Source organism: Brachybacterium sp. J153 (assembly GCF_036311905.1).
GTDB lineage: Bacteria > Actinomycetota > Actinomycetes > Actinomycetales > Dermabacteraceae > Brachybacterium.
This window is the reverse complement of sequence record NZ_JAZDCH010000007.1, coordinates 1-42,692: the sequence shown is the minus strand read 5'-3', so window position 1 is coordinate 42,692 and position 42,692 is coordinate 1. Positions and strand designations below refer to the sequence as shown.

Annotated in this window: 32 protein-coding genes; 18 read left to right on the top strand and 14 right to left on the bottom strand. The window is 72.5% G+C overall.

Annotated elements, in window-relative coordinates; all coding sequences use genetic code 11:
* Nucleotides 1-81: 81 nt before the first annotated feature.
* The 3 genes from V1258_RS04575 to V1258_RS04565 all read right to left on the bottom strand — a co-directional run bounded on the left by V1258_RS04575 (nt 82) and on the right by V1258_RS04565 (nt 3,103).
* A complete protein-coding gene (locus V1258_RS04575; RefSeq protein ID WP_329748551.1) occupies nt 82-1,617 on the bottom strand; it encodes an ABC transporter substrate-binding protein in 1,536 nt (511 codons plus the stop codon).
* A 117-nt stretch (nt 1,618-1,734) separates the two neighbouring features.
* Entirely contained in the window at nt 1,735-2,442 is a 708-nt protein-coding gene (locus V1258_RS04570; protein WP_329748550.1) for a DUF624 domain-containing protein, read from the bottom strand.
* A gap of 1 nt (nt 2,443) precedes the next feature.
* Nucleotides 2,444-3,103, bottom strand: coding sequence for a DUF1961 family protein (locus tag V1258_RS04565; protein ID WP_329748549.1), 660 nt, complete (start codon nt 3,101-3,103; stop codon nt 2,444-2,446).
* 420 nt (nt 3,104-3,523) lie between these two features.
* Between V1258_RS04565 and V1258_RS04560 the strand changes: the two genes are divergently transcribed.
* From V1258_RS04560 to V1258_RS04545, 4 genes are all read left to right on the top strand, one after another.
* A complete protein-coding gene (locus tag V1258_RS04560; protein ID WP_329748548.1) occupies nt 3,524-4,522 on the top strand; it encodes a LacI family DNA-binding transcriptional regulator in 999 nt (332 codons plus the stop codon).
* Between the two features lie 215 nt (nt 4,523-4,737).
* The gene (gene rhaI / locus V1258_RS04555) at nt 4,738-5,916 is read left to right on the top strand and encodes an L-rhamnose isomerase (RefSeq protein WP_329748547.1); all 1,179 of its coding nucleotides are present in this window, start codon (nt 4,738-4,740) and stop codon (nt 5,914-5,916) included.
* A 128-nt stretch (nt 5,917-6,044) separates the two neighbouring features.
* Complete coding sequence (locus V1258_RS04550; RefSeq protein WP_329748546.1) at nt 6,045-8,087, top strand: bifunctional aldolase/short-chain dehydrogenase; 2,043 nt, start codon at nt 6,045-6,047, stop codon at nt 8,085-8,087.
* Nucleotides 8,084-9,574 carry a rhamnulokinase gene (locus V1258_RS04545; RefSeq protein WP_329748545.1) on the top strand — a complete coding sequence of 497 codons (1,491 nt, stop codon included), beginning with the start codon at nt 8,084-8,086 and terminating at the stop codon, nt 9,572-9,574. Before V1258_RS04550 ends, V1258_RS04545 begins: the two co-directional genes overlap by 4 nt.
* A gap of 6 nt (nt 9,575-9,580) precedes the next feature.
* Here V1258_RS04545 and V1258_RS04540 read toward each other — a convergent pair whose 3' ends face one another.
* Together V1258_RS04540 and V1258_RS04535 are read right to left on the bottom strand one after the other, a co-directional pair.
* Nucleotides 9,581-10,594, bottom strand: coding sequence for a LacI family DNA-binding transcriptional regulator (locus V1258_RS04540; protein ID WP_329748544.1), 1,014 nt, complete (start codon nt 10,592-10,594; stop codon nt 9,581-9,583).
* A 66-nt stretch (nt 10,595-10,660) separates the two neighbouring features.
* A complete protein-coding gene (locus V1258_RS04535) occupies nt 10,661-11,989 on the bottom strand; it encodes an ABC transporter substrate-binding protein (RefSeq protein WP_329748543.1) in 1,329 nt (442 codons plus the stop codon).
* A 359-nt stretch (nt 11,990-12,348) separates the two neighbouring features.
* On the opposite strand from V1258_RS04535, the gene V1258_RS04530 reads away from it, so the two are divergent.
* The 3 genes from V1258_RS04530 to V1258_RS04520 all read left to right on the top strand — a co-directional run bounded on the left by V1258_RS04530 (nt 12,349) and on the right by V1258_RS04520 (nt 17,464).
* Nucleotides 12,349-14,628: an alpha-L-rhamnosidase gene (locus V1258_RS04530; RefSeq protein ID WP_329748542.1), complete on the top strand. Its 2,280-nt coding sequence runs from the start codon at nt 12,349-12,351 to the stop codon at nt 14,626-14,628.
* A gap of 373 nt (nt 14,629-15,001) precedes the next feature.
* Nucleotides 15,002-16,363, top strand: coding sequence for an ABC transporter substrate-binding protein (locus V1258_RS04525; protein WP_329748541.1), 1,362 nt, complete (start codon nt 15,002-15,004; stop codon nt 16,361-16,363).
* A 168-nt stretch (nt 16,364-16,531) separates the two neighbouring features.
* Nucleotides 16,532-17,464: a hypothetical protein gene (locus tag V1258_RS04520; RefSeq protein WP_329748540.1), complete on the top strand. Its 933-nt coding sequence runs from the start codon at nt 16,532-16,534 to the stop codon at nt 17,462-17,464.
* On the opposite strand, the gene V1258_RS04515 is transcribed toward V1258_RS04520, so the two are convergent.
* From V1258_RS04515 to V1258_RS04490, 6 genes are all read right to left on the bottom strand, one after another.
* Entirely contained in the window at nt 17,465-20,137 is a 2,673-nt protein-coding gene (locus tag V1258_RS04515) for a glycosyl hydrolase (RefSeq protein WP_329748539.1), read from the bottom strand.
* Nucleotides 20,138-20,229: 92 nt separating this feature from the next.
* The gene (locus tag V1258_RS04510; RefSeq protein ID WP_329748538.1) at nt 20,230-21,498 is read right to left on the bottom strand and encodes a Gfo/Idh/MocA family protein; all 1,269 of its coding nucleotides are present in this window, start codon (nt 21,496-21,498) and stop codon (nt 20,230-20,232) included.
* Nucleotides 21,495-22,853, bottom strand: coding sequence for a Gfo/Idh/MocA family protein (locus V1258_RS04505; RefSeq protein WP_329748537.1), 1,359 nt, complete (start codon nt 22,851-22,853; stop codon nt 21,495-21,497). The genes V1258_RS04510 and V1258_RS04505 overlap by 4 nt, the downstream gene beginning before the upstream one ends.
* A gap of 196 nt (nt 22,854-23,049) precedes the next feature.
* Nucleotides 23,050-23,964, bottom strand: a complete 915-nt coding sequence (locus tag V1258_RS04500) for a carbohydrate ABC transporter permease (protein ID WP_329748536.1) — start codon at nt 23,962-23,964, stop codon at nt 23,050-23,052.
* Nucleotides 23,957-24,895: a carbohydrate ABC transporter permease gene (locus V1258_RS04495; protein WP_329748535.1), complete on the bottom strand. Its 939-nt coding sequence runs from the start codon at nt 24,893-24,895 to the stop codon at nt 23,957-23,959. Before V1258_RS04495 ends, V1258_RS04500 begins: the two co-directional genes overlap by 8 nt.
* A 100-nt stretch (nt 24,896-24,995) precedes the next feature.
* Nucleotides 24,996-26,309, bottom strand: coding sequence for an ABC transporter substrate-binding protein (locus V1258_RS04490; RefSeq protein ID WP_329748534.1), 1,314 nt, complete (start codon nt 26,307-26,309; stop codon nt 24,996-24,998).
* A gap of 587 nt (nt 26,310-26,896) precedes the next feature.
* Here V1258_RS04490 and V1258_RS04485 point away from each other — a divergent pair.
* Together V1258_RS04485 and V1258_RS04480 are read left to right on the top strand one after the other, a co-directional pair.
* On the top strand, nt 26,897-27,682 hold the full coding sequence (locus tag V1258_RS04485) for a DedA family protein (protein WP_329748533.1): 786 nt from the start codon (nt 26,897-26,899) through the stop codon (nt 27,680-27,682).
* Entirely contained in the window at nt 27,679-28,689 is a 1,011-nt protein-coding gene (locus V1258_RS04480) for a Sir2 family NAD-dependent protein deacetylase (protein ID WP_329748532.1), read from the top strand. The genes V1258_RS04485 and V1258_RS04480 overlap by 4 nt, the downstream gene beginning before the upstream one ends.
* 4 nt (nt 28,690-28,693) lie before the next feature.
* Here V1258_RS04480 and V1258_RS04475 read toward each other — a convergent pair whose 3' ends face one another.
* Nucleotides 28,694-29,617 (bottom strand): hypothetical protein, encoded by a 924-nt coding sequence (locus tag V1258_RS04475; protein WP_329748531.1) that lies wholly within the window; start codon nt 29,615-29,617, stop codon nt 28,694-28,696.
* A 95-nt stretch (nt 29,618-29,712) separates the two neighbouring features.
* Here V1258_RS04475 and V1258_RS04470 point away from each other — a divergent pair, with 95 nt between their 5' ends.
* From V1258_RS04470 to V1258_RS04455, 4 genes are all read left to right on the top strand, one after another.
* Complete coding sequence (locus V1258_RS04470; RefSeq protein ID WP_329748530.1) at nt 29,713-30,477, top strand: LamB/YcsF family protein; 765 nt, start codon at nt 29,713-29,715, stop codon at nt 30,475-30,477.
* A complete protein-coding gene (locus V1258_RS04465; protein WP_329748529.1) occupies nt 30,474-32,462 on the top strand; it encodes a carboxyltransferase domain-containing protein in 1,989 nt (662 codons plus the stop codon). Before V1258_RS04470 ends, V1258_RS04465 begins: the two co-directional genes overlap by 4 nt.
* Before the next feature lie 13 nt (nt 32,463-32,475).
* Entirely contained in the window at nt 32,476-32,958 is a 483-nt protein-coding gene (locus V1258_RS04460; RefSeq protein ID WP_329748528.1) for an NUDIX domain-containing protein, read from the top strand.
* A gap of 112 nt (nt 32,959-33,070) precedes the next feature.
* A complete protein-coding gene (locus V1258_RS04455; RefSeq protein WP_329748527.1) occupies nt 33,071-34,423 on the top strand; it encodes an MFS transporter in 1,353 nt (450 codons plus the stop codon).
* Between the two features lie 444 nt (nt 34,424-34,867).
* On the opposite strand, the gene V1258_RS04450 is transcribed toward V1258_RS04455, so the two are convergent.
* Nucleotides 34,868-36,073: an ROK family transcriptional regulator gene (locus tag V1258_RS04450; RefSeq protein ID WP_329748526.1), complete on the bottom strand. Its 1,206-nt coding sequence runs from the start codon at nt 36,071-36,073 to the stop codon at nt 34,868-34,870.
* 1,173 nt (nt 36,074-37,246) lie between these two features.
* Between V1258_RS04450 and V1258_RS04445 the strand changes: the two genes are divergently transcribed.
* Genes V1258_RS04445 through V1258_RS04435 form a run of 3 tightly spaced genes read left to right on the top strand, consistent with a single transcriptional unit; the run spans nt 37,247 to nt 40,217 of the window.
* Nucleotides 37,247-38,383 (top strand): Gfo/Idh/MocA family protein, encoded by a 1,137-nt coding sequence (locus tag V1258_RS04445; protein ID WP_329748525.1) that lies wholly within the window; start codon nt 37,247-37,249, stop codon nt 38,381-38,383.
* Nucleotides 38,380-39,180: a ThuA domain-containing protein gene (locus V1258_RS04440; RefSeq protein WP_329748524.1), complete on the top strand. Its 801-nt coding sequence runs from the start codon at nt 38,380-38,382 to the stop codon at nt 39,178-39,180. Before V1258_RS04445 ends, V1258_RS04440 begins: the two co-directional genes overlap by 4 nt.
* Complete coding sequence (locus V1258_RS04435) at nt 39,177-40,217, top strand: Gfo/Idh/MocA family protein (RefSeq protein WP_329748523.1); 1,041 nt, start codon at nt 39,177-39,179, stop codon at nt 40,215-40,217. The genes V1258_RS04440 and V1258_RS04435 overlap by 4 nt, the downstream gene beginning before the upstream one ends.
* Nucleotides 40,218-40,312: 95 nt before the next feature.
* On the opposite strand, the gene V1258_RS04430 is transcribed toward V1258_RS04435, so the two are convergent.
* Nucleotides 40,313-41,131: a DDE-type integrase/transposase/recombinase gene (locus tag V1258_RS04430; RefSeq protein ID WP_442878574.1), complete on the bottom strand. Its 819-nt coding sequence runs from the start codon at nt 41,129-41,131 to the stop codon at nt 40,313-40,315.
* Here V1258_RS04430 and V1258_RS04425 point away from each other — a divergent pair.
* Together V1258_RS04425 and V1258_RS04420 are read left to right on the top strand one after the other, a co-directional pair.
* Complete coding sequence (locus V1258_RS04425; RefSeq protein WP_442878575.1) at nt 41,093-41,620, top strand: MGH1-like glycoside hydrolase domain-containing protein; 528 nt, start codon at nt 41,093-41,095, stop codon at nt 41,618-41,620. The two genes, V1258_RS04430 and V1258_RS04425, sit on opposite strands and share 39 nt — an antisense overlap.
* 115 nt (nt 41,621-41,735) lie before the next feature.
* Nucleotides 41,736-42,587 (top strand): SMP-30/gluconolactonase/LRE family protein, encoded by an 852-nt coding sequence (locus V1258_RS04420; RefSeq protein ID WP_329748521.1) that lies wholly within the window; start codon nt 41,736-41,738, stop codon nt 42,585-42,587.
* The last annotated feature ends 105 nt before the right edge of the window (nt 42,588-42,692 follow it).

The window sequence follows — 42,692 nt, the reverse complement described above, 5'->3', positions numbered from 1 at the left end:
GAGTGGGCCGGGACCGTGGTTTGTCTTTCTTCGGAGGGGTTGGGGGGGGGGGGCGCCGAGAGCGCCCCGCCCCGCGGACCGTCAGTTGGAGCCCGCCTGGAAGAGCTCGTTCATCTCGTCGATGACCTGCTGGCCGCCGCTGCTGGTCCAGCGCTCGAGCTCGGCGGTCAGACCCGCCTCGTCGATCTGGCCCGCGAGGTACTTCAGGCGGGCGTCGACCACGATCTGGTCGAGGATCGCGCCGTTCTGCAGGTAGCTCTTGGACATGTAGGCGGCGCCGGGATTGAAGACGGCGTGCTCGAGGTCCGCCTCGTGGAAGGCGAGACGCTTCTCGGCGAGCTCCTTCTCGGGCTCCCCCTCGGGGCGGGCCGGGTAGCCGAGGTAGCCGTTGGACTGCGAGCCGATCTGCGCGAAGGCGGAGATGTCACTGGCGATGAGCGTCGCCTCGTCGGACTCGATCGGGATCGACTCGCCGCCGTCGACCTCGTAGTTCACGCCCTCGATGCCGTTGTTCAGCAGGCGCTGGCCCTCCTCGGACGAGAGCTTGTCCAGGGCGGTGAGCACGGTCGCGAGCTGCTCCTCGTTGGGGACCGAGGCCTTGGGGATGGTGAGGTAGCCGGCGTAGCCGGGGGTGGGCAGGGCCCAAAGGGTGCCGTCGGGGTTCTTGAGGTTGCCGACCATGGTCACCTTGTTGCCGTAGCCCTCGGGGTCCGCGTCCTTGAACAGGCCCATGAGCTGGCCGCCGCGCGAGGAGACGTCGGCGATGATGCCGCCCTTACCGGTGAAGAAGGGCTCGTTCCAGGTGGCGGCGTCCATCGTCGCGAAGTCGGCGTTGATGTGACCGGCCTCGACCATGGCGCGCATCGACCGGTTCGCCTCGACGAACTCGGGCGCGAGGAAGGCGGGCGACAGGGTGCCGCCCTCGTCCTTCCACACGTTGGCGGTGCCGTGCCAGGTCTCCCACAGGTCGTAGGGGCCGTTGTTCCCGTACCCGTTCCAGGCGGGGATGATCAGACCGGTCGTGGCGGAGCCGTCGCCGGCGGGGTTGTCCTCGGTGAAGGCGCGGGCGATCTCCATGAGGTCGTCGGTGGTCTCGGGCTCGGCGAGGCCGAGGTTCGCGAGCCAGTCCTTGCGCAGGATCACGGCGGCGCGCATGGCATCGCGGAGGCGGAAGATGCCGTAGGTGCGGCCGTTGATGCTCGCGCCGTGGGCCACCTCCGCGTTCTCCGGGGTGAGGTTCGGGTAGTCGGCGAGGATGTCGGTGAGATCCCAGTAGCCGCCGGCCTCGGCGGTCTGTGCGAACTCGGCGGACTTGCCGGTCTGCACCATCACGTGGGGGATGTTGTCACTGGCCATGGTGACTGTGACCCGCTCGCCGTAGCTCGAGTTGGGGACCCAGGTGATGTCCAGCGGCATTCCCACGAACTCCTGAATGGCCTGCTGCAGCTGGCCCTCGGGGTCGGGGGCGGTCTCGGAGAGCAGCGGCGCCATGATCTTCAGGGTGGTGATCTCCGCGGTGGAGCCGGAGCCCCCGCCGGAGGATCCCCCGCAGGCGGCGAGGCCGAGGGCGGTGGCACCGGCGGCAGCGCCGCCGAGGAGGGTGCGACGAGAGAACATCGTGGGTCCTTTCACAGGGCGCCCGAGGGGCGCGGAGGGGAGACGCGGCGGCGATGCCGGGCCGGGAGTCCGACCGCCCTGGTGGGCGGCGGGATGGGTGGTGCGGTCGGGGGGAGGTCAGGCCGACGGGGTCGGGCCGACGCGGGTCGACGGGGACAGTCCCGAGCGGAGGAGGGGCGTCGGTGCGCCCTCCACAGATCGGGAGAGGGGCGCGGGGCGGGGTGCCTCCGCGTCGGCGAGCAGCTGCTCGTTGCGGTCGAGCGACCGCCCGACCAGGTGCTGGGACAGCAGGACCGGGACGCCGACCCCGAGGAAGGGGATCAGGCCCGGGAGCGAGAGGGCCGCCCCGCCCCAGAGCAGCAGCACGGCGGCGAGCAGCAGCGTGGTGGGCAGCTGGGCGAGGGCGAGCAGGGCCGAGCGCGGCAGCACGTCCAGGGCCTTCAGGTCGTGGCGCAGCTCGACGGAGGGGATGTGCAGCAGTGCGGCGAGCAGGAGGATCGCGCCGATCGCGGCCGGGGCGCGCACGGCGAGCGGGGCACCGGAGGCGGTCAGGGCGCCGATCCCGAGGAGGAGCAGCAGGGCAGGGGCGCCGAGGGTCAGCTGGGAGCGCCAGAACTGTGCGCGCCACACCTCGGCGGCGCGGCGGAGGGTGATCCGCTGTCCTCGCTCGGCGCGGGCGGCGGCGTCGGTGACGGCGATCGTGGCGGGCGCCCAGCCGAGGATCACGCCGCCGGCGAGGGTGCCGAGCAGCCACAGCCCCTGGAGGAGGACGGCGCGCAGCAGCAGGTCCGCGGCGGTGCCGAGGGCTCCGGTGATCCGGTCCATGTCAGATCGCCTCCACGAGGAGGTCGGAGTACTCGGCGATCAGCGGGGCCATCTGCCGCAGGCCGATCGCGCCGCCGCGCCGGGCGGGACCGCCGACGGTGCCGTCGTCCCGCCAGCGCAGGCAGTCGATCCCCTCGATGGCGAACGTCAGCTCGGGTCCGCGCCAGGTGAGCTCGAGGCGGTAGTCGCGGTCGGCATCGAGGACGGCGGGCAGCGGGTCGGCACCCTGGGCGACGAGGTGGAAGCCATGGCTCTTGCGGACGTTGCACGTGTGCAGGCTGCGCTCGGAGTCCCACATGCGGCGGTAGTAGGAGAGGTGGTAGGCGTCGATCGCGCCGGAGTGGTACTGGTCGTACTCGCCGGTGCGCGCGGGCAGCTCGGGATGGTGGATCGAGCGGCCGTCGCGGGCGCGGGCGGCCCAGAAGATCATGGCGAGACCGGGCTCGCGCAGGGGTCGGAAGCCCCAGCTGATCCGCACGTCGCCCTCGTGCTCGACGGGGAGCCAGGCGACGAAGTTCGCGGCCTGCCCCGCGGCGGGGTCGGCGGCGCTCTCGAGGCGGAGACGCCCCTGGGGGAAGGTCGCGACCATCGGCCCCTCGACGCGCCAGTCGGCGATGTCCTCGGGCGCGGACAGGGACCGGCGATACAGCTCTGTGCTCATCGGAGGGCCTCCTCGTCCGCTCGTGCCGGGGCCCGGCGGTGGGCGTCCTCGGCGATGCGCCTCACATCTTGAACCGTTCCAAGTTGGGCGTCAACCGCTTTCCTGGAACTCGTTCCGATGGTCCTGCGACGCTGAGCCGAGTGACCGTTCACTCAGATCCGACCGCACGCAGCACCAGGCCCCGGAAGGATCCGGGCCATCCTCCCCTGAGCTGGGCTGCGCGGTACGAGACCGGTTCCCGTGGCCCTCTCGACCTCTCGCCATACCTGTCACTCGGACGACCCCGAAGAATTCTCGGATGAACGGTCACCCGTTGTGAGATCGTGACCTCGGGAGCGCCAGAGACGGCGCCGCGCAGGCCGATCCGTCCGGTTCCGCAGCCCGCCCCTCCCCCGCGCCGGAGCCGTCCGAGGAGACCCCATGCAGAACGCCCGTCGGCCCACGATTCGCGATGTCGCGCGCCTCGCCGGCGTCTCGCACCAGACGGTCTCGCGCCATCTCAAGCACGATCCGACGGTCTCCCCGATGCTGGCCGCTCATATCGATCAAGCCGTCGCCCAGCTGGACTATCGCCCGAACCTCGTGGCCCGCGCGATGCGGAACCGTTCCACCGGTCGTCTGGCGCTGGTGCTCCCGGCGGGCGACGGCCGCAGCCCCACGGAGGTGCTCGCCGGCGCGAACGACGCCGCCCAGGAGGCGGGCTTGGCCCTCGAGGTGGTGACCCTCCCGTCCGGCGAGCTGGAGGGCGGCCGCGTCGCGGAGCTCGCCGACTCGGGGCTCTACGAGGCCGTGCTCTCCCTCACCGACCTGCCCGGCGGCGGGCGGGAGCGGCTGGGCACGGTCCCGATCATCTCGGCCCCGGTGTTCGACCGTCGTCTGCGGGGCGTGGGTCCGCTCTCCGAGGCGAACCGCATGACCGAGCTGGTCCAGGGCCTCGCCGACCTCGGCCATCGCGAGCTGCTGCACCTGACGGGGGACCGCGGCCACCCCTCCTCCCAGCGTCGGCGCGAGGCCTATCTCCATGCCGTGGACGACCTCGGGCTGCGCTCCGCCGGGGTGATCGACTGCGGCTGGGACCCGGAGGTGGCGCGCCGGACGATCCTCGAGCTGCCGGCGGACACCGCCACCACCGCCGTGCTCGCCGCGGACGACGTGGTCGCCGCCGGTGTGATCCGCGGGGCGCGGGAGCGGGGCTGGAGGATCCCCGAGGACCTCAGCGTGACGGGATGGGACGACCTGCCCCTCGGTGCCTGGATGTCGCCCTCACTGACCACCGTCTCGATCGACAACCACCGTCTAGGCGCGGAGCTGCTCGAGGAGCTGCTGCGGGTGATGCGCGGCGAGGACCCTGCGATGAACCGGCCCACGATCACGCGGCTCGTCTGGCGCGAGTCGACCGGGCCGGCGCCGGCGCGCTGAGCACCAGCCCGCCACCCCGCATCACCCCGAGCCGGCCCTGCACCGGCCTGGAACGCACACCCGGCGAGCTCACCCGGCGCGGGATGACGCCTTCCCAGCCGCCGCGCGCCGTGCTACCGTCCTGTTGAGTCGTTTCAACATGTCGTGTCCCCCGGGGACATGACCCGGCCCCGCCGTCACCGTCGATCGGCGCGGCCCGTCCCCCAAGGAGCACCATGACCACCCCCGCTGTCCTGCCCGACGCCGTCGCCCGCGACCTGCGCGAGTTCTCCATCGAGGTGCCGAGCTGGGCCTACGGCAACTCCGGCACCCGCTTCAAGGTGTTCTCCACCCCCGGCACCCCGCGCGACCCCTTCGAGAAGATCGCCGACGCCGCGCAGACCCACGCCCACACCGGGCTCGCCCCGCGCGTCTCGCTCCACTACCCCTGGGACAAGGTGGAGGACGTGGCCGCGCTGCGCGCCCATGCCGAGGGCCTCGGCGTCACGCTCGGCATGATCAACTCCAACACCTTCCAGGACGACGAGTACAAGTTCGGCTCGCTCACCCACTCGGACGCCGCGATCCGCCGCCGCGCGATCGACCATCACCTCGAGTGCCTCGACGTGATGCGCGAGGCCGGCTCGCACGAGCTGAAGATCTGGCTCGCCGACGGCACCAACTACGCCGGTCAGGATTCGATCCGTCGCCGTCAGGACCATCTCGCGCAGTCGCTGCAGGAGATCTACGCGGGCCTGCGCGAGGGCGAGCGGCTCGTGCTCGAGTACAAGTTCTTCGAGCCGGCGTTCTACCACACCGACGTCCCGGACTGGGGCACGAGCCTCATGCACTGCCTGGCGCTGGGCGAGCAGGCCCAGGTGGTGCTGGACACCGGTCACCACGCCCCCGGCACCAACATCGAGTTCATCGTCGCGCAGCTGCTGCGGCAGAACCGGCTCGGCGCCTTCGACTTCAACTCCCGCAACTATGCCGACGACGACCTCATCGTCGGCGCCGCGGACCCCTTCCAGCTGTTCCGCATCCTCTTCGAGATCGTGCAGCAGGACGCCCACCGCCCCGCCTCGGGCGTCAATTTCATGCTCGACGAGTGCCACAACCTGGAGTCGAAGATCCAGGGTCAGATCCGCTCCGTGCTCAACGTGCAGGAGACCCTCGCCAAGGCGCTGCTGGTGGACCGCGAGGCCCTCGCCGATGCGCAGGAGCGCCACGACGTGCTCGAAGCGCACGGCATCCTCATGGACGCCTTCTGGACCGACGTCCGCCCGGCCCTCGCGGCGCTGCGCGAGGAGCAGGGCCTGCCGGCCGATCCCTTCGCCGCCTTCCGCGCCTCCGGCTACGAGGCGCAGATCGCCGCGGAGCGTGTGGGCGGGAACCAGATGAGCTGGGGCGCCTGACGCCCCTCGGCCGATGGGGCAGCCCCTTCGGCCGATTCGACCCCCTCAGTCCGACCCCCTCAGCCCTCTCCCGCGCCTCGGCACCGCCCGCCGATCCGCCTGCCCCACCACCCCAGGAGCCCCGTGCCATGACCACCGCCCGCGAGACGATCGACGCCCTCCTCGCCCGCTCCAACGCGCTGGGATCCGACCCGGCCAACACCAACTTCGCCGGGGGCAACACCTCCGCGAAGGGCACCGACCTCGACCCCGTGACCGGGGAGGAGACCGAGCTGCTGTGGGTCAAGGGCTCCGGCGGGGACCTCGGCACCCTGCAGGAGAAGGGCCTCGCGGTGCTGCGCCTGGACCGTGTACGCGCCCTGGTCGACGTCTATCCCGGCGTCGAGCGGGAGGACGAGATGGTCGCCGCCTTCGACTACTGCCTGCATGGCAAGGGCGGGGCGGCTCCGAGCATCGACACCGCGATGCACGCCCTCGTCGACGCCGCGCACGTGGACCACCTCCACCCCGACGCCGGCATCGCGCTCGCGACCGCGGCCGACGGCGAGCGCCTCACCCGCGAGTGCTTCGGCGACGCGGTGGTGTGGGTGCCGTGGCGTCGGCCGGGCTTCCAGCTGGGCCTGGACATCGCCACTCTCCAGCGGGAGAACCCCGCCGCGATCGGCTGCATCCTCGGCGGGCACGGCATCACCGCGTGGGGCGCGACCAGCGAGGAGGCGGAGGCGAACTCGCTGCGGATCATCGCCGAGGCCACGGCCTTCCTCGCCGAGCACGGCACCGCCGAGCCCTTCGGCGCCCACGACCCGGCTCGAGCCGCCCTGCCCGAGGCGGAGCGGCGCGCGAAGGCGTCGGCCCTGTTCCCCGTGATCCGCGGGCTCGCCTCCACGGACGCCCCGATGGTGGGCCACTGGACCGACAGCGAGGACGTCCACGAGTTCCTCGCCAGTGAGAAGCTTGCGCCGCTCGCGGAACTCGGCACCTCCTGCCCCGACCACTTCCTCCGCACCAAGGTGAAGCCCCTGGTCCTGGATCTCCCCGCGGACGCCTCCGTCGAGGACTCCATCGCGCGCCTGGCGGAGCTGCACGCCGCCTACCGCGAGGACTACGCCGCCTACTACAACCGCCACGCGGACGAGGACTCCCCCGCCATGCGCGGGGCGGACCCCGCGATCGTGCTGGTCCCGGGCGTGGGCATGTTCTCCTTCGGCGCCGACAAGCAGACCGCGCGGGTCGCCGGTGAGTTCTACGTCAACGCGATCCACGTGATGCGCGGCGCGGAGGCCGTCTCGACCTACTCCCCCATCGAGGAGTCCGAGAAGTTCCGCATCGAGTACTGGTCGCTCGAGGAGGCGAAGCTGCAGCGCCGCCCGAAGCCCAAGCCGCTCGCGGCCCGCGTCGCGCTCGTGACCGGCGGCGGCTCCGGGATCGGCAAGGCGACCGCGACCCGGCTCGTGGCCGAGGGCGCATGCGTGGTCATCGCGGATCTGAACCTCGAGAACGCCCAGGCCACCGCCGAGGAACTGGGCGGCCCGGACTGGGCGGTCGCGCTGCGGGCGGACGTCTCCGACGAGCAGGCCGTGATCGACATGGTCGCCGAGGCGGTGCTGGCCTTCGGCGGGCTGGACCTCATCGTCAACAACGCGGGGCTGTCGCTGTCCAAGCCGCTGCTGGAGACCACCGCGAAGGACTGGGACCTCCAGCACGATGTCATGGCGCGCGGCAGCTTCCTCGTCTCTCGCGAGACCGCGCGGGTGATGATCGCGCAGGCCATGGGCGGGGACATCCTCTACATCTCCTCGAAGAACTCGGTGTTCGCGGGCCCGAACAACATCGCCTACTCGGCGACGAAGGCGGATCAGGCCCATCAGGTGCGGCTGCTCGCCGCCGAGCTCGGGGAGCACCAGATCCGCGTCAACGGCATCAACCCCGACGGGGTGGTGCGCGGCTCCGGCATCTTCGCCGGCGGCTGGGGCGCCTCCCGCGCGAAGGTGTACGGCGTCGAGGAGGAGAAGCTGGGCGAGTTCTACGCGCAGCGCACGCTGCTCAAGCGCGAGGTGCTCCCGGAGAACGTCGCGAACGCCGTGTTCGCGCTGACCGCCGGGGACCTCTCGCACACCACCGGTCTGCACGTGCCGGTCGACGCGGGCGTGGCCGCCGCGTTCCTGCGATGAGCGGCACGGCTGCCGCAGGGCCCACCGGCCCCCACGCGGTCGCGGCGATCGACCTGGGGGCGACCTCGGGGCGGGTGATGCTCGGCGTGGTCTCCCGCGGCCGCATCGAGCTGATCGGCGCGCACCGCTTCGAGAACCGTCTGGAGACCCGCGAGGTCCATCTGAGCTGGGATCTCGACGCGCTCTGGGCCGAGATCCAGCACGGCCTCTCCGCCGCCCACGACCTCGCCCTGGTGCGCGGCCTGCCGGGGCTGAGCTCGATCGGCGTCGACTCGTGGGCGGTGGACTACGCGCTGATCGGCCCCGACGGGGAGCGGGTCGGCGAGGTGATCGCCTACCGCGATGACCGCACCGACGCCGTCGCGGACCGCCTGGCGGAGACGATCCCCGCCACGAGGCAGTTCGCGCTGACCGGCATCGCCCAGCAGCCCTTCAACACCCTCTACCAGCTCGCGGCCGACGACCGCCTCGCGGACCTCCCCGCGGGGACGACGGCGCTGCTGGTCCCCGATGCGATCGGATTCCTGCTCACCGGCGAGCGCCGCACCGAGCTGACCAACGCCTCGACCACCGGAATGCTCGACGCGGGCGAGGCGGCCTGGTCGCCGGAGATCCTCGCCGCCGCCGGGGTGGATGAGGGCCTGTTCGCACCGTTCATCGCCCCGGGCGAGGTTCTCGGCACGGTGCGCCCGGAGCTCGGGGCCCGCCTCGGCATCGGCGAGGTGCCGGTGATCGCCGTCGGCTCCCACGACACCGCCTCCGCCGTGCTCGCGGTGCCCGCCCGCGAGGAGGACGCGCCGGTCGCGTTCATCTCCTCGGGCACCTGGTCGCTGATCGGCCTCGAGCTCGCCGCACCGGTCGCGACCGAGGCCGCCCACCGGGCCGGTTTCACGAACGAGGGCGGCGTGGACGGCACCGTCCGTTTCCTCAAGAACGTGGCCGGGATGTGGCTGGTCAGCGAGTCGATCCGGCAGTGGGAGGAGTCCGGGGCCCGCGTGGATCTCGACGACTTGCTCGCCGCGGCCGCCGTCGTGCCCGGGGACCGCTTCCGCATCGATCCGACCGATCCGCAGTTCCTCACCCCCGGGAGGATGGCGGACAGGGTGCGCGACGCCGCGCGGCCCCTCGGTGAGGACGAGTTCCCCCGCACCCCCGCCGAGCTGGTGCGCTGCATCCTCGAGTCCCTCGCCGAGACCTACCGCGACGAGCTGCAGGCCGCCTGCCGCCTCGCCCGTGTGGCGCTCCCGGACCGGCTGCACGTCGTGGGCGGAGGCAGCCGTAACGCCCTGCTGAACCAGCTCACGGCCGACGCGCTCGGCATCGAGGTCATCGCCGGGCCGATGGAGGCGACGGCGCTCGGCAACGTCGCGATCCAGTCCCGCGCCCTCGGCGCCGTCCCCGACGAGCCCGGCGCGATCCGTCACCTGGTGCGGGCGAGCGTGGAGCTCGCGGGGTTCAGGCCGTCGGGCTCGCAGGGCGAGCGCTGATCCCCCTCAGCCCGTCGTCGACTCGCGCTCGACGAGAGTCGGCGTGAAGCTGACCTGCCGCGGCGGGGCGTCGTCGCTGAGCACCTGCTCTTCGAGCAGCGCCAGGGCGGTGCGGCCCATGAGATCGGCGGGCTGGGCGACGGAGGTCAGGGGCACGACGGTCGAGCGGGCGAAGGCGATGTCGTCGTAGCCGACGAGCGCGATCTCCTCGGGCACCGCGACCTGGTGGCGGAAGGCGAAGGCCTGCAGCACGCCGACGGCGAGCAGGTCGTTGACGCAGAACACCGCGTCGGGCCGCTCCGCCCGCGGCCGGGCGACGATCTCCTCGCCCACCGTGCGGCCGGCGAGGACGCTGAGGTCGTCGGCGTCGAGCACCTCGATCTCGGCGCCCGCCTCGGCGGCGGCCTGCTGCGCTCCGCGCAGACGATCCGCGACCTGCCGCAGGTCGCGACGGGGGGCGAGCACGCCGATGCGCCGTCGGCCGATCTCCACGAGATGCTGCACCGCGATCGCACCCCCGGCGACGTCGTCGACGCTCACCGAGGAGCCGCCCGCGGCGTCGGCCCCGCTCTCCACGAGCACGACGGGCGTGCCGCGGCGACGGATCCCGTCGACCAGGTCCCGGGTCCCGCCGGCGGAGGCGAGCAGGATGCCCCGCACCCGCTGCTCCTCGAACAGGGACAGGTACAGGCGCTCGCGCTGCTCACGGTTCCCGGTGGAGCCCGCGATCACGGCGAGGGACGAGGCCTCCGCGGCGGACTCGATGCCGCTCACCAGCTGCGCGTAGAAGGGGTTCCCGGAGTCGAGCACGATCGCGCCGACGGTCCGCGAGGTGCCCACCTTGAGCTGGCGGGCGGCGTCGTTGCGCACATACCCGAGCTCGGCGATCGCCGCCTCGACCCGCTCGCGGCGGTCGGGGGAGACGATCTCGGGCCGGTTGAGGACATTCGAGACCGTGCCGACCGACACCTGCGCGGCGGCGGCGACCTCTTTCATGCTCACCAGTCGTCCTGCGGCCATGGCCCTCCCTCGTCCCGCAGGTGGCCCCGTGTTCGGGGTCGCCTGGGGTGACAGTATCGCCCCGGGTCAGCCCAGCAGGCTCTGCGCCTCGTCGACGACGGCCTGTGCGGCGGTCGCGGGGTCGCTGCGCCCGAACAGGACGTCCTCGGCGTGGCGGGTGATCGCGTCGTCGACCGCGCCGCCGCCGGGCGGGGTGAGCGGCGGCGCCTCGCCCAGCTCCTCGGCGATGGCCTCGATGAAGTCGACGGCCTTGCGGTCGGACTCGCCGAGGTCGCCGACGATCGCCTCGCGCACCTCGAGGTTCGCAGGCACGCCGCGCTCGACGAGCAGGATCTTCCCGGCATCGGGGCTGTTCACCATCCAGTCGACGAAGGCGACGGCCGCCTCGGCGTTCTCCGAGCTCGCGGAGACCGAGAAGTACATCGACGCCTTGTACCAGAGCTTCGCCTCGGCGGCCGAGCCGGTCATCGACGGCATGCGCAGCACGATCGCGGTGCCGCCGAGGGACTGGTCGAGGGTGACGACCTGGTTGGACCACTGGGCCTGCAGGCCGCACTTCCCGGTCGCGAACAGGGTCTGGTCGACGGTCTGGCCGGCTTCCTCGACGGCGATGGACGCCTCCGGGGCGGCACCCGAGTCCTGCAGGCGCAGGGTGAGCTCCCACCAGTGGGCGAGCTGCTCGGCGGTGTAGCCGACGCCGCCCTCGGCGCTGAAGCGCTCCGCGCCGAGCTGGCGCAGGAAGACCGTCAGCGGAGGGCCGCCGGCCGTGCCGAACTGCTGCACCCCGTAGGTCCCCTCGGGCGTCGCCTCGGAGATGCGGGTGGCGATGTCGACGAGGTCGTCCCAGGTCCAGGTGGTGTCGTCGGGCAGGTCGACCCCCGCCTCCTCGAAGACGGCCGGGTTGGCGAGCAGCACCGGCGCGTTGATGCCCGCGTTGATCGCATAGAGGCCACCGTCGACGCGCCCGGCCTCGAGGGCCGAGGGATCGAAGGCGTCGGTGGTCAGCGCGGTGGTGGAGAGGTCGGTGAGGATGCCGCGGCTCGAGTACTCGGCGAGATACCCCTCGTCCATCTGGATCACGTCCGGGGCGTCGCCGCCGGCGACCTGGGTGGCGAGCTTGTCCCAGTAGCCGCCCCAGTCGCCGGGCTCCGGCGAGATCGTCACGTCCGGCGCGACCTCCTGGTACGCGGCGAGGGCCTGCTGGGTCAGCTCGTCGCGCTTCGCGTTCCCCCACCAGCCGAAGCGGAAGGAGTTCCCACCGCCGGCGTCGGAACCGCCTCCCCCGCCGCCGGCGGCGTTCGGGCCGCACGCGGCGAGGCCCAGCAGGGCGAGCGAGGCGGCGGAGGCGCCGAGCACGCTGCGGCGACCGACGGCGAGCGGGAGGGAGCGGGGCATGACGATCTCCTTCGATCGGGACGGGGCGGGCTGGTGCATCTGCCGACGGCGGCGCTGCGCGCCTGGGTCGGTCGGGCGGCCCGGCCCACGTGAGATGACGGACAGGATAGGACGCCGTCTGAAACGTGTAAACCGCTTTCCGGGCCTCGATCACCTGGTCGGATGCTCTGGCACTCCTCCTCGAGGCCTGGAATACTCATCCTTGCTTGAGTCGTTTCATCAGGCCGCCCAGCTCACTGCGATCCGGCACTCGTCGTTGCAGCACCGCGCACGCCGCCGTTGGCGCCCGAGTCCCCCATCCCGACGACACCGATCCGAACCGCCCCTCACCCGACGATGTGATCCGAGGACCGCACCCCATGTCGCACACCCCCGACACCACTCCCTTCCCCGCCCTCTCCGCGGCGACAGCGATCGCCGCACCGGATCTCGGCAGCCGCGCGCCGGTGCTCGCCCGCACCGTCGGCCTCAAGCAGCCGGCCGCGCAGGTCGCCTCGGCCCGACTCCTCGCGACCGCCCACGGCGTCTACGAGGCGCAGGTCAACGGGCTCCCCGTCGACGAGTCCGTGCTGAACCCCGGCTGGACCGTCTACGAGTCGCGACTGCAGGTGCAGGAGGTCGACGTCACCGCGCAAGTTCGCGAGGGCACGGACGAGGTCGCGCTCACCGCGCTGCTGGGCCGCGGCTGGTGGAACGGCGACTTCGGCTTCGGCGAGGAGAAGACGAACTACGGCGAGGACAACTCCTTCCTCGCCGCCCTCGAGATCACCTACGAGGACGGCGCCACTCAGGTCGTCGTCACCGACGAGTCGTGGACCGCGACCGCCTCCGCGATCACCTTCGCGACCATCTACGACGGCCAGCACGAGGATCGTCGCTTCGCGGCGGGTGATCCCCAGCCGGTGGTCGTCGCCGAGATCGACCGGGCCAGCCTCGTCGAGCAGACCTCGCCCCTGATCACGCGCCACGAGTCGCGTCGGCCGGAGAGGATCTGGACCTCCCCGTCGGGGCGGACCCTGCTCGACTTCGGGCAGAACCTCGTGGGCTGGCTGCGCTTCACCGTCACCGGCCCCGAAGGCACCGAGATCACGCTGCGGCACGCGGAGGTGCTCGAGCACGAGGAGCTCGGCACCCGGCCGCTGCGCACCGCGAAGGCCACCGACTCGCTGATCCTCGCGGGCGATCCCGACGGCGAGGCCTTCGAGCCGACCTTCACCTTCCACGGCTTCCGCTACGCCGAGGTCACCGGCTGGCCGGGCGAGCTCACCGCCGACGACATCGAGGCGGTCGTCGTCCATTCGGACATCGAACGGACCGGCTGGTTCGAGAGCTCCCACGCAGGTGTGAACCAGCTGATCAGCAACTCGATCTGGTCCCAGCGCGGCAACTTCCTCGCCGTCCCCACCGACTGCCCGCAGCGCGATGAGCGCCTGGGCTGGACCGGCGACATCGCCGCCTACGCCGCGACCGCCGCCTACCAGTTCGATGTCAACGACTTCCTGCACAACTGGCTGCTCGACCTCCACGCGGAGGCCTCTCTCCCGCCGCTCAGCTTCGTGCCCTTCGTCATCCCCGACATCCTCAAGTTCCGCCGGGACGAGTTCGGGCCCTTCGCGGGCCAGGAGCCGAAGGAGATGCCCACCGCCATCTGGGGCGACGCCTCGGTGTGGGTGGCCGAGGCGCTGTGGACCGCCTACGGCGACCTCGACCGGCTGCGCGCCCAGTACCCCGGGATGGTGCTGCACCTCGAGTCCGTGGAGCGGGCCCTGTCCCCCAGCGGCCTGTGGGACGAGGGGTTCCAGTTCGGTGACTGGCTCGACCCGGACGCCCCGCCGGAGCGCGCGGCCGACGCGAAGGCCGACAAGGCTGTCGTCGCGACCGCCTGCCTGGTGCGCTCTGCCCGCTTCGCCGCGGAGACCGCGCGCCTGATCGGCGAAGCCGACGGGGCCGAGCGCTGGCAGGCCCTCGCCGACCGCACCCTCGCCGCCTTCACCGAAACGTACGTGGGCGAGGACGGCATCATCCACTCGGACTGCGCGACGGTGTACGCCCTCGCCATCGCCTTCGACCTGCTCGAGCCAGCCACCCGCGAGAAGTCCGCGGCGCGCCTGGCCGAGGTCGTCGAGGCGGCGGGCTACAAGGTCTCCACCGGCTTCGCCGGGACGCCCTTCGTGACCTGGGCGCTCTCGGAGACCGGGCACGTGGAGCACGCCTACCGCCTGCTGCTCGAGGAGGGCTGCCCCTCGTGGCTCTACCCCGTCTCGATGGGGGCGACCACGATCTGGGAGCGCTGGGACTCGATGCTCCCGGACGGCTCCATCAACCCCGGCGAGATGACCAGCTTCAATCACTACGCGCTCGGCGCCGTCGCCGACTGGATCTACCAGGTCGTCCTCGGCATCCGCGCCGCGGAGCCCGGCTACCGCCGCATCCGGATCCAGCCCACCCCGGGCCCCGGCCTCGACTGGGCGAAGGGCGCCTACGACTCGGCGGCCGGGCGCATCGAGGTGTCGTGGTCGCAGTCGTCGGCCGACGGCGGCTTCCGCCTCGAGGCCACGATCCCCGACGGCGTGGAGGCGGACCTGGTGCTGCCCGACGGCACCACCCGCACCGTCACCGGCGGCACGCACACCCTCTGACCGACGGGGCGCGGCGCGCGGCCGGCCGGGTCGCGCCGACCCCCGATGACGGCGCCTGGGGGGGGAGGGGGTGGGGGAAACGGTCCCACGAGGGACATCAACGCCCAGCGACAACGCACTGGGGGGAGGCGTTTGGGAAAAAATCTCCCCCCCAGGACCCCGTAACTCTGCGGTAGCCGCCAGGCCGCAGCGGGCAGCGGCGGCCGACGCCATCCGGCCCGCGTCCCACCCGCGTCCCGCAACCTTCGGAAACCGCTTGACCACGGTGAGCCCCTCCCCCATCCTGCCGAGGAAGACCACCCCCGGAGCCGCCGTTCCCACGTGAGCACAGCGGTTCGCGCCCGGCACCGCCGCCGTCCCGATCGGAGACCCCATGCACTCTCAGCACACCTCCCGCACCCAGCCCAGCCGTCGCGCCGGGCACGGCCTGCGCCCCCAGCTCAGCCGGCGTCGCGCCCTCGCGCTCCTCGCCGCCTCCGCCGCGGTGCCCGCTCTCGCCTCGTGCGGCCCCAACAGCGGCGGCTCCGAGGCGGGCGGGCTGCGCATCTACTGGTGGGGCGCGGAGCTGCGCGCGGGCCTGACCCAGGAGGTGCTGGACCTCTACAGCGCCGATCACCCCGATGTCACGCTCTCGCCGGAGTACAGCGACTGGTCGGGCTACTGGGACAAGCTCGCCACCCAGACCGCGGGCGGCACCGCCCCGGACATCATCCAGATGGACGAGGCCTACATCGACTCCTACGGGACCGAAGGTTCGCTGCTCGACCTCGAGTCGGTCGAGGGCCTGGACCTCTCCGGCATGGACGAGGCGATCCTGGAGACGGGCCGCCTCGCCGACGGCCGACTCGTCGGCGCCCCCAACGGCTTCAACCTCTACGCGACCGGCATGAACCCGACCCTGCTCGAGACGGCCGGGATCTCCCTGCCGGACGACACCACCTGGACGTGGGACGACTTCCTGGCGCTCTGCCAGGAGCTGTCCGAGTGGGGGAAGTCCTCCGGGGAGCAGGTCTTCGGCACGAGCGGCTTCGGCGGCGGCTCGGGCGACCTCGCCGCCTGGGCGCGGCAGACGAACAACGAGCAGCTCTTCCCCCGCGAGGACGAGCAGGGCGTCACCAAGGACACCATCGTCTCGCTGCTCGACTTCTCCCTCTCCCTCGCCGCGACCGGAGCGGCGCCCGCCGCCGCGGCGCAGGTCGAGAACTCCTCGGCGAGCCTCGAGCAGGGCATGTTCGCCACCAACGGCTGCGCCTTCCAGCAGGTGCCGAGCTCCCAGATCCTCACCTTCCAGGACTCCACCGGCGAGCCGCTGAAGCTGCTGCGCATGCCGGCGCGCACGAGCGGCCAGGCGAACATGGTCAACAAGGCGTCGATGTACTGGTCGATCGGTGCGAAGACCGCGGACCCGGCGGCCGCCGCGGCCCTCACCGGTTTCATGCTCACCGACCAGAAGGCCGCGGAGATCCTCAAGATCGAGCGCGGCATCCCCGCCTTCCCGGCGGCGCAGGAGGCGGTGCGCCCGCTGCTCACCGAGAACGAGCTGGTCTCCCTCGACTTCGCCCTCGAGATGCAGGAGGAGGTCGTGAAGCCCCCGGTGGTCACCCCGGCGAGCGCCGTCGGCTTCGGCGACGAGTACACCCGCATCGCCGAGGAGGCGCTGTTCGAGCAGCGCTCGACCTCCGAGGCGGCCGACGAGATCCTCGAGATCCTCGCCGGGATGCAGCCGGAGCGCTGAGCGCGGGAGCCGGAACCGGCGCGAGAGCCGAAGCCGGCACGGGTGCTCGAGCCAGGGCCACGGCCTATGCTCGCGAGGAGCAGCGGGGGACGACTGCGGCAGCACGAGCGACCCCGCCGACCCTGACCCACGGGATGCCCCGGGGTCTCGCGCCGCCCGGAGGTCCCGATGAGCACCATCCCCGCACCTGCCGTCCCCCGAGCCTCCGCATCCCGCGGCTCGGGCTGGATCGCCCGGGTCGTGACCGGGCTCCTCGGCCTGGTCCTCACCCCGATCTCGCTGCTGCTGATCAGCTGGGGCGGCTCCGCCTGGCAGAACCATGTGCTCCGGAACCCCTGGGCGTTCAGCGTGAGCGAGTTCCTGGCCCTGCCGAGGGCGTCGCTGTACGTCGCCGTGCTCGCGGCGGGGCTGCTGCTGCTCGCGGCGGTCGTGCTCTCGGGGCTCATGAGCTCCGCGGGGCTCCTCGCGGGCGGGGCGACGGGCTTGATCTCCCTGCTGTTCCTCGCGGTGCCGGCGCTCACGTTCGCCCTGGCGCGGGTCCTGCCGGGGACCTGGTCCCTCGCCGCGGCCACGAGCCTGTCTCACGGCCTGCCGCTCTCGGTCGGGATGCTGCTGGGCGGCATGGGGATCGCGCTCGTGCTCGCCCGCCGCGGCAGCCGCACCCATGTCGCCCTGCACGTGGTGGGGGTACTGCTGGTGCCGCTCGTGTTGCTGGTCGCGGCGGCGCTGCTGTCCCAGGGTCTGGCGATGGGCCCGATGCTCGCGCTGCGGACCTTCGATGCGTCCTTCCGCGTGCTCCCCCTCCTGCTGATCCTCGCCGGGGGCGTGCTGCTCGTGCCCGCGGCGGTGGTGACCCGATGGTCCCCGTTCGCGCTGGTCCTGCCGGCCCTCGCCCTGCTCCTGCTCTCGGCCTCGACGCTCCTGCCCGCCACGATCGTCCCGCTCACGTCCCTCGCCGCCCGGCTCGAGGCCGGGGCGATCCCGATGTACGCGACGCTCGGCGGGGCGGGCCTCGCACTCGCTGTCGTGATGGCCGCGCACACGCTGGTCATCGCGGTGGTCGGCCGCGGGACGGCGCGCGCGGAGGCCGCCCGTTCCTGATCAGCCGAGGCGCAGCAGCGGCACGGCGCCGAGGCCGACAGCTGTGCCGTCCAGCAGCCGGTCGAGCTGCTGCATCTGGAACCGCTCCCCGTAGGCGGCGTGCGCGGCGGCGACCATCGGCCCCGCGTGCGCGTCGACGGCCGACGCGGGGGCGGTCGTCCCGTGGAGCACGAGCCGCAGCGTGTGCTCGCCCGCGCCGAGCTGCCCCGTGAGGTCGAGCCGGTACGGCGGCCGCCACAGGATCCCCTGCTCACGCCCGTCGAGCTGCACGATCGCGATCTCCCGCACCGGGGCCTCGAGCAGGGCGCGGTAGCCCATCGCCCCGGGCGTCGGCGCGAGCGGGGTGCCCTCGCCGAGGTCCAGCACGATCCGGCCCGCGGCCTGCTCCGCGGTGAGGGTCAGCGTCGTCTCGAGGATCAGCGGCTCCCGGTCGGCGATCTCAGCGCCCGGGAGCAGCAGCGGCAGCTGCACGGCAGCCGGCTCGCGGTCCCCGTGGGTGAGGGTCCAGGGTCCGAGGAGCGGCACGGTCGTGCCCGGCTCGAGGTGATCGGGCGCGGCTGCTGCGGGTCGGTCGGCCGACGCGACGAGCAGCACCGCCTCGTAGGGCTCGAGGCGCAGCGCGCCGCCGTCGGCCGGGAGCGCACGCCGCACCCCGGTCGACGGATCGACCGCGACGAGGTGCGGCCGCGCCTCGCGCAGGGTCAGGCGCAGGGTGCGGGGCGTGGGGCCGGTGTTGGCGAGGAAGTAGGCGTCGCCGTCCTCGAGCCGGCGCCGCACCACGCCGATCTCGCCGCCTCCGCCGACGATCCGCACCGGCGGGTCGAGCACCGCCTGCAGCGCCGTGGTCAGCGGGTTCGTGCCGGCCCGACCGGCCTGGCGGGCGGCGAGGGAGAGCTGGGAGTGGTCGAGCGCGGCGGTGCCCGCGACCGCCTCCGCGAGCCGCGCGACGGGGGTGCCCGCGGGATAGGCCGGGGAGTCGACGGCCAGGACCCTGCCGCCCGCGGCGCGCACCCGGTCGAGCCAGCGCGCGGTCGCCGCGGGCAGCCGCGTCACGTGCGGCAGGACCACGAGCGGGTAGGCCGTGGGGTCGAGGGCCTCGAGCGCGTCGTCGTCGACCAGGTCGAGGTCGTAGCCGGCGCGGCGGATCGCGGCGGGGATCTCCTCGCCGATGTGGGCGCGGCAGGCGCGCCACAGGTCGTGGCCGGTGCCGAGGCGGGAGCGGACGTCGGCGTAGGGCAGGTAGAGGGCCACGTCGGCGCCGGGTCGGCCGAGGCGCAGCGCCCCGCTCAGCCGCGTGAGGTGGTCGGTGAGCTCGCCCATCGCGGGCCACCAGGTGTTCCGGTCATCGAGGGCGCCGGCGGCGTAGAAGGTCCAGCCGAGGCCGGGGGCGTCCGGCGCCGAGTACGGCCAGCCGTGGCCGACGAAGCCCGTGATCCCCAGCAGCAGGTGCTCGTGCGCCTCGCCGAGCAGGTCCAGGGGCGTCGCCCGGAAGGACGGGGAGTGCACCCAGGTCCACACCTCGCTGGTCACGACCTCGCGCGCATCGAGATGCGCGGCCGACGAGGCCCAGCGGGACTGGGTCAGCGAGGTCCAGCCGGCGCCCTCGCCCTCGATCAGGTGGGCGCGGCGCTGGGCGCTCAGCGTGATCGGCGGCTCGCCGTAGCCCTGCAGGCGGAAGCGCACCCCGTGCTCCTCCGCCCAGTCGCGGCAGGTCTGCACGAATCCCTCCTCGACCAGCTCCGAGAGGGTGAGGCCGAAATCTTCGCGTAGCGTCGCGGAGTCGGGGCCGTCGACCGTGAGCAGGTGCAGCAGCGGGAGGAGGTCGTAGCCGCGGCGGGCCCGGAACTCCTCGGGCAGGGCTGGGGTCCAGCTCGCCTCGTACACCTCGAGGCTGTCGCAGAAGACGCTGCCGAGCAGCTCGGCGGGGACGGCGTCGAGGATCCGCCCGCCCACGTGGTCGAGGTGGTGGCGCACCGCGGCCGGGTTCAAATGGTCGAGCACCGGCCCCTCGGCGCCGGCGGCGGCGCGCTTGACCTGCTGGCCGGTCGTCTCGGACCAGGTGATCAGCAGGGTGCGGGGGCCGCGGCCGACGGGGATGCGCACGCGGGCGCCGGGGGCGACTGCGTCGGGGGCGACCGCAGCCGCGGTGCCCCCGAGCGCGGCGGGACCGTCGGACGAGACGGCACCGTGGCCCGCCAGAGGCTCGAGCGGCAACGGCTCCCAGGTACGCGGCGGGTACCCGTCGCCGAGGTGCACGGCGAGCGGGGCGTCGCCGGGCCAGGTCGGCACGATCTCGAGGGTCAGCGCCTCGGGGCCGAGGTCGCGCCGCTCGGAGCGCACCCGTCGCGCCGCGTGCTCGGGGCCGATGTGCCCGCCGCCGTAGCTCCAGCCCGAGCCGAGGGTGACGTCGAGGCGCAGCCCAAGGTCGCGGGCGGTCTCCGCCGCATGACGGACGTGGCCGAGCACCTCGTCGGAGAGGTAGTCCGGGGCGCCCTCGCGCAGCGGGTAGACGAACGCGATCTCCGCCCCGCCGAGCCCGGCCGCGGCCATCGCCCGCAGCTCGCGGTCGATCTCGGCGTCCTCGACGTCGGGACCGAACCACCACCAGCGCATCATCGGCCGCGCTGCAGGGTCGGGGGTCTCGAGACGGTCGAGCAGCTGGCGGACGGTCATGACTCTCCGGGGATGGCGACGGGGACTGTCGGGCGGCGGACGACGCGAGGCGCGGCACCGGCGGGAGGAACCGTCGGCACCGCGCCCGGTGCTCAGGAGGCGGGCGGGGTCCAGGTCGCGATCGCGTCCTCGCGCGCCCAGGGCAGGCCGAGGCGGGAGAAGGGCACCCCTCGGTCGAGGGCCTCGAGGAGCGCCTCCTCGATGCGGTCGACGACCGGGTGCGCGGCCTCGCCGTCCCCCTCCCAGGTGACGGAGGAGGGGTCGATCGGCAGCGGATCGGGCACGGACTGGATCGCCTCGAGCACCGCGCTGAACGCCCCGGTCGAGGCGAGGGGGCTGATCAGCGCGACCTGCGGATCGCGGACGTGGGCGAGGAGGTTCTCGACCAGGTCACGGCGCGGGAACTCGCGGGCCGTCACGGTGCCGTCGGCGGCGGTGACCTCCGCCCGGTCCTCGGTGTACCAGAGGCGGGCGGAGCCGTTCTCGCCGAGGACCTCGACCCACGGCGCGCCCTGGGTCGGCGCGGTGGTGGTGAGCGCGGCGAGGACCGTCGGCCGGGCGGGCTCGCCCGTGCCGCCCGGGGCGGGCTCGACGCGCAGGAAGCTGGTGTCGTCGGCCTCGATGTCGTGGGCCCGACGCAGCTCCGTGGTCACCCGGGCGACGTCCTCGACGCGGGTCATCCCGGCGATCGCGAGGGCCGCGTGCACCGAGTGGGCGAGCGGGTTGGTGGCGACGCCGTCGGCGACCCGTCGGCCGTCGAGCCGGCGCCGGCCCGCCCAGCGGGAGCGCTGGTAGTAGGCGCGATCGCGCTGCCACGCCCCGTAGGCGCGGACGGCGCGGACCGCTCCCAGCTGCCCGGTCGCGATGAGGTCGATGAGCGCGCCGACCCCGCCGCCGCCGCGGGCCTGGAAGCCGACCTGCAGGCTGCGGCCCGCGGCGTCGGCCGCCTCCTGGAGGGTGCGCAGCTCGCCGAGCTCCGGCACGGGCGGCTTCTCGAGGTAGACGTGGCAGCCGGCGGCGAGCGCCGCGGTCGCGAGCGGCACGTGCGTGTCGATCGGCGTGGCGATGATGACCACCTCGGGCGAGGCCTCGCCGGGCACCGCCGCGAGCAGCTCCTCGAGGCTCGGGTGGTGGATCGCGGCGAGCTCCGCCGGGGGCTCGGCGATGTCGACCACGCCCACCAGCTCGGCGAGGCCCGCCGCGGTCAGCCGGGCGAGGTTCTCGAGGTGCACGCGGCCGAAGCCGCGGGTCCCCACGAGCGCGACCCGCACCGGGGCCGTGCTCGTCCCCGCACCCGCACCCTGCTGATCGGTCCCGCCGTCGGCGTCGGTCGCCGACGGATCCGTTGCGGCCGGGCTCATGCCGTGGCGCCCGCGGTCGTGCCCTCCCGGCGGAGGTCCAGGCCCAAGAACTCGGCGACGTCGACCGGGAGCCCGGTCGCGAGGGACTCGTTGCCGCAGATGCCGACGCTGATCGCGCGCAGCCCGTCGCGGTGGTCGGAGGGCCGGCCCAGCTCGTCCTCGGCCGGGCCGACGAAGACGTCGCGGAGCAGCAGCGCATCGCCGCCGCCGTGCCCGCCGACGCCCTCCGGGATCTCGACCTCCTGCGCGGCGGCGAAGTGCTTCTGCACCACGAGCCGCTCGCCGCGCTCGCGCACGCCCGAGTCCTCGGTGGTGACGGCGACGGCGCTCGGGTCCAGATGGGGAGACGAGTGCTCGGACTCCGATTTCGCGACGACCTCGGCGCGCTCGATGACCTCGAGCTCGGCCCGGCCCGCGGTGCCGTTGACCGCGACGCGATAGCCCTCCCAGGGGCTGTGTGCGTTGAGGGCGTAGGTGAGGACCGGCCCGCTCGCGTAGTCGACGATCGCGGTGAGGTTGTCCTCGGCGGTGATGCCGGCGTCGAAGACCGAGCGATCGCGGAGGTAGCCGTCGTGCTGCTCGGCCTTCAGGTAGAGGGCCTCGAGCCGCTCGTCGGAGCGGAGATCCAGCTCGAACGGATCATGGGCGCCATCATGCGTGCCGCGCTCGGGCAGGGGCGCCCGGCCGCGGGAGACGGCGGCATCGGCCCCGTAGAAGCGCAGGCCGCCGCGGGCGTAGACCCGCACGGGGGTGTCCGCGATCCACCAGTTCACGAGGTCGAAGTGGTGGGCGGCCTTGTGGATGAACAGGCCGCCGGAGTTGGTCTTGTCCCGGTGCCAGCGGCGGAAGTAGTCGGCGCCGTGCTGCGTGTCGAGCACCCACTCGAAGGTCACGGAGACGACGTCGCCGATCTCACCCGAGGCGATGACCTGCTTGAGCGCGGAGTTCCGGGGGCTGTAGCGGTAGTTGAAGGTGACGACCACGCTGCGGCCGGTGCGGTCGATGGCCTCCTGGATCGAGCGGGCCGAGGGGGCGTCGATCGTGAGCGGCTTCTCGACCACCACGTCGGCGCCGGCGTCGAGGGAGCGCACCACGTGCTCGGCATGGAGCCGGTCGACGCTGGTGACGATCACCCGGTCCACCTTCTCCTCGGCGATGATCGCCTCGAGCTCCTCCGGACCGCCCAGGCGGACGTCCGCGAAGGACGGGACCCGGTCGCGGTGGAACTCCCGACGGGCGGGGTTCACGTCGATCAGGGCCACGAGCTCGGCGACGTCGGCGTGGGGGCCGGCGATCGCGTCGAGGTACATCTGGGCCCGGTGGCCGGATCCGATCAGGGCGTAGCGGGTGCGCATGTCTCTCCTGGGTAGAGCGGTGTGGTGGCTGGGTGGCGGTGGGGGCGGGCGTGGGCGAGGCCGGCGGACGTGGCGCGGTGGGGCGCCTTCGCTCAGAACCCCCGCAGACTTGGGGGAATAGCCGCCGAATACCGCCAAGTCTGTGGAGGTTCTGCCCGGAACGGGCGGGGCCGGCGCGCGGCCCCGCCTGTCGGGATTACTTGATGCCGGTCGTCGCGAAGCCCTTGATCAGGAAGCGCTGACCGAAGAGGAACACGAAGAACAGCGGGATCAGGGACACCACCGACATCGCGAACATGGCGCCCCAGTCCGAGGACCCCTGCGTGTCCAGATAGGCGCGCAGGGCGAGCGGCACCGTGAAGTTGTCCGGCGTGGTCAGGTAGATCAGCGAGCCGAAGAAGTCGTTCCACGTCCACATGAAGGTGAAGATCGTGGTGGTCGCCAGCGCCGGCAGCATGAGCGGGAGGATCACCCGGAAGAAGATCCGGAAATGACCGCAGCCGTCGATGCGCGCCGCCTCGTCCAGCTCCTTCGGGATGCCGCGGATGAACTGCACCATCAGGAAGATGAAGAACGCGTCCGTGGCCAGGAACTTCGGCAGGATCAGGGGCAGCATCGTGTTCACCCAGCCGGTCTGGGAGAACATGATGTACTGCGGCACGATCACGACGTGGATCGGCAGCATGAGCGTCATCAGCATGACCGCGAAGGCCACGTTCCGGCCCCAGAACCGCAGCCGCGCGAAGGCGTAGGCGGTCACCGTGCAGGCGAACAGATTGCCGATCACACAACCGACGACCAGGATCGTCGAGTTCATCAGGTAATGCGAGAAGTCGAACGACTGCGCCGTCCAGCCCCGCACGTAGTTGTCGATGTCGAAGCTGACCGGGAACAGCGAGGGATTGCGGAAGATCTCGTCGTTCGGGCGGAGCGAGGACACGACCATCCACAGCAGCGGATAGATCATCGCGAGGCTCGCCACGATCATGAAGACGTGCTTCAGGCCGCGGCGCACATAGTGCCGGTTGTGATGGCGCAGGGGGACGTCGCTCGCGGAGGTCGTCGCGGGGCGGCCGGAGACATCCGGCGAGGTCACGGAGAGATCAGTCATCGTAATGCACCCAGAACTTGGAGACGAAGAAGTTGATCGCGGTGAAGATCGCGACGATCACCAGCAGCAGCCAGGCCATCGCGGAGGCGTAGCCCATGTCGAACTGCGTGAAGCCCTTCTGGTACAGGTACAGCGTGTAGAACATCGTCGAGTCCGACGGACCGCCGGTCCCGCCCGAGACCACGAATGCCTGCGTGAAGGTCTGGAACGCGTTGATCACCTGCAGCACCAGGTTGAAGAAGATGATCGGGGTGAGCAGCGGGATCGTGATCCGGAAGAACTGCGCCACCTTCGAGGCGCCGTCCACGCTGGCGGCCTCGTAGTACATCTGCGGGATCTGGCGCAGGCCGGCGAGGAAGATGATCATCGGCGAGCCGAAAGTCCACACGTGCAGCAGGATGATCGTCCACAGCGCCGTGTCCGGGTTCGAGACCCAGCCGGGCAGGTTCGTGAAGCCGAGCGCCCCCAGGAACTGGTTGACCAGGCCGTTCGCACCGAACATCTGCCGCCACAGGATCGAGATGGCGACCGAGCCGCCGAGCAGCGAGGGCAGGTAGAACACCGAGCGGTAGAAGGACAGGCCCTTCATGCCCTGGTTCAGCAGCACCGCGAGCAGAAGCGCCGCGATCAGCTGCAGCGGCGTCCCCACCAGCACGTAGGTGAAGGTCACCACGAGCGAGTTGCGCAGCCGCGAGTCGCTCGCCATGTCGATGTAGTTCTCCAGGCCCACCCACTCGGGGGCGGCGAGCATGGAGTAGTCCGTGAAGGACAGGTACAGCGAGGCGACCATCGGGATGATGGTGATGCCGAGCAGACCCAGCAGCCAGGGCGTCATGAACACCAGGCCGGCCTTGTTGTCCGGATGCTTCTCGCGGGGCCCGCCGCGCTTCTTGCGCGACAGGATCTGGCTGAGCTCTCCGACAGCGCTCATCCGTCGTCTCCCTTCTGTGGTGCCGGCCCGGTGCGGGGCCGACGGGGGAACTCCCCCGTCGGCCCCGGCCGACCGGCTGCGGGTCTCGTACGGACGATGGTCAGGACAGCGCCGAGTTCAGCTCGTCGAGCAGGCGCTGGCCGGCGTCGGCGGTGGAGATGTTGCCGAAGAGCATGTCCTCGCCGGCACGGGTGAGGATCGACTCGAACTCGCCGCCGCCCTGCGGGGTGATCTCCGGCGGGGCGCCGAGCTCGGCCTCGATCATGTCGAGGAAGTCGACGGCCTTCTTGTTGGAGGCGTCGAGGTCGCCGACGATCGCCTCGCGGACGGCGAGGTTGCCGGGCACGCCGCGCTCGACGGAGAGGATCTTGCCGGCCTCGGGGGTGTTCACGAGGAAGTCCACGAAGGCGACGGCGGCCTCGGGGTTCGCGGTCTTCGCGGAGACGGCCCAGTACATCGACGCCTTGTACCAGAGCTTCGCGTCGGCGGCGGAGCCGGCCTGCGACGGCGGGCGGAGCACCACGAGGGTGCCGTCGTGCATCGCGTCGTGGGCGACGACCTGGTTGGACCAGGCGACGGTCATCGCGATCTTGCCGGTGCCGAACAGCGACTGGTCCATGGACTGCGAGGAGTCCTCGACGGAGACGCTCGCGTTCGGGCCCGCGCCGGAGTCCTGGATCTTCTTGGACCACTCGAACCACTCGGTCGCGGTCGCGGCGTCGAAGCCGGCCGCGCCGTCCTTGTACTGGTCCTGGCCGGCCTGGCGCGCCCACAGCTGGAAGAGGCCCTGGACGGTGCCCATCTGGGTCATGCCGTAGGTGCCGTCGGGGGTGGCCTCGGAGATCTGTGTGGCGAGGTCGATGAGGTCGTCCCAGGTCCACGTGGTGTCGTCCGGCATCTCGACCCCGGCCTCCTCGAAGACCGCGGGATTGGCGAGGACGGTGAAGGCGTTCAGGCCGGCGGTGATGGCGGCGAGACCCACGTCGGGCAGCTCGCCCACCGCGACCGAGCCCTCGACGAACTCCGAAGTGTCCAGGCCCGCGCCGGCGAGGTCGAGCAGCGCGCCGCGCTGGCCGTACTCGGCGAGGTACTTCTCGTCCATCTGCACGATGTCGGGGAAGTCGCCGCCGGCGGTCTGGGTCGCGAGCTTGTCCCAGTAGCCGGACCATTCGCCAGGCTCGAGGGAGATGGTGACGTCGGGGGCGACCTCCTTGTAGGCCTCCACGACGTTCTCGGTGTTCTCGTTGCGGGTGGGGTTGCCCCACCAGGCCAGGCGCAGGCTGCCCGCGTCGGCGGAGCCGCCGTCGCTGCCTCCGCCGCCACTGCCGCCGGAGGCGTTGGGGCCGCAGGCGGCGAGGCCGACGAGACCGGGGACGGTGATGCCCAGGGCGAGGGCGGAACGTCGAGTGAACATCAGATCTCCTTTGATCCAGCGGGGCGGCCGGGTGGCCGAGGTGCTCAGGACGGACGGTCGGACAGGTGCTGCGCGTCGGGTGGCGGCGGGGCGGTGGAGCGATCCGTCGGTGGATCGCCCAGCCCCGTCACCCCCTCCGGCGATGAAAGGTTTCATTCCGACGACCCTCGCCCACCACCTCGGAGAAGGGGGCGGGAGCGGCTCGTCCATCCGGGTATGCGACGCGACGTCCCCAAAGGAAAGCGCTTGTCCCGGCTCTTGTCAACACCGTGACCGGCAACACAGCAATCGTTGCATGATCGTTGCCGCGGGCGCTCCGCGGCGGGGCGCCGACCGCGCTCCCGGGGACATCCCAGGCGCCGTCCCGGCCCGCTCCACGCCCCGTTCACCCTCCCGTCACGCCCGGCCCGTAGCCTCGCCGCCACGGGACCGGCCGACACCGACACGGTCGCCGCGCCACGTCACGCACCGCCTCGCCCCGCCACGCACAGCCCCGCCGAGTCCCGACCCGCGCCGTCAGCCTCGCCAGCCCGCCAGCCCGTCAGCCTCGCCAGCCCGCCAGCCCGCCAGCCCCGGAGAGGAGACCCATGGACGTCACCGCCTGGGCGATCTCCCTGATGGAGCTCCTCGGCGGGCCGGGCATCGCGCTGGTGATCGCGGCCGAGGCCCTGTTCCCGCCGATCCCGGGTGAGATCCTGCTGCCCTTCGCCGGGGTGAGCGCCGCCGCGAACGGCCAGCACGTGCTGGTCCCGATCGCCTGGACCACGCTGGGATCGGTGCTCGGGGGGCTCGGCGTGTACGCCGTCGGCCGGGCCCTGGGGCTCGCGCGCACCCTCGCGCTGGTGCGCCGCCTGCCCCTCCTCGAGGAGAAGGACGTGCACGTCGCGATGCGCTTCTTCGACCGCTGGGGGTTCCCGGCGGTGGCGATCGCCCGCTTCGTGCCGATGGTGCGCACCTTCATCTCGATCCCCGCGGGCATCGAGCGGATGCCGGTCTGGCTCTTCGCGGCGGCGACCGGGCTCGGCTCCGCGCTCTGGAACGCCCTGTTCGTGATCGCCGGCTACGCCTTCGGGGAGGCCGGGGGCACCGCGCTCGAGGCGTTCGTGCGGATCTACTCCTCGATCGTCGCCGGCATCGGGCTGGTCGCGGCGATCTGGTTCCTGATCCGGCGGGTACGCGGTCGCCGACGGGGGCCGACGGGGGAAGCGACGGAGCCGGACGCGGGCCCAGAAGCGGAGACGGACGAGCTCCCGCACGCCGCGGACGTCGTCGCCGACGCCCGCCCCGACCCGTCTCCGACGAATCCCGACCCGTCGGATCCCGATCCGTCGCCCCCGGATCCCGGGCCGTCGCGGCCTACGCTGGAGCGATGATCCCCGAGGACCCCGCCCCCGTCGGCCCCGCGGCCGACGTCGGCCGCTGGTTCTCGACCTCCGCCCCGCCGGCCGCCCGCCCCTCCCCCGCCCCGCGGGGCGCCCCGCGCGTGCCCGCCTGGGGCCCGCTCGACGGCGCCGCCTACGGTGCCCGCAGCAGCGAGGCGGAACTCGACGCGGGCCTCGCACTGCTCGCGGGACGACCCGTCGCGGTGCTGACCGGCGCGGGCATGTCCACCGGCTCGGGGCTCCCGGACTACCGCGGTCGGAACGCCGTGCCCCGCTCCCCCATGACGCTGCAGGAGTTCCGGGCGCACGACCTCTCGCGGCGCCGCTACTGGGCCCGCTCCACCGTCGGCTGGGAGCAGTTCCTGCACGCCCGGCCGGGCGCCGCCCACCGGCTGCTCGCGGCGCTGTGCCCCGCCGCCTTCCCCGTGACAGCGGTGATCACGCAGAACGTCGACGGTCTGCACGCCGCGGCCGGTTCCGATCCCGTGATCGACCTGCACGGACGCCTCGACCGGGTGCGCTGCCTGCACTGCGGGGCGCTCTCGGCGCGCGCTGCCCTGCACTCGCGACTGCTCGCCCTGAACCCCGAGCTGGCCGCGCGTCTGCCGCAGCTCGCGGCCGATGCCGCCCAGGCCCCCGACGGCGACGCCGAGGTGGACCGCACCAGTTCCTTCCGCTATCCGCCGTGCCCGCTGTGCGGCGGGATCCTCAAGCCCGACGTGGTCTTCTTCGGCGAGACCGCCCGGCCGGAGACGGTCGGCGCCGCCTTCGCGGCGCTCGAGGCCGCCGAGGTGCTGCTGGTGCTGGGCTCGTCGCTCACGGTGCAGTCGGGGCTGCGCTTCGTGCGCGCCGCCCGACGCGACGGCCGCGACGTGGTGATCGTCAACGACGGGCCGACGCGCGGGGACGCCGAGGCGACGCTGCGCCTGCACGGCCGGCTCGAGGAGGTGCTCGGGCACTGGGCGGAGCGTGTCGGGGTCGCAGCCGACGCGCGCTGAGCGATCAGCGGTCGTCCGCGGGGCCGCCGCCCACGAGCACCGCGGCGAGGGCGCGCAGATCGACGGCGTCGACGCGGCGGAACTCGAGGTGCGGATCGTCCGCGGCCGGGTCGAGCACCTCCATGACCAGCACTTCCTGACCGGTCGCGTAGAGGCTCGCCTGGTGCACGGCGTCCTCGGCCGCCGCGACCACGGTCACGAGCGTCATGGCGCGGGTCGCGGCGAGCGCGGCCGCGAGCGGCGAGCTGTCGAGCGCGGAGATCCGCAGCACCACCGGGTCGCCCGTCGGCCCGGCGACGCCCTCGGGGTCCCACAGCCGCAGCAGACGGTCGGGCACCTGCTCGGTGCGGAGGATCGTGAAGCGGTGCATCCCCTCGGCCGTGACCTCCTCCTCGAGGACCCCGCCCGCATGGGCGTAGTGGTGGAGGCGGTCCACCTCGACCCCGGCGGTGGTCTCGCGGGTGCGCTCGGCGGTGGTGAAGCGTGGGGCGGTGCGGCGCAGCACGAGGCAGGCGGCGAGCTGCGGCTCGGCCTGCCAGAGCACCCGCCCGGTGGCGTCCTCCCGGACCCGGCGCACGCGGCCGTCGGCGAGCAGCCCGCGCAGCGCGGACCCGGCGAGCAGGGTGCGCTGCTCGGAGTGCTCGCGGATCCAAGGGGTCGCGGTGTGCTGGCGACGGGCGTGGCCCTCGAGGGCCACGAGCTGCTCGTCGGTGAGCACGAGGACCGGCTCGGGCCGAGCGTCGGTGCTGGTCAGCAGCTCCTCGGCGGCGAGCACGTCCTCGCGGGCGAAGGGCAGCGGGGCCTCGGGATCGCTCGCCTCACCGAGCCCGGCCGGGAGGTCGGGAACCTGGCCGGGGATGATCGCGAGCGGCGGCTCGGCAGGGGCGGATCGGCTCGGGGCGGGCGGGTCGGCGGGGCGCGGCTCCATCCCGCGACACTATCGGCCCGGCGCGCGGGGGCCGACAATGGTCGGGGAGGTCCGTCGGCCTCCCGCGCCGCCCGCCACCGAAGGAGCCGCCCCGCATGACCGCCGCCGTGCTCGACCTCAACGCCGATCTCGCCGAGGGCTTCGGCGCCTGGTCGATGGGCGATGACGCGGCGCTGCTCGAGGTCGTGACCACCGCGAACGTGGCCTGCGGTGGGCACGCCGGGGATCCGTCGACCATGCGCGCCGCCTGCCGGGCGGCGGTCGCGCACGGGGTCGCGCTCACGGCGCACGTCGCCTACCCGGATCTGCAAGGCTTCGGCCGACGCTTCCTCGACATCGCCCCCGACGAGCTCACCGATCTGGTGATCGCTCAGGTCGGGGCGCTCTCCGCGATCGCCCGCGCGGAGGGCACGAGCGTGCGCGGGGTGAAGCCCCACGGCGCCCTCTACAACGCCCTCGCCCATCACACGGCGCAGGCCGCGGCGGTGGTGCGGGCCCTCGTCGAGCTCGGCGGCGAGCTGCCGCTGGTCGCCGCGCCGGGAGCGGTCGTCACCCGGCTCGCCGAGGAGGCGGGGGTGGCCGTGGTGCTCGAGGGCTTCGCCGACCGCGCCTACCTCCCCGATGGCACGCTCATGCCCCGGACGCAGCCGGGCGCGGTGCTCGCCGACGAAGGCGCGGTGCTCGCGCAGGCGCTCTCGATCGCCACGGAGCGACGGGTGCGCGCGGCCGACGGCTCCCTCCTCGACCTGCCCGTGCGCACCCTCTGCCTGCACGGGGACACCCCCGGTGCGGTGGCGCTCGCCCGCGCGGTGCGGGATCGGCTCACCGCGGCCGGCGTACGGCTCGAGTCGGCGCTGTGAAGTCGAGCCCCGAGGGGACGCTCGAGACCCGGTACCTGCCCGCCCCGCTGCGGGTGCACCGGGCCGGGGAGGCGGCGCTGCTGGCCGAGTACCCGGATACCGCCGCGGTGCTCGCCGCGGTCGCCGCCTGCCGTCGCCTCGACCCGCCCCTCCTCCGGGACCTCGTCCCCGCCGAGCGGACCGTGCTGCTGACCGGCGACGCCGCCCGGGACCTGCCCGCCCTCGAGGCGCTGCTGCGACACCTGCCCGTCGCCCGGCCCGACGAGACCGCGGGCGACGTGGTCGAGGTCGGTGCGGTGTACGACGGGGAGGACCTGCCGGAGGTGGCGGAGCTGCTCGGCCTCAGCCCCGAGGCCGTGGTCGACGCGCACTCCGCGACCGAGTGGGTGGCGGCGTTCGGCGGCTTCGCGCCGGGATTCGCCTATCTGCTGCCGACGGCCGACCGGCAGTCGACGGCCGACGTGGGGCCGACGGCCGACCACCAGCAGACGGCCGACGCCGCGCGGCCGGACCCCGTCGGCCCGCCGTGGGAGGTGCCGCGCCGTACCGAGCCGCGCACCGCCGTACCCGCGGGCGCGATCGGCCTGGCCTCCCGCTACTGCGGCATCTACCCGCGCTCCTCCCCCGGCGGCTGGCAGCTGATCGGCCGCACCGAGACCGTGCTCTTCGACGCGGGCCGCACCCCGCCCGCGCTGCTCGCGCCGGGCACCCGGGTGCGCTTCGTGCCGCAGCGGAGCCGGCTGCTCGCGGGCGGCGCCCTGGCCGGCGGGGTGCTCGTCGGCGGCGTGCTCGGATCGGCCGGCGAGCGCGCGGTCTCCGGGGCGACCGGGGTCGGCGAGCAGGTCGCCGAGACCGTCGCCGAGACCGTCCATGCCGCCGGGGCGGTCGCCGATCAGCTCACCGACTCGCTCATCCGCTCCCGCGCCGGACAGGCGCTGGCCCGAGCGCGCCAGGAGGCGTCGGCCGTGCCCGCGCGGATCCGGCACCGCACGCCGGGAACCGGAGCGTCGGGGACGGGCCGCTCCGGTCAACGACCCGCCGCCATACCTCGCCCCCTGCTGCAGGTGCTCGACGCCGGACCTCTCACCCTGCTGCAGGACCTCGGCCGACCCCATCGCGCCGCCATCGGCGTCAGCCCTTCCGGCGCCTTCGACCGGGCGGCCCTCGCCGGCGCCAACCTCGCCGTCGGCAATCCCCCACAGGCGGCGGCGCTGGAAATGCTCGTCGGCCCGCTGCGGCTGCGCGCCCTCGCCCCCGTCACCCTCGCGATCTCCGGGGCCGCCGCCCCGCTGGTGCTCGCCCACCGTCGGCAGGCGGTACGCGGCGAGTCGCTCGCGGCCGCCGATTCCCGCGAGCGCGCCGTGGCCCTCGAGGCGGGGGACGAGATCGAGATCGGCCCGGTGCTCTCCGGGCTGCGAGTCACGGTCGCGGTGCGCGGCGGGCTCGGCGGGGTGCGACGGGCCGACGGCGCCGCGACCGGCGCGGTGCTCGGCTCGCTCGCCGCCGACACCCTCTCCGGCCTCGGCCCCGGGGCCCTCGACCCCGGCGACGTGCTCCTGATCGACACGGACCACGGTCTCGACGCGGTGCCGCGCGGCGCGACGGCGTCGGCCGGGGCGGGAGACGCGGCGAGCGAGGCGCTCACCATCCCGCTGCGGCTCGGACCGCGTGACCGCCTGCTGGGTGCCGAGGCGGTGCGCGCCCTGCTCGAGAACCCCTGGCGGGTGCGGGCGGACTCCAACCGCGTCGGGGTGCGACTCGACGGGACGCCGCTCCCCTTGCCGGACGGGATCGGCGCGCTCCCGAGCGAGGCGATGATGCTCGGCGCGGTGCAGGTCCCGCCGTCGGGCCTGCCGGTCGTGTTCGGACCCGACCACCCCACCACCGGCGGCTACCCCGTGATCGGGGTCGCGGACCGGCGCGGGCTGGACGTGCTCGCGCAGGCGGTCCCCGGAACGCCTCTGCGGTTCACCGCCCTGCGGTGACACGATGGGCGCCATGGCCCGCCTCCTGCCCGACCCCGCCTACTTCGCCTCCCTCCCCAAGGTCATCACCTCCGGCGCCGTGATCCTGCGCGACGAACACGGCCGGGTGGTCATCGAGAAACCGAACTACCGCGACCACTGGCTGCTGCCCGGAGGCGGTGTCGACCCCGGCGAGGACGCCCGCGAGTGCGCCCGCCGCGAGGTGCGCGAGGAACTGGGGCTCGAGATCGAGGTGGGTCGCCTGCTCTCGGCCGACTGGATGCCGTCGAGCGCCGTCCGCTCCGCCCCGATGGGCGTGCACTTCCTGTTCGACGGCGGGGTGGTCCCCGCGGCGCAGCTCGAGGAGAGCATTGTGCCGCAGGCCGCCGAGCTCGACGGCTGGATGCTCGCCGAGGAGTCCGAGCTGCACCTGCTGAGCCCCTGGGGCGCGGCGCGGGCCCGGCGCGGTCTCGCCGTGCTGCGCGGCGAGGCGGTCGCGGACCTGACGGCGCACTGAGCGGGCGGCGGTCGCGCGTCGGCCCGAGATTCCCCCGCGGGCGGGAGTGCGCCATGATGTGCCGGACCCTCCCCCGAGATCGACCTCCTGACGCGTCCCCCTGGAGCTGCGCATGACCACCGCCCCCACCTCCCGTCGGCCCCTGACCCGCTCCGAGCGGCTGGACCGGCTTCCCTTCACCCGCAAGCACGGGAAGATGCTCGGCGCGTCCGGCATCGGCTGGGCGCTCGACGCGATGGACGTGGGGCTGGTCAGCTTCGTCATCGCCGCGCTCACCGTGCACTGGGAGATCGGCAAGGGCGAGAGCTCCCTGATCGCCTCGGCCGGGTTCGCAGGCATGGCGATCGGGGCCACGCTCGGCGGGCTGCTCGCCGACCGCATCGGCCGACGCTCCGTCTTCGCCCTCACCCTGCTGGTGTATGGCCTGGCCACGGGCGCCTCCGCCCTCGCCGGCGGGGTCGCGGTGCTGATCGCGCTGCGCTTCGTGGTGGGGCTCGGGCTCGGCGCCGAGCTGCCCGTCGCCTCGACGCTGATGAGCGAGTTCGCGCCGAAGCGGATCCGCGGCCGCGTGATCGTGTGGCTCGAGGCGTTCTGGGCGCTGGGCTGGATCCTCGCCGCCGTGATCGGCACCTTCGTCGCCGCGTCCGGGCCGAGCGGCTGGCGGTGGGCGCTCGCGATCGGCATGGTCCCCGCGCTCTACTCGCTCGTGGTGCGGCTCGGCATGCCGGAGTCCGTGCGCTTCCTCGAGAAGCAGGGCCGCACCGAGGAGGCCGAGCGGGTGGTCCGCGAGTTCGAGGCCTCCGCGGGGGTCGAGCCTGGTGGCACGGTCGAGGTCGTCGGGGCGACGGCCGACGGGGTGCCGGGGGCCGGCGAGGCCGCCGGCGGGATCTGGTCCCGTGCCCTGCGAGCCCGCACCGCCGGGCTCTGGGTCGTCTGGTTCTGCATCAACCTGTCGTACTACGGCGCGTTCATCTGGATCCCGACGCTGCTGGTCGAGCGCGGATTCGACCTCACGAAGTCGTTCACCTTCACGCTCATCATCACGCTCGCCCAGATCCCCGGCTACGCGGCCGCGGCCTGGCTGATCGAGAAGCTCGGCCGCCGCTGGACCCTCACGATCTTCCTCGCCGGCTCGGCGCTGTCCGCCGTCGCCTACGGCCTCGCCGACTCCGAGCCGATGATCATCGCCGCCGGCTGCTCGCTGAGCTTCTTCAACCTCGGCGCCTGGGGTGCGCTGTATGCGATCGGCCCGGAGCTGTACCCGACCTCGGTGCGCGGCACCGGCACGGGCGCCGCCGCGGGCTTCGGCCGCATCGCCTCGCTGATCGCGCCCTTCATGGTGCCGGTGCTCGTGGCCGGGGGCGGCCAGATCCTCGCCTTCGCGGTGTTCGCGGCCGCCTTCGCCCTCGCCGCCGCCGCTGCCTTCACCCTCCCCGAGCAGCGAGGGAAGGCCCTGGTCGAGTAGAGGACCGGTGGACTGGTGTCGCCAGGCCGGCGGGGCGGGAGGTGGTCTGGAGGAGTCCGGCTCGGTCGTGTCCATCGAGGGGACGTGAGCGACAGGCCGGTCGGTGCGGCGTTCTTGAGCGTGAAGTAGCCGACGAGACGGATCATCAAGGGATCGCCGGCGGCGGCGTCGACGGCGCGGTCGAGCGCTCTCACGTCGATCCCGCCGTGGCCGTCGGCGACGGTCTGGGCGAGGGCGCTGCGGACGTCGCTGCGGGAGACGGGGCCGATGGTGTGGTGCTCGGCGCGGCGGAGGAAGGTCGCTCCGGGGTGTGCCACAGGTCGCGGAGGGGGCCAGGAAAGTCCAGCAGCTTCGGTGAGTCGAACGGAGCGGATCCGAGCGAAGCGGGACGCGAAGGCGGCTGCGCGAACTCGATCAGCGCACCCCGGGCGGCACCCTGACGACTCAAGCAACGACTCCCACGGGAAGGATGCTGAGCGGATCCTCGCGGATGCGGGCGAGCGCGAGGGCGATGCCGCCGCGGGCGATCACTTCACGCCCCAGGCGACTCGCTCGTAGCTCGGGGAAGGGCGGGTAGAAGTCGGCCTCGAGCGTGCTGCGCGCATGACCCAGAACCGGCCCGATACCGGCGGCGATCCCTCCGGCGATCACGACCTCGTCGACGTCGAGCACGCTCTCAAGGACCACGACGATGTGGGCAAGGCGGCTGCCCAGGCGTCGTAGGATTCCGTCGGCCAGGGCGTCTCCGGCGGCTGCTGCCGCGAACACGGCCTCTGCATCGATCTCATCGGCACCCAAAGCGCGCAGGGACGAGGGGGCATCGGTGCGATCGAGTTCTCCGCGTGCCCAGCGCCGGGCGAGGGCTCCCAGGCCATCCTCCGTCCCGGCATCGGGATCGTCTCGCACGAACACCTCAAGAAAGCGCAGCTCGCCCGCGCCGCCCCGGCTGCCGTGCAGGAGCCGACCGTCGACGATGAGACCGGCTCCGAAGCGCTCTCCCGTCAGAAGGGTGGCGACGTTGCGTCCCGGATGGCTGGCATGCTCGGCCAGCGCCGCGAGGTTCGCATCGTTCTCAATGACGACCAGTCCTTCGAGATGGTCCTGGAAGTCGGCGTTCATGACCTGCCAGAAGGCGCCGTCATCGTCGGGGGAGCGGCCCTCGGGGTCGATAGGAGCGGGAACTCCGATCACGGTGATGAGGAGTTCCGTGGGATGACGATTCGCGGCGTCGAGCGTTGCGTCGACGAGTTCACGAACTACGGCCACGCGTCCGTCTCGGCCGAGCTGGGCAGGGTCGGCGCGGCGATGCTCTCTCGCGAGCACCTGCCCGCGCAGGTCAGCGAGGATGGCGTCGAAGCGGCTCTCTCCCGCGTCAATGCCGAGCACGACCCCCGCATCGGGCCGAAGCCGGTATCGGCGGGCAGGACGGCCACGGCTGGAGAGTCCGGCGGCCCGCGAGTCCGCGATCTCCTCGAGCCATCGGGCCCCGACGAGGTCTGCACACACCCCGAGCACGGTGGCCCTGGTGAGCCCGGTCGCCGACATCGCCTCAGCCGCCGTGAAATCTCCGTTGGCCAGGGCGAACCGCAGCAGCTCACCTCTGTTGATATGGCGCAGCAGGTGGGGGGACTGAGCCGCGCTCTGGGACATGCCTTGACAGTACCGGAGCGGACCCAATACTTTTTGATGGTACTTAAATCTACTATCTAAACCTACAGGGCTCGCGCGACCATCGCCATGCCCTGCACCCTCGCTCCCGGTTCCGTGACTGTGATCCCGTCCGACTCCGGGGTCACGGCTGCCGCCTCAACTCGCAGTCCCTCGGCCGATGTCGTCCCGGGCCCACGGCGGATGAGCCGCTTCGCCGCGAAAATGCCCTCGCCCCCTCGGGCGCTCGGACCCGGCGAACCCGTCCGTCCACAGCGAACGCGGCCGCCCGCCGCCTCACCCTCGAAGGAGCCGATGATGGTTTCGCCCACTCACCTCTCCTCGTGTCCGTTGAGCAGGCGCTGCCCGCTAGCGGCCGGCAGAACCCGCGCCGCGAACAGCCTCGCCGGCTGCGGAACGGGCCGTCCGGACGCGATCTTCTACATGTTCAACGGCGAGATCTTTGACTATTTCCAAGCGTTGCTTCAAAAGCTCCGGGCCGGACAGCCGAGATACAGCTTCGTTCACGACGTCGCCTCGAATCTCTCCGCCGGGTTCGCGCGCCGCAATCCGCCGAACGCCGCGCTCCACAACTACAACCCTGAGACGTCACGATTCCGCGAGCGTGCGGGCCTCCACGATGCCGGCGTCACCCCCACATACGGCACCTTCGCAGATCCTTGGACTCCAAACCAGGGTCTGTTCGACTGCACCATCGGGGGCATGACGGACCTCCGGATCTCCAGCCATCATTGCATTTCTATTCGCGCAGCGTTGGGCGATCTCAGGACTCACCCAAGGCGCAGTGAAGTGAACTGCGATCCGAGCCTTTTCGTCACGAGGCCACGCACTCCGCACGCTCCGACGCGAGCTCCGCCGGCGTGGCGCTAAGAGATCGTCCATCTCCCGACCCAAACGACGCCATTGCGGGAACGCGGATATGACAGAGCCTCATCTTCTTCCATCTGCGCATATTGCGGATCACCTCAGGCCTCGAGGATGCACAGAACGAGTTCCCTGTCGGTGGAGAAGACTGCGAGATCACTCGTCATTCCAACCCCGCCGCTGGGAGAATGTGCAAATGGGTGCCCCTCTCGCGGTTCTACGAAAGCGTCGCAGGGGCCCCTCGCAATCCACCAATGTCCGACCATAATTTACAGGAGAGAAGTTCTTCGCATGACCACCACAGCACCCCTCCGCGCCGGCGTCGTCGGCGTTGGCTGGGCAGGCCAGCAGCACATCGCCGCTTACCAGGAGCTGCCTGGCGTCGAGCTCGTCGCCATCGCTGGGCTAGAGCAGGATGCGCTGGAAGCGGTCGCGGCCGAGCACGGCATCCCCCACACACACATCGGCTGGGAGCCCCTCATCGCTCGCGGGGACCTCGACGTCGTCAGCGTCGCTACCCCGACCGGTCTTCATGCCCCTATCGCGATCGCCGCCCTCGAAGCCGGCATCCATGTCCTGTCGGAGAAGCCCATCGCTCGCACTGGCGACGAGGGTCAGGCGATGGTCGACGCTGCCCGCTCCGCCGGACGCGTCTTCGAGGTCGTCTTCAACCACCGTCGCCGCGGTGATATCGAAGCGGTGCGAGGCGCCGTCGAAGACGGAACCATCGGCCGCCCGTATCACGCCCGGGCAAGCTGGATGCGCCGCGCCGGCATCCCCGCGCTGGGCTCCTGGTTCACCAATGCAGAGGCCTCCGGAGGTGGTCCGTTGGTAGATCTCGGCGTGCACGTCCTCGACTGGACGCTGCACATCATGGGTGAGCCGCGCGTCGTGTCCGTATCCGCGGTCACGCATGCGGAGCTGGGCCCGCGCGGCATCGGCGGCTCTGTGGGCGGCGCCAAGAGTGGGATCAGGGCCAGTTCCACGAGTGGAGTCAGCTCGCCATTCGAAGTCGAGGACCTCGCGACGGCGCTGCTGCGCCTCGAAGGCGGCGGGTCGATCAGCTTCGATACCAGCTGGGCGACGCACCGCTCGACCCCAGATGCCTTCGGTATCGCCCTGTACGGCACTGACGGCGGCGCGAATCTCGAGGTCATCGACTACGCGACCTCTGGGGAGCTGACGCTCTACACGGGCGACGGGGCGACCGCGAGGGACGTTCCCGTCGAAGCGCCCCCCGGCCGCGGTCACACCGCTGTGGTGCAGACCTTCCTCGACCACATCGCTGATCCGTCCACCTGGGCGGAGAACGATGGTCGGGTGGGCCTCAGCCGCGCCCGCATCGTCGACGCGCTGTACGCTTCCGCCGCCGCGGGCCACGACATCACTTTGGACAAGAATCTGCACATCATCGGAGGAAGAGCATGACCACCCGCGTCCTCGTCTGGAACGAGAACATCCACGAGACCACCCAGGAGGAGATCCGCGCGATCTACCCCTCCGGCATCCACGGGGCGATCGCCGAGGGCCTCGCCGAACTGCTCGGCGACGAGGTCGAGATCGCCACGGCGACCCTCGCCGATCCTGAGCACGGTCTGACCGCCGAGGTGCTCGAGCGCACCGACGTGATCCTCTGGTGGGGCCACATCGGGCACGACCGGGTCGACGACGCCGTCGTCACCCGCGTGCAGCAGGCCGTCCTGGGCGGCACCGGGCTGATCGTCCTGCACTCGGGGCACTTCTCGAAGATCTTCACCCGCCTGCTGGGCACCACCTGCTCGCTGTCCTGGCGCAACGAGGGCGAGCGCGAGATCGTGTGGACCACCTCCCCCGGCCACCCGATCGCCGCGGGTGTCGAGCAGCCCTTCGTCATCGATCAGCAGGAGATGTACGGCGAGCACTTCGACATCCCCGAGCCCGAGAGCCAGGTGTTCATCAGCTCCTTCGAGGGCGGCGAGGTGTTCCGCTCCGGCGTGACCTTCACCCGCGGCCGCGGGCGGATCTTCTACTTCAGCCCCGGCGACCAGGAGTACCCGGTCTACCACCACCCGCAGGTGCGGCGCGTCATCGCTAACGCCGTGCAGTGGGCGGCGCCGGCCTCCGAGGTCCGCGCGACCCCCGCGGTGTCGAACCCGGCGCGCCAGGACTGGGCCAACCGGGCCGGTGGAACCCAGACGGGATCGTCGCAGGCGCCCTCCTCGGAGTCCGAGGTGATGACTGCATGACGCTGCGCATCATTCACGTGGGACTCGGTGGCTGGGGAGGCGACTGGGCCCGTAGAGCGATCCCGCCCGTGCCCGGGATCGAGGTCGCCGCGCTCGTCGATCCCGCAGAGCCAACTCTCCGCTCGGTGCAACAGGATCTGGGGCTTGCCGAGAACCAGGCCTTCCCGAGCCTCACGGCAGCGCTCGCTGCGGTCTCAGCCGATGCCGTGGTCATCACCGCCCCGGCTGTCACCCACGTGCCCCTCGCCCTCGAAGCGCTCGAGGCCGGCAAGCATGTCCTCGTGGAGAAGCCCTTCGCCAACACGGCGGAGGAGGCGGCCACGGCTGTGCGGCGCGCCGCGGATCTGGGCCTGATCATCCAGGTCAGCCAGAACTACCGCACCTACCCCGCTCCTCGGATCACCCAGCGCCTGCTGCAGGAGGGCGTGCTTGGGGAGCTTGCGGCGATCAGCATCGACTTCCGGCGGTGGGACAACGACCTCCCCTTCGAAGATAATCCTCACTACCGCTTCCCGCACCCGCTGATCAACGACATGGCCATCCACCACCTGGACCTGCTGCGCATGATCACTGGGCAGGAGGCGGTGCGCGTCTATACGAAGGTCATGGACCCCTCGTTCAGTAAGTACGTCGAGGAGGCCTCCGCCGTGATGACGATCGAGATGGCCGACGGCCTCGTCGTCTCCTACCGGGGCAGCTGGTTGAGCCGCGGCGAACCCACCCCTTGGGCGGGCGTATGGCGGATCACCGGCGAGCATGGCGAGCTGTCCTTCACCAGCCGGGACGGCACAGCGCAGGATCCCGCAGCCGCGGACGTCGTCAGCGTGCACCGGCACGGAATGGAGCGCGAGACCGTGGAGCTCCCGGCCCAGGACTTCTACGACCGCTCCGCCGGACTCGAGATCTTCCGGGACGCTATCCGGGACGGCTCGGTTCCGGAGACGGCGGGGGCGGCCAACCTGGGCAGCCTTGCACTCATGGAAGCAGCGGCTCGATCGGCCGCCTCAGGGCAGGTAGAGGAGGTCCGCATCCCCTGATATTGGTGTGGCCAGTGTCCGGATCCCCGCCTCGGCGTCAGCTTCGGACACTGGCCCAACCACCTACTTTGGAGACGTGCCCTAGGTGCAGTTGGTCATGGCGTTGTCGACGCCGGCATGGAGGCGTGAGGCCGGGGCTGATCGCCGCAGGCGGTGCGGGGCCGATGGTAGCTGTAGGGGTGGAGCCAGACGGCGTGACGGTCCCGGCGTTCCTGTTCGGGGGTGAAGACCTCGGCGTAGAGGAACTCGTCGGCGGTGATCCGCTGGAACCGCTCGACCTTCCCGTCGTGGCGGGGAGTGTAGGCACGGGTCCGTTGATGGCGGGAAACCTTCCCGAGAATCGACCTGGCGAACGCGTTCGAGCGGCAGTTCGGTCCGTTGTCACTGACCAGGCGCGTGATCCGGGTGATCCCGTGCGCGGCGAAGAACGCGAACGCCCGATGGAGGGACCCGATCGCCGTCGCCGAGGTCTCGTTCTCGAGCGGTTCGGTGTAGGCCTGGCGGGAGAACCCGTCGATCGCCGAGTGGAGATAGGTGCAGCCGACCCGCCGGTCCTTACCCCGCTTCGACGCTCGCCCGAGGTCGCTGTCGCGGCCGTGGACCTTCCAGCCGCCACCGTCGGGGATCTTCCCGACCTTCTTCACGTCCACGTGGATCCAGTGCCCCGGGTCGCGGGCGACGATCCTCCCCGGGCGGCGCTGCACGCGGCCGAGATGCTCGAGTGATCGGGTGGGGCGGGTGCCGGGGAGGGGCCCGGCGGCGCGGGCGTCGAGCCGGCCGACGGCGGTAGCGCCTCGTCGGCCGGAGCCGACGGGAGCGGCCCGTCGGCCGGAACGGACAAGAGTGGCGCGTCGGCGGAGGGGCTCCCCGCCCGCCTGCGCGCGTGGACCGCCCAGCTGCGCGAGCGCTTCCACGCCGCGTTCTGGTGCGAGGACGATCTGGGCGCCTACCCGGCCCTCGCCCTCGCCGGGCGGAAGCGCCCGGTCACCGGGGTCGCCTCCACCATGGGGCACCTGCTCGGCACCGGGCTCCTCGACGCGGAGAAGGAGATGCAGGTGGTGCGGCGGCTGCTGGATCCGAGCCTGTTCTTCGGCTACGGAATCCGCGCCCTGTCCACGACGAACGGCGGGTTCGGCGCCCTGCGTTACCACGGCGGCAGCGTGTGGACCCACGACACCGACTACATCCTGAGCGGCATGCTGCGCACCGCCGTCGCGGCCGCCGCCCGGGTCCTCGCCCGGGGTCTGCTGCGCGCGGGCGAGGGGTTCGACAACCGTCTGCAGGAGCTGTTCGGCGGGCACGACGCGGACCAGGTCGATCTGTCGCTCCCCTGCCCCGAGTCCTCCCGGCCCCAGGCCTGGTCGGCGGCGAGCGCTGTCCCGATCGCCCAGGGGCTGCTCTGAGCGGGGGCGGGGCGAGCGAGGTCCGGAGCGCTCGACCCACGCCACCCCACCCAGCCCACTCCCCGCCCGCTCCCCGTACCGTGGACCCCGCCCGTCCCCGCGCAAAGGAGCCGCCATGCACGCCGACCGCCTCACCGACTCGATCTGCTATCACGCCGAGGGCCCCTACTGGTCCGATGCCTGGGGCGGCTTGCGCTGGGTGGACATGCTGGCCGGCGACGTGATGCACCTCGACGCCGACGGCGCCGTCCACCGTCGGCCCACCCCCAGCCGGGTCGTGGCCTGCGTGCGCCCGGCAGAGGGCGGCGGCGCGGTGCTCGCGCTCGAGAAGGGCTTCGGCCTCGAGGACGCCGACGGCACCGCCACCGCCCTGCCCCCGCTGTGGGAGGGACCCGTGCGGATGAACGAGGGAGCGGTCGCCCCGGACGGCTCGTTCCTGTGCGGCTCGATGGGCTACGACCAGGCGCGCGGCGCCGCGGCGATGTGGCGGCTGCTGCCGGACGGCACCACCACCCGCCTCTTCGGGGGGCTCACCATCTCGAACGGCCTCGCCTTCACCGAGGACGGCGCGCGCGCCTACTACGTCGACACCCCGAGCGGCCGCGTGGACGTCTTCGACTGGGACGACGAGGCCGGGCTCGTGGAGCGCCGCCCCTTCGCCGACCTCGTGATCCAGGAGGGCCATCCCGACGGCCTAACCCTCGACGCCGAGGGCAACGTGTGGGTCGCCATGTTCGGCGGCTCGCAGGTGCTGGGCCTCGACGCGAGCGGTGCAGTGGTCGAGCGGATCGAGGTCGGGGCGCGCCAGGTGACGGCCTGCACCTTCGGCGGCGCTGACCGCTCGACGCTGTTCATCACGACGAGCCGCGAGGGGCTGTCGGCCGACGACGACCCGCAGGCGGGCTCGCTCTTCACCGCCGCCCCGGGGGTCCGGGGCAGCGCCGCGGAGACCATCTTCGGCGGCTGAGGGACGACCGCTGGGCCGCCTCTCCCGCCTGCCCCGCCTCCCCCACCTCCCCCCACCACCCGACAGACGGTTTTGCCCGCTGTGCTCCCCGGAGTGGAAGCACAG

Coding starts and splice junctions, on each gene's coding strand:
- V1258_RS04575 (WP_329748551.1), bottom strand. CDS start 1,617: ATGTTCTCTCGTCGCACCCTCCTCGGCGGCGCTGCCGCCGGTGCCACC.
- V1258_RS04570 (WP_329748550.1), bottom strand. CDS start 2,442: ATGGACCGGATCACCGGAGCCCTCGGCACCGCCGCGGACCTGCTGCTG.
- V1258_RS04565 (WP_329748549.1), bottom strand. CDS start 3,103: ATGAGCACAGAGCTGTATCGCCGGTCCCTGTCCGCGCCCGAGGACATC.
- V1258_RS04560 (WP_329748548.1), top strand. CDS start 3,524: ATGCAGAACGCCCGTCGGCCCACGATTCGCGATGTCGCGCGCCTCGCC.
- rhaI (WP_329748547.1), top strand. CDS start 4,738: ATGACCACCCCCGCTGTCCTGCCCGACGCCGTCGCCCGCGACCTGCGC.
- V1258_RS04550 (WP_329748546.1), top strand. CDS start 6,045: ATGACCACCGCCCGCGAGACGATCGACGCCCTCCTCGCCCGCTCCAAC.
- V1258_RS04545 (WP_329748545.1), top strand. CDS start 8,084: ATGAGCGGCACGGCTGCCGCAGGGCCCACCGGCCCCCACGCGGTCGCG.
- V1258_RS04540 (WP_329748544.1), bottom strand. CDS start 10,594: ATGGCCGCAGGACGACTGGTGAGCATGAAAGAGGTCGCCGCCGCCGCG.
- V1258_RS04535 (WP_329748543.1), bottom strand. CDS start 11,989: ATGCCCCGCTCCCTCCCGCTCGCCGTCGGTCGCCGCAGCGTGCTCGGC.
- V1258_RS04530 (WP_329748542.1), top strand. CDS start 12,349: ATGTCGCACACCCCCGACACCACTCCCTTCCCCGCCCTCTCCGCGGCG.
- V1258_RS04525 (WP_329748541.1), top strand. CDS start 15,002: ATGCACTCTCAGCACACCTCCCGCACCCAGCCCAGCCGTCGCGCCGGG.
- V1258_RS04520 (WP_329748540.1), top strand. CDS start 16,532: ATGAGCACCATCCCCGCACCTGCCGTCCCCCGAGCCTCCGCATCCCGC.
- V1258_RS04515 (WP_329748539.1), bottom strand. CDS start 20,137: ATGACCGTCCGCCAGCTGCTCGACCGTCTCGAGACCCCCGACCCTGCA.
- V1258_RS04510 (WP_329748538.1), bottom strand. CDS start 21,498: ATGAGCCCGGCCGCAACGGATCCGTCGGCGACCGACGCCGACGGCGGG.
- V1258_RS04505 (WP_329748537.1), bottom strand. CDS start 22,853: ATGCGCACCCGCTACGCCCTGATCGGATCCGGCCACCGGGCCCAGATG.
- V1258_RS04500 (WP_329748536.1), bottom strand. CDS start 23,964: ATGACTGATCTCTCCGTGACCTCGCCGGATGTCTCCGGCCGCCCCGCG.
- V1258_RS04495 (WP_329748535.1), bottom strand. CDS start 24,895: ATGAGCGCTGTCGGAGAGCTCAGCCAGATCCTGTCGCGCAAGAAGCGC.
- V1258_RS04490 (WP_329748534.1), bottom strand. CDS start 26,309: ATGTTCACTCGACGTTCCGCCCTCGCCCTGGGCATCACCGTCCCCGGT.
- V1258_RS04485 (WP_329748533.1), top strand. CDS start 26,897: ATGGACGTCACCGCCTGGGCGATCTCCCTGATGGAGCTCCTCGGCGGG.
- V1258_RS04480 (WP_329748532.1), top strand. CDS start 27,679: ATGATCCCCGAGGACCCCGCCCCCGTCGGCCCCGCGGCCGACGTCGGC.
- V1258_RS04475 (WP_329748531.1), bottom strand. CDS start 29,617: ATGGAGCCGCGCCCCGCCGACCCGCCCGCCCCGAGCCGATCCGCCCCT.
- V1258_RS04470 (WP_329748530.1), top strand. CDS start 29,713: ATGACCGCCGCCGTGCTCGACCTCAACGCCGATCTCGCCGAGGGCTTC.
- V1258_RS04460 (WP_329748528.1), top strand. CDS start 32,476: ATGGCCCGCCTCCTGCCCGACCCCGCCTACTTCGCCTCCCTCCCCAAG.
- V1258_RS04455 (WP_329748527.1), top strand. CDS start 33,071: ATGACCACCGCCCCCACCTCCCGTCGGCCCCTGACCCGCTCCGAGCGG.
- V1258_RS04450 (WP_329748526.1), bottom strand. CDS start 36,073: ATGTCCCAGAGCGCGGCTCAGTCCCCCCACCTGCTGCGCCATATCAAC.
- V1258_RS04445 (WP_329748525.1), top strand. CDS start 37,247: ATGACCACCACAGCACCCCTCCGCGCCGGCGTCGTCGGCGTTGGCTGG.
- V1258_RS04440 (WP_329748524.1), top strand. CDS start 38,380: ATGACCACCCGCGTCCTCGTCTGGAACGAGAACATCCACGAGACCACC.
- V1258_RS04435 (WP_329748523.1), top strand. CDS start 39,177: ATGACGCTGCGCATCATTCACGTGGGACTCGGTGGCTGGGGAGGCGAC.
- V1258_RS04420 (WP_329748521.1), top strand. CDS start 41,736: ATGCACGCCGACCGCCTCACCGACTCGATCTGCTATCACGCCGAGGGC.